Source organism: Empedobacter sp. GD03797, assembly GCF_029842105.1.
GTDB classification, from domain to species: domain Bacteria; phylum Bacteroidota; class Bacteroidia; order Flavobacteriales; family Weeksellaceae; genus Empedobacter; species Empedobacter falsenii_C.
Window position 1 is genome coordinate 1 of record NZ_JAOCFS010000027.1, and the last position, 46,423, is coordinate 46,423.

General features: G+C 31.2%; 41 protein-coding genes and 3 tRNA genes. 25 read left to right on the forward strand and 19 right to left on the reverse strand.

Going from position 1 to position 46,423, the window contains the following annotated elements; translation table 11 throughout:
* Window positions 1-103: 103 nt before the first annotated feature.
* Both N5D90_RS14010 and N5D90_RS14015 read right to left on the reverse strand, forming a co-directional pair.
* Window positions 104-1,321 carry a hypothetical protein gene (locus N5D90_RS14010; protein WP_280062914.1) on the reverse strand — a complete coding sequence of 406 codons (1,218 nt, stop codon included), beginning with the start codon at window positions 1,319-1,321 and terminating at the stop codon, window positions 104-106.
* A 1,456-nt stretch (window positions 1,322-2,777) separates the two neighbouring features.
* A complete protein-coding gene (locus N5D90_RS14015; protein ID WP_280062916.1) occupies window positions 2,778-4,241 on the reverse strand; it encodes a helix-turn-helix domain-containing protein in 1,464 nt (487 codons plus the stop codon).
* A 229-nt stretch (window positions 4,242-4,470) separates the two neighbouring features.
* Here N5D90_RS14015 and N5D90_RS14020 point away from each other — a divergent pair, with 229 nt between their 5' ends.
* Complete coding sequence (locus N5D90_RS14020) at window positions 4,471-6,783, forward strand: outer membrane beta-barrel family protein (protein WP_280062917.1); 2,313 nt, start codon at window positions 4,471-4,473, stop codon at window positions 6,781-6,783.
* Window positions 6,784-6,844: 61 nt separating this feature from the next.
* On the forward strand, window positions 6,845-7,516 hold the full coding sequence (gene mtgA, locus N5D90_RS14025; protein WP_115001288.1) for a monofunctional biosynthetic peptidoglycan transglycosylase: 672 nt from the start codon (window positions 6,845-6,847) through the stop codon (window positions 7,514-7,516).
* Window positions 7,517-7,559: 43 nt separating this feature from the next.
* Here mtgA and N5D90_RS14030 read toward each other — a convergent pair whose 3' ends face one another.
* Window positions 7,560-8,042: a GNAT family N-acetyltransferase gene (locus N5D90_RS14030; RefSeq protein WP_115001287.1), complete on the reverse strand. Its 483-nt coding sequence runs from the start codon at window positions 8,040-8,042 to the stop codon at window positions 7,560-7,562.
* Window positions 8,043-8,075: 33 nt separating this feature from the next.
* On the reverse strand, window positions 8,076-8,831 hold the full coding sequence (locus N5D90_RS14035) for a glycerophosphodiester phosphodiesterase family protein (protein WP_280036535.1): 756 nt from the start codon (window positions 8,829-8,831) through the stop codon (window positions 8,076-8,078).
* A gap of 169 nt (window positions 8,832-9,000) precedes the next feature.
* On the opposite strand from N5D90_RS14035, the gene guaA reads away from it, so the two are divergent.
* From guaA to N5D90_RS14080, 9 genes are all read left to right on the forward strand, one after another.
* Complete coding sequence (gene guaA, locus N5D90_RS14040; RefSeq protein WP_180906189.1) at window positions 9,001-10,533, forward strand: glutamine-hydrolyzing GMP synthase; 1,533 nt, start codon at window positions 9,001-9,003, stop codon at window positions 10,531-10,533.
* 73 nt (window positions 10,534-10,606) lie between these two features.
* A complete protein-coding gene (gene xpt, locus N5D90_RS14045; protein WP_038334617.1) occupies window positions 10,607-11,176 on the forward strand; it encodes a xanthine phosphoribosyltransferase in 570 nt (189 codons plus the stop codon).
* A 74-nt stretch (window positions 11,177-11,250) separates the two neighbouring features.
* Entirely contained in the window at window positions 11,251-12,423 is a 1,173-nt protein-coding gene (locus tag N5D90_RS14050; protein WP_280062918.1) for a hypothetical protein, read from the forward strand.
* 145 nt (window positions 12,424-12,568) lie between these two features.
* Window positions 12,569-12,639: transfer RNA gene (locus N5D90_RS14055), tRNA-Gln, on the forward strand.
* Between the two features lie 92 nt (window positions 12,640-12,731).
* Window positions 12,732-12,802, forward strand: a tRNA-Gln gene (locus N5D90_RS14060).
* 40 nt (window positions 12,803-12,842) lie between these two features.
* A tRNA-Gln gene (locus N5D90_RS14065) sits at window positions 12,843-12,913 on the forward strand.
* Between the two features lie 81 nt (window positions 12,914-12,994).
* Window positions 12,995-13,537, forward strand: a complete 543-nt coding sequence (locus N5D90_RS14070; protein WP_280062920.1) for an RNA polymerase sigma factor — start codon at window positions 12,995-12,997, stop codon at window positions 13,535-13,537.
* A gap of 44 nt (window positions 13,538-13,581) precedes the next feature.
* Entirely contained in the window at window positions 13,582-14,139 is a 558-nt protein-coding gene (locus tag N5D90_RS14075; RefSeq protein ID WP_280062921.1) for a C40 family peptidase, read from the forward strand.
* 8 nt (window positions 14,140-14,147) lie between these two features.
* Entirely contained in the window at window positions 14,148-15,974 is a 1,827-nt protein-coding gene (locus tag N5D90_RS14080; protein ID WP_280062923.1) for a hypothetical protein, read from the forward strand.
* Between the two features lie 54 nt (window positions 15,975-16,028).
* On the opposite strand, the gene N5D90_RS14085 is transcribed toward N5D90_RS14080, so the two are convergent.
* Both N5D90_RS14085 and rbfA read right to left on the reverse strand, forming a co-directional pair.
* Window positions 16,029-17,213, reverse strand: coding sequence for an FtsX-like permease family protein (locus N5D90_RS14085; protein WP_125349036.1), 1,185 nt, complete (start codon window positions 17,211-17,213; stop codon window positions 16,029-16,031).
* Window positions 17,213-17,572, reverse strand: coding sequence for a 30S ribosome-binding factor RbfA (gene rbfA, locus N5D90_RS14090; RefSeq protein WP_038334637.1), 360 nt, complete (start codon window positions 17,570-17,572; stop codon window positions 17,213-17,215). Before rbfA ends, N5D90_RS14085 begins: the two co-directional genes overlap by 1 nt.
* 94 nt (window positions 17,573-17,666) lie before the next feature.
* Here rbfA and N5D90_RS14095 point away from each other — a divergent pair, with 94 nt between their 5' ends.
* Entirely contained in the window at window positions 17,667-18,065 is a 399-nt protein-coding gene (locus N5D90_RS14095; RefSeq protein ID WP_019975256.1) for a group III truncated hemoglobin, read from the forward strand.
* Window positions 18,066-18,122: 57 nt separating this feature from the next.
* Here the strand turns inward: N5D90_RS14095 and N5D90_RS14100 are convergent, their stop codons facing one another.
* The 5 genes from N5D90_RS14100 to N5D90_RS14120 all read right to left on the reverse strand — a co-directional run bounded on the left by N5D90_RS14100 (window position 18,123) and on the right by N5D90_RS14120 (window position 24,098).
* Window positions 18,123-19,496, reverse strand: a complete 1,374-nt coding sequence (locus N5D90_RS14100) for an NAD-dependent succinate-semialdehyde dehydrogenase (RefSeq protein ID WP_280062925.1) — start codon at window positions 19,494-19,496, stop codon at window positions 18,123-18,125.
* Between the two features lie 123 nt (window positions 19,497-19,619).
* Window positions 19,620-20,117 carry a hypothetical protein gene (locus tag N5D90_RS14105; protein WP_280062927.1) on the reverse strand — a complete coding sequence of 166 codons (498 nt, stop codon included), beginning with the start codon at window positions 20,115-20,117 and terminating at the stop codon, window positions 19,620-19,622.
* A gap of 32 nt (window positions 20,118-20,149) precedes the next feature.
* Window positions 20,150-21,709: a replicative DNA helicase gene (dnaB, locus tag N5D90_RS14110; RefSeq protein WP_115001280.1), complete on the reverse strand. Its 1,560-nt coding sequence runs from the start codon at window positions 21,707-21,709 to the stop codon at window positions 20,150-20,152.
* Window positions 21,710-21,808: 99 nt separating this feature from the next.
* The gene (locus N5D90_RS14115) at window positions 21,809-22,762 is read right to left on the reverse strand and encodes an acetyl-CoA carboxylase carboxyltransferase subunit alpha (protein WP_038334644.1); all 954 of its coding nucleotides are present in this window, start codon (window positions 22,760-22,762) and stop codon (window positions 21,809-21,811) included.
* Between the two features lie 157 nt (window positions 22,763-22,919).
* On the reverse strand, window positions 22,920-24,098 hold the full coding sequence (locus N5D90_RS14120) for a thiolase family protein (protein WP_280062929.1): 1,179 nt from the start codon (window positions 24,096-24,098) through the stop codon (window positions 22,920-22,922).
* A gap of 192 nt (window positions 24,099-24,290) precedes the next feature.
* On the opposite strand from N5D90_RS14120, the gene N5D90_RS14125 reads away from it, so the two are divergent.
* From N5D90_RS14125 to N5D90_RS14135, 3 genes are all read left to right on the forward strand, one after another.
* The gene (locus N5D90_RS14125; RefSeq protein WP_280062931.1) at window positions 24,291-25,595 is read left to right on the forward strand and encodes a M28 family metallopeptidase; all 1,305 of its coding nucleotides are present in this window, start codon (window positions 24,291-24,293) and stop codon (window positions 25,593-25,595) included.
* Window positions 25,596-26,059: 464 nt separating this feature from the next.
* Window positions 26,060-26,632 carry a hypothetical protein gene (locus N5D90_RS14130; RefSeq protein WP_280062933.1) on the forward strand — a complete coding sequence of 191 codons (573 nt, stop codon included), beginning with the start codon at window positions 26,060-26,062 and terminating at the stop codon, window positions 26,630-26,632.
* Between the two features lie 117 nt (window positions 26,633-26,749).
* Window positions 26,750-27,196, forward strand: coding sequence for a hypothetical protein (locus N5D90_RS14135; RefSeq protein ID WP_038334650.1), 447 nt, complete (start codon window positions 26,750-26,752; stop codon window positions 27,194-27,196).
* A 61-nt stretch (window positions 27,197-27,257) separates the two neighbouring features.
* On the opposite strand, the gene N5D90_RS14140 is transcribed toward N5D90_RS14135, so the two are convergent.
* On the reverse strand, window positions 27,258-28,211 hold the full coding sequence (locus N5D90_RS14140; RefSeq protein WP_280048979.1) for an isopenicillin N synthase family oxygenase: 954 nt from the start codon (window positions 28,209-28,211) through the stop codon (window positions 27,258-27,260).
* Between the two features lie 290 nt (window positions 28,212-28,501).
* On the opposite strand from N5D90_RS14140, the gene N5D90_RS14145 reads away from it, so the two are divergent.
* Window positions 28,502-28,933, forward strand: coding sequence for a hypothetical protein (locus N5D90_RS14145; RefSeq protein ID WP_038334655.1), 432 nt, complete (start codon window positions 28,502-28,504; stop codon window positions 28,931-28,933).
* Between the two features lie 76 nt (window positions 28,934-29,009).
* Window positions 29,010-29,912: an oxygen-dependent coproporphyrinogen oxidase gene (hemF, locus tag N5D90_RS14150; protein WP_280062934.1), complete on the forward strand. Its 903-nt coding sequence runs from the start codon at window positions 29,010-29,012 to the stop codon at window positions 29,910-29,912.
* A 43-nt stretch (window positions 29,913-29,955) separates the two neighbouring features.
* Here the strand turns inward: hemF and N5D90_RS14155 are convergent, their stop codons facing one another.
* On the reverse strand, window positions 29,956-31,401 hold the full coding sequence (locus tag N5D90_RS14155) for an RtcB family protein (protein ID WP_280062936.1): 1,446 nt from the start codon (window positions 31,399-31,401) through the stop codon (window positions 29,956-29,958).
* Window positions 31,402-31,418: 17 nt separating this feature from the next.
* Complete coding sequence (locus N5D90_RS14160; protein ID WP_180906204.1) at window positions 31,419-32,510, reverse strand: slipin family protein; 1,092 nt, start codon at window positions 32,508-32,510, stop codon at window positions 31,419-31,421.
* Window positions 32,511-33,310: 800 nt separating this feature from the next.
* Between N5D90_RS14160 and N5D90_RS14165 the strand changes: the two genes are divergently transcribed.
* Complete coding sequence (locus N5D90_RS14165; protein WP_180906205.1) at window positions 33,311-34,330, forward strand: YafY family protein; 1,020 nt, start codon at window positions 33,311-33,313, stop codon at window positions 34,328-34,330.
* 40 nt (window positions 34,331-34,370) lie between these two features.
* A complete protein-coding gene (locus N5D90_RS14170) occupies window positions 34,371-35,120 on the forward strand; it encodes a polysaccharide deacetylase family protein (RefSeq protein WP_180906206.1) in 750 nt (249 codons plus the stop codon).
* A 64-nt stretch (window positions 35,121-35,184) separates the two neighbouring features.
* On the opposite strand, the gene N5D90_RS14175 is transcribed toward N5D90_RS14170, so the two are convergent.
* From N5D90_RS14175 to N5D90_RS14185, 3 genes are all read right to left on the reverse strand, one after another.
* A complete protein-coding gene (locus tag N5D90_RS14175; RefSeq protein WP_180906207.1) occupies window positions 35,185-35,526 on the reverse strand; it encodes a phage holin family protein in 342 nt (113 codons plus the stop codon).
* 133 nt (window positions 35,527-35,659) lie between these two features.
* Entirely contained in the window at window positions 35,660-37,195 is a 1,536-nt protein-coding gene (locus N5D90_RS14180; protein WP_135836741.1) for a glycine--tRNA ligase, read from the reverse strand.
* A gap of 138 nt (window positions 37,196-37,333) precedes the next feature.
* Complete coding sequence (locus N5D90_RS14185; protein ID WP_280045982.1) at window positions 37,334-38,089, reverse strand: GH25 family lysozyme; 756 nt, start codon at window positions 38,087-38,089, stop codon at window positions 37,334-37,336.
* Between the two features lie 54 nt (window positions 38,090-38,143).
* Between N5D90_RS14185 and N5D90_RS14190 the strand changes: the two genes are divergently transcribed.
* From N5D90_RS14190 to N5D90_RS14215, 6 genes are all read left to right on the forward strand, one after another.
* Complete coding sequence (locus N5D90_RS14190; RefSeq protein WP_280045980.1) at window positions 38,144-38,662, forward strand: hypothetical protein; 519 nt, start codon at window positions 38,144-38,146, stop codon at window positions 38,660-38,662.
* Between the two features lie 98 nt (window positions 38,663-38,760).
* Window positions 38,761-39,207: an HYC_CC_PP family protein gene (locus tag N5D90_RS14195; protein WP_280062938.1), complete on the forward strand. Its 447-nt coding sequence runs from the start codon at window positions 38,761-38,763 to the stop codon at window positions 39,205-39,207.
* A gap of 126 nt (window positions 39,208-39,333) precedes the next feature.
* A complete protein-coding gene (locus tag N5D90_RS14200) occupies window positions 39,334-41,583 on the forward strand; it encodes a TonB-dependent receptor domain-containing protein (RefSeq protein WP_280062939.1) in 2,250 nt (749 codons plus the stop codon).
* A 21-nt stretch (window positions 41,584-41,604) separates the two neighbouring features.
* The gene (locus N5D90_RS14205; RefSeq protein WP_280062940.1) at window positions 41,605-41,970 is read left to right on the forward strand and encodes a heavy-metal-associated domain-containing protein; all 366 of its coding nucleotides are present in this window, start codon (window positions 41,605-41,607) and stop codon (window positions 41,968-41,970) included.
* A 124-nt stretch (window positions 41,971-42,094) separates the two neighbouring features.
* On the forward strand, window positions 42,095-42,664 hold the full coding sequence (locus N5D90_RS14210) for a tRNA methyl transferase PRC-barrel domain-containing protein (protein ID WP_280062941.1): 570 nt from the start codon (window positions 42,095-42,097) through the stop codon (window positions 42,662-42,664).
* Window positions 42,665-42,675: 11 nt separating this feature from the next.
* Window positions 42,676-44,460 carry an endonuclease gene (locus N5D90_RS14215; protein WP_280062942.1) on the forward strand — a complete coding sequence of 595 codons (1,785 nt, stop codon included), beginning with the start codon at window positions 42,676-42,678 and terminating at the stop codon, window positions 44,458-44,460.
* Window positions 44,461-44,531: 71 nt separating this feature from the next.
* Here the strand turns inward: N5D90_RS14215 and dnaJ are convergent, their stop codons facing one another.
* Complete coding sequence (gene dnaJ / locus N5D90_RS14220; protein WP_280062944.1) at window positions 44,532-45,656, reverse strand: molecular chaperone DnaJ; 1,125 nt, start codon at window positions 45,654-45,656, stop codon at window positions 44,532-44,534.
* Window positions 45,657-45,670: 14 nt separating this feature from the next.
* Entirely contained in the window at window positions 45,671-46,228 is a 558-nt protein-coding gene (locus N5D90_RS14225) for a nucleotide exchange factor GrpE (RefSeq protein WP_038335626.1), read from the reverse strand.
* Window positions 46,229-46,423: the final 195 nt, after the last annotated feature.

Below are 46,423 nucleotides of genomic sequence, written 5' to 3' on the forward strand. Positions count from 1 at the left end.
AATAAGAAAAAAATAATAAAACTTACTTTTTTCATCTTTCAATTTGAGTTTAAAAAAGGGAAAGATCGTATTGGTCTTCCCCTAAGATTAAATACCTATTGTTTTACAGATTTGATTGATTAACAACCATCATATTACCTGCTCCCATTTGTAAACCTGTATGGGAGTGACCTAAACCTGTTTGTGTTATTATAGCTGTATTAGCAGTACCTATTTGTACGTCACTAGCTGTGTTCAAAACACCAATTTGAGTTTGAATTAATGTATTATCATCACCAATTTGTAATCCTTCAGCATTATTTAATGCTCCTAATTGTAATTGTAAAGATGAATTATTTGTACCTAACTGCATTGAACTCGCTGAATTAAGAATCCCAAATTGTAATTGAGTTGCGTCATTAAAAGCTCCAACCTGCACAACCTCTGCCTCATTCCAGCTTCCCCATTGAATTTGATTTGTAGAATTCATAAGCCCCCATTGATCATTTGTTGCCCTATTATTGGCTCCAATTTGTAATTGAGTAGAACTATTTGCCCATCCTTCTTGGTTGTTTTCAGCGTAATTATCATCACCTAATTGAGTTTGACTAGAGCTGTTAAAGAAACCTTCTTGATTACTTATTGCAACATTATTATTTCCTAATTGAGTTTGACTAGAGCTATTGAAATATCCATCTTGATTATTCAAGGCCATGTTCATATTTCCTGTTTGAGATTGAGAAGAAGAGTTAAAACCTCCATTCTGAATATCAAAACCTATATTTCCATTCCCTACTTGCAATTGAGATGAATTATTAAAATCTCCAGTTTGTAAATTAATAGCAAAATTATTATTACCAAGTTGAGTTTGACTAGAAACATTGGCATTTCCATATTGAAATGAACCTGCTGCATTTCCATTGCCTATTTGTAATTGAGAAGAAGAGTTAAAAGCTCCAACTTGCATTACATAGGCTTGATTTAAATTTCCTAACTGTATTTGTGTTGATTGATTAAATAATCCTAACTGATCAACATCTCCAAGATTACCAATTCCAAGTTGAAAAGTAGAACTAGAATTTGCTAAACCAACTTGATCTACGTATGAATAATTAAATGCTCCAATACTAGTAGTATTATTCGTATTCAACATACCATATTGATCTACATCAGCATTATTCATAAAACCTACTTGTAAAATTTCATTACTGTTTGCTATACCTACTTGGTCTACAAGAGCATTATTAACAGTTCCTAATTGGACAGTAACATCTTGATTAAACTGTCCGAATGCAACTGACGTAGCGAAAGCTGCAAAAAAAGATAAAGTAATTTTTTTCATAACTGTAATTTTATGTTTATTGATGGATTAAAATTAATAAATTATAAAGATTTAAAAATCACTACATTAGCTAAATTAATATATCACTGTATTCAGTTACATATTTTTAGGTTATCTACACAGAAGATAGTGTTTCAGATGTGTTGTTATTTTATAATACATTTTTCACAAACAGTTTAACAATAAAATAATCAACCCAATAATGGAGTATTATCTATTAATGTTTTTTTTTTATTCCTTTAAAATAACTAAAATCAATCCATCTGATAAGCTTGTGATCAAAATTGTTGGTATAAACTTTTTTTGCATAAATTACATCTTACAATATATGATAAAATCAACCTTTACTATTGAAAGTCAAACTAAAACATGTTCATTTGCTTCACTAAACTAATCAAATATGGTAGAACTAAGAATGGTGAACAACGCTATAAATGTAAGTTTTGTAATCAAACCATTGTAACAATTTATATATACAAATTCTATCTTTCAACAATAAATTGTAATATTATTCAATTAACCAAAGAAGGATTGGGAATAAGAAGTATAACTCACTATTTACAAATCTCAACTACTACTTTACTCAAACGAATTTTACAAATTGTTTCAAAAATAACTCCACCCAAACTTACAGAAGAAGACAAAGAATTTCAAGTCGATGAGCTCAGAACCTTTCACAAAAAAAGATTAAAACCTCTTTGGATTACTTGGATTAGCTATACCTTTTAATTAGAAACGCGACAAATTCATTCCTTTCATGTCGGTCATCGAACGATCTAACTATTTAAAAAACTACTTACATCAATTTTTAAGAATAATACAACGAAAATTTACACTGACAAACTGAATATCTATATATTGATTGTTCCTTCACAGAACTTAATTCAGCTATGTTTCGTTCAACGAATCATATCGAACGAAATCACTTAAGTTTACGCACTCACCTTAGACGTTTAAATTGAAAACCAATTTTTTATGACAAAAATACAGCAGTTTTATCAACTATTTTAACCATCTATTTTTGGAGTTAAGATTTTAACAAGATCAATTTATAATTATAAAGCGTAGCCATTAGAAGTCAAAAAGTGTCATTTTTTAAATTTTAGTTTAAAAAAGTGTAAATTATTTTAAAAATCTAAAAATTTATAGTTTATCCAAAAAAGTCAAAAAAGAGATCAAGTGTTCGACATTCCCTTTCAGCCGCAAAGACAAATGGTGCCTTTGGAAGACAAAGAGTACCATTTATTATTTATTCTTAAATCATATCATTTTCTTCATTATGTTTTTATAGAATTATTTTTTGAAAATCTGAAAATCAAAGTTTATTTAAAAACGTCAAAAATAAGATCAAAGGTTCGACTGAAGTACCTGTCAGCCCGCTGAAAGAGATTCTATTAATTAGAATCTCTTTTTTTGTGTATAGTTTTGAGTAATGTTCTTACTTACTTCATGTTTATTATAAAAACTTGATATAATTTGAAGGGCGAAAACCTGTATGTTCTAAAAATGCATCCGAAAAAGTCTTTCTCGAATTGAAACCTGTTTCTTCTGCCAACGCATCAATTGTGTATTTTTTGAGATTTGGTTCATCTGCAAATCGTTTCAAAAGATGATTAATTCTCAATTCGTTGATATATTGATTAAAATTTTTAGATCTCGAACGATTAATATAATTTGACACAATTGTACGATTAGCATTTAATTCTAGAACCAAGTCATTCAACGAAAATTTTGGATTTAGAAACAACTTCTGTTCTTCAAATAATTGCAAACTTTGTTCGAAATCTTCATCAATTTCAACCTCAAATTTTGTTTTTTCTACTTGATTTTCTTCCTTGATATTTGCTTCAAGTATCGTTATTTCATCAAGACATTTTTGTAAATAATTCTTCTTTTTTTGATGTTTTTGATTCATTTTATAAAAAACAATTCCACTAAAAATTAGAATTGTAACCAAACCAAAAAAAGAAGTTCTTTTAAAGTTTTGATTCTTTTCTTTCAGTAAATTTCGTTCTGTTTTCAGGAATGTATTTTCGTATTTCTCAAGATTTGGTTTCAAAATAGTATGATCAGCCACATAAAATAAACTATCAAAAGACAATAAATTGTTTACAGATAATAACTTATCTCGATTATTTCCATACTTCTCATTATATTCAACCACTCGTTCATAGGAAAGTCGCAGTTCTTCATCTAGAATTTTATATTGTTTTGAGAATTCTACAACATTTTCAAAATATTGGATTGCTTCTTTATTTCGCTTTTGTTGATATAAAATTTCACCTAAAAATTGCTCCGAAATCACATACCATTTGATATCATTTTGCTTCCAGAAAGCTTGTTGTGCTTTTTTCAATGTATTAAATGCTGAATTATAATCTTTTTTGTAAAAATCAATAATTCCTTTATTCTTCAAAGCATATTGATAATTTGCTGTATCAACAGTTTCAGACAACTCAATTTTATTGTAATAGTCGCTTTTGTTCAGATGATTTGTTTTGCTATATAAATAAGACAATTTCCCAAGAATTGAGAGATAAATGCTGAACGATTTTGGTTGCTCTTTATGCTTTTCAAAATAAGGCAAAGAAGTTTCGTACAACGTTATAGATTCGTTGGTTTCATGCAAGCTTTCTTTTGTTTTCGCAATTCCGACGAGCGAAGAATAAAATGTAAAATCATCTTTTATTTCGGTTGATAATTGTTTAGAAATAGTAAAATTTTTCAAAGCATTATTGTAATTACGCTGCTCCAAAAAATAATTTCCTTTTTCGATATAAGCTTCACTCAACACAACTTTATCATTCAATCGATAAGCTGTTGAAATCGTAGAATCAATAATTCGAAGATTTTCTTCAACCAAATCATTATTTTTTTGACGTAAAAATTCAGCTTTATCATTTTGTGTTTTTCCAAACATATTTATTGAACTGAATATGAATAGAATAACTGTGATAAATTTAAGAAACCTATTTTCTGAAATTATAAAACGTAACATATTGTATTTCTTTAATTTGAATAACATTGTAAACAATTATCATTTGACACCAAGTTGATAAAAAACATTTAAAAATATAAATTAAAATTGTTCAAACAAAAATTTTACTTCCTCTAAATGTAAGTAAAACAATAATCAACACAATTATATTATGAAATTTTTACAATTAATTCTCATTTTGATTAGTTCTTTTGCTTTTGCACAAGAAAAATATTCGATTACAGGAAATATTTCATCAGAAAATAAATCAAAAACAATTCACGCAAAAGTTATTTTATACGATGAATTTCAAAATGTTATTCAAACAATTGAAACTAAAAATTCAAATTTTAACTTTGAAAATTTAGAACCAAAAACTTATTCAATTTCAGTTATTTATGACAATAAAATTCAAGATGAAGAACCTTTTTATTTGAACGAAAATAAAACATTTTACTTAAATATTGATGAAACTGTACAAATTAATGAAGTTGTAATCAATGGAAAAAAGGAAACTTTCAAAATAGAAAATGGCAATTATACTATTGATGTCGCTAATTCAAATTTTAATAAACTTGCTACAACCAAAGAATTATTTTCAAAATTACCAAGCGTCATGTTGGGCGCAGATCAAGAAACATTGACAATTATTGGAAAAGGAAATCCTTTGTTGTATTTGGACGATCAACAAGTTGATTTTTCTACCATTTCAAGTTTAGCAATTGAGGATATAAAATCGATTGAAATCATCAAAAATCCATCTGCAAAATATGAAGCAAATGGAAGATCTGTCGTAAAAATTAACCTTAAAAAAAGTAAAAAAGAAGGTTTAAAATTCTCTTTACAGGAAACATTATCGTTCAAAAGAAAGTTCAATAATTATTTCAATTCGACTTTTCAAATTCGTAAAAACAAAAGCGAATTTAAACTGAACGCATCTTATAATCAACTAAATCCGTGGGAAGGAAATGGATTCGATTATCGCGTAAAAGACAAAAATATTCAGTCCAATTATTTCATAAAATCGCAGACTAAACGTCCACATTTTATTGTAAACACAAGCTTTTTTCAGGAATTAAATGAAACTGGAGATTATCTTTCATTCGCGATTAATTCGAATTTCAGAAAAGATAAAGGTTTGATTGATACCAAAACAGAATATTCAGAAAATAGTGAAAATCAATCTATTTTAACCTTAAATGATAATGAAAATCATCGAAATTTTGTGAATACTTTGGTGAATTATAATAAAAATATTCAATCAATTGACGCAAGTATTTTAGCAGGTTTGCAATACACGATTTATAACACAGGAACGATATATGATTTTTACAATAAGATAAATGAAAATGATATCGAATACAATCAATCGCGCTATCAAAAATATCGTCTTAAGGTTTTTGCTGGAAAATTTGATGTTGAGAAAAAGTTTGAATCTGATCAAAAGATTGAATTTGGAGGACGTTTTACGCATGCAAAATCAGAAACAACTAATCAAACGTTTTTTCCTCAAAAACCATCAGAAAAATTTCTTTACAACTTCAAAGAACTGAATCTTGCAGCCTATTTGCAATACACAAAAAACTATGAAAAATGGAATTATAAAGTTGGATTAAGAACAGAAACGACCAATTCTAACGGTTTTGATGAAATAAAACAACTTTCGGATATTGATAAAAAATACATCGATTGGTTTCCGAATGCAGAAATTAATTACACTTTTGAGAATAAAGATGCGTTGACAATTTATTACAAACGTACGATTGATAGACCGAATTACAGCACCCTTTCTTCAGGGAATTTATACGGAAGTCCTTATATTGAATACAGCGGGAATTTTAATATTTTACCTACTTACACCGACACATTTTCTGCGAATTATTCATTAAAAAAATGGAACATGAATATGACGTATTATCAAAGTAAAAATCCGATGAATTATACGTTAATTTATGATGATGAACGAAATATTTCAACATTTACAACGGTTAATTTCGAAAAAGAAGAGAATTTTTCTGTTGGCTTGGATGTTCCGTTCGAATATAAATTTTGGTCAACACAAATTAGTTTAGCTATGATTTATAGTAAAATAATTGATAAAAAAGCTGTTCTTAAAAAATCCGTTCCATATATCTATTTATACTCTAATCATAATTTCAAATTGGGAAAAGATTTCAATTTCATGGTTGATGGATATTGGCTAAGCAAACGAACAGAAGGAATTTATGATCGAAATTCTCAAGTTATCGTTAACCTTGGATTGACCAAATCATACAAAAACCTTGATTTTTCTATTCGTTTCAATGATTTATTCAAACAAATGAAATTTAGCGAAACATTGAATTATGATAAAATAAGTTCTAAAAACCTATTTTTAGTCGATTATCAAGAACTATCTGTTGGTGTTAAATATAATTTTGGCCGATTAAATAAAACCATCTCGAAAGAGAATAAAGTAAATGAAGAGGAAGGGAGAATTAGGTAATACTTTTATTTCCAAAATTCAATAAATCGTATAACTTTGCTTTCAAATTTAAAGAAATAAAATGTTTAAATTTATTCGTAAGGTTATACTTTATCTTTTTGTAGCTCATCTTGTATACATTGTTGTGTTAAAGTGGATTAATCCGCCGTTCACGATTACGCAAGTTCAGCAAGGTTTTGAACAAGGAAAATTTAAGCGCGATTATATTTCCTATGACGAAATGGGACGAAATATAAAATTGGCTGTAATTGGTTCTGAAGATCAAAAATTTCCTGTGCACAATGGATTTGATATGGATGGAATACAGGAAGCGATTGAAAAGAATAAAGAAGGTAAAAAACTTCGTGGAGGTTCTACGATTTCTCAACAAGTCGCGAAAAATGTGTTTTTGTGGCAAGGTCGTTCTTGGTTGAGAAAAGGATTGGAAGTTTATTTTACGTTTATGATCGAAAAAATTTGGGGCAAACAACGTATTTTAGAAATGTATTTGAATACTTCTGAAATGGGAATTGGTGTTTTTGGTGTTGAAGCAGCTTCTGAATATTATTTTAATAAGCCTGCTAAAGATTTAACTAAAAATGAAGCGGCTCGAATTGCAGCAGCTTTGCCTTTGCCACGAAAATATAATGTGAATCCGCCTTCGTCTTTTATCAGTAGACGCGCCAATCATATTGAGCGACAAATGCGAAATATACAAGGAAGCACTGATTTGGAAAAGGTTTTAGGAGAATAAAATAGAAAAGAGAAGTTAATAAGCTTCTCTTTTTTTATTTTTATTACTCTCTCCAATTAATTTTAACCGCAGAAATTTTATCCAATTCCAAACGGATTTCAGGAAGTAATTTGAAATCATTTTTTATGTAAAAAGCCAGAGGAGAACGATAAGGCTCTCCATTCGCTTTTGTATCTTTTTCGTGGTCGATTACCCAACCATTTAGTTCTGTCGAAAATGTTTTTAATCGATTAAGAATTTTACGTCCCAAACCAATTTGATGCAATTCGCTATCCACAATTATTGCAAACCATTTTTCATAATCTCTTTCGAAAATCACCGCCCAAGCTTGCATTTGATTGTTTTCATCTACAGCAAAAAAATGTTTAGCTTCAATCAAACTATTCAAATAATTTTCGGTATCTTGTAAACTTTCAAAAGCTAGATTAATAGGATATTCATTGTTCCAAATTTTAAAAATATAGTCTTTATGAATTTGGTTTAATGTTGTAAATGAATAGATTTCGAATGAGTTAAGTTGAGGCATAAAATGATTTCTTATTCCGCTAAATATACTAATTTATTTAGTCAAAATTTCTTTTAAAATCAAAGGTTTATCAGTTGTAATATAATCAGCTTTCATATCAATCATTTCTTGCATCACTTTTGGGTCGTTAACTGTCCAAACATTAACCAATAAGCCCAAATCTTTCGCTTCTTTCACCCAAGTAGGATTTTTCTGAAAAACGCTATAATGATAATCAATTCCATTCCAATTTCTTGCTTTTACTTCTTGAGGAGACAAATCTCCAGCTAAATAAGAAACGTGAAATTTAGGAGCTAATTTCTTGAATTCATCACAAATATTTTGACTAAATGAAATGATTTCAACTTGTTTTTCTACTTTATGTTTTTTGATGATTTCAATCGCTTTTTTTACCGCACGATCTTCATTTTCTTTTGATGAGTGAGGTTTTAATTCGAAAATTAATTTAACTTTCTTATTCTTTTTTCCTTGTTCAAAATATTCTTCTAAAGTTGGCATATTTTCGTTGTTAGCCAATTTCAAGGTTTTCAAAATCGAAGAATTAGTCATTTCTATTGCATGACCTTGAAAATTATCATCATGATTTACCATCAAAACATCATCAGCGCTGATTAAAACATCAAATTCAGAACCATAAGCACCAATTTCTTGTGCAGATTTTAAAGATTTGATCGAATTTTTTGCATTATTCTCGGTGTCCCAATAACCGCGATGAGCAATAATTTTTTGAGCATTTGCCATATTCGTAAGCATAAAAGTTGTTAAGGCAGTAAATATAAATTTTTTCATGATGAATTGTTTTTTCGAAGTAAAATTATTTTGTTTAAAGGATTTTGACGTTACCTAAAGATTAAGAAGTTGAATTTATAAAAGAATCTGTCGAAAAGCAGTAAATTTTGACTGGAATAAAATTGCGATTGCGCCGAATTTCACTTAATTTTGCACAAAGACAAACACAATGACGCAAGGAATTATTATTTTAGATTTTGGCTCGCAATACAATCAATTAATCGCGCGCCGAATTCGAGAATTTGGAGTTTACACAGAAATTATTCCCTACAACACTTCGATCGAAGAAATCAAAAAACACAATCCAAAAGGAATTATTTTATCAGGAGGACCTTCTTCAGTTTTTGGAGATGAAGCCGCTTTGGTAGATAAAGAATTATTCGAAATGGGCGTTCCTGTTTTAGGAATTTGCTACGGAATGCAATTGATTTCGCACTTATTAGGCGGAGAAGTTAAGAAAGGTGAAAAAGGTGAATATGGAAAATCTGAATTAACAGTTTTAGCTCAAAACAGTTTATTTGCAGGTGTTCCAGAACAATCTACAGTTTGGATGAGCCATTTCGACGAAGTAATGACAGCGCCAACTGGATTTACAATTTCAGGAAAATCAAACATAGATATTGCGGCAATCGCAAATGAAGATAAAAAGATTTTTGCAGTACAATTTCACCCAGAAGTAACGCATTCAGAATATGGTTCAACAATGTTAGAAAACTTTGTTTTCAATATTTGTCAGGCTGAAAAGAATTGGGTTTTAAAAGATTTTATCGAAACAGAAATTGCTCGTATAAAAGAAGTAGTTGGTGATAAAAAAGTAATTTTAGGACTTTCTGGAGGTGTTGATTCTTCTGTTGCTGCGGTTTTGATTCATCGTGCAATTGGCGATCAATTAACATGTATTTTTGTTGATACTGGTTTATTGAGAAAAGATGAAGGAAAAAAAGTAATGGAAAATTACGGAAAACACTTCAACATGAACATTAAAATGGTAGATGCTTCAGAACGTTTCTTAACAAACTTGAAAGGTATTGACGAACCAGAAGCAAAACGTAAATCAATTGGTAAAGATTTCGTGGCTGTTTTTGATGAAGAATCAAATAAATTTGAAGATGCAGCATTCTTAGCACAAGGAACTATTTATCCTGATGTAATCGAATCGCAATCGGTAAAAGGACCTTCTGCAACAATCAAATCTCACCACAATGTTGGTGGATTACCAGAAGATATGAAACTTCAATTATTAGAACCATTACGAGAATTATTCAAAGATGAAGTACGTAAAGTTGGAGTAGAATTAGGAATTCCTCGTGAATTAGTTTACCGTCATCCATTTCCAGGACCAGGTTTAGGAATTCGTGTTTTAGGTGAAGTTGACGAAGAAAAAGTACGTATTTTACAAGAAGCCGATCAAATTTTTATCGACGAGCTTTATGCACATAATTTATACGACGAAGTTTCTCAAGCTTTCGTGGTGTTATTACCTGTAAAATCTGTTGGTGTAATGGGAGACGAGCGTACTTACGAATATACGGCTGTTGTTCGTTCAGCAAATACGATCGATTTTATGACAGCAACTTGGTCTAAATTACCTTACGAATTCTTAGAATTAGTTTCGAACAGAATTATCAATGAGGTAAAAGGAATTAACCGTGTAGCCTACGATATCAGCTCAAAACCACCAGCAACTATCGAGTGGGAATAAGCTAAAAAATATATCAAAGCCAGCCAATGTGCTGGCTTTTTTTCTATGTAAACTTTAAAAAACTAAATATTAAATGGAACTTTTAAAAGAAAGAATTCTGAAGGATGGAAAAAGTTTCGATGGTGGAATTCTAAAAGTTGATAGTTTTATCAACCACCAAATGGATCCTGTTCTGATGAAAGCAATAGCGTCGGAATTTGTCCAGCGATTTTCGGATTTAAACATTAATAAAATTATTACAATCGAAGCGAGCGGCATTGCACCAGCTATTATGGTTGGATTAGAATTGAATTTGCCTGTTGTTTTTGTAAAAAAAGCTAAGCCTAAAACAATGGCAGATTTTTATGCGTCGCAAGTGTATTCATTTACGAAAGACCGAACGTACGATGTTTGCGTAAGTAGTCAATTTCTGAATGAAAATGACAATGTTATTTTTATTGATGATTTTTTAGCGAATGGAAATGCAGCGTTGGGTGTTGAAGATTTGATTAAACAATCTGGCGCAAACCTTTTGGGAATGGGTTTTATAATTGAGAAATCATTTCAAGAAGGTCGTGATCGTTTACTGAATGAAAACATCAGAGTTGAATCTTTAGTAAGATTAAAATCTTTAGGAGACAACTCAATTATTTTTGAAGAATAAAAAATATCAACCAAAAGCCAATTTATATTGGCTTTCTTTTTACTTTTAAAATACAAAAAACTTACCTTGATAATATGAAAATAAAATTACTTGCTTTAACGCTCTCTTTACTATTCCTTACAAATTGTAATTCGTACAAATCTGCGAATTCTGCATTGGTTTCTGGTAATTTTCAGCAAGCTTTTGAGCAATCTACGCAAGCTTATTTCAAAAATCCATCAGAGAAAAATGGAATCAAATATGTTCCATTAATTTTTGAAGCGTATAACAAAGGACAGCAAGAAGATGAAAATAGATTAAAACAAATCGAAACGTTGACTAATCCTTCTAAATATCAAGAAGCGTATCAAATTATTAATCGTTTGCAAGAAAGACAAAAAACGATAGCAGGAATTGATGGAAGATCGATTAGTGGAAAAACGTATAATTTCAAAACCAAAGATTATTCAGCAGCTTATAAAACGATTCAAGAAAAATATGCGCAATTTTTGTACGATGAAGGAAAATCTTTTTTAAATCAAGGAGGAAAATTGAATGCGCAAACTGCCTATCAAAAGTTTCAAGTTTTAGAAAGTGTTTATTCTAATTATAAAGATACTCGTAGTTTGATGAATACCGCTCGTACAAACGGAATGTATAAAGTTTTGGTACAATTGGTGAACAACACAGAAGTTGTTATTCCTAAACTACTAGAGAAAGATTTGTTAGATTTTAACTCATATGGATTGGATTCTAATTGGACTGAATTTTACACTGGAAAACTAAATAGCTCGTATGATTATGTGATTCAATTAAGTTTTGAGACGATAAATGTTTCGCCTGAAAGAGAAAAAATTGAGGTACATAATTTTGAGAAAAAAATTGTGGATGGTAAAGAAGAATTGGTGCAAAATGGAGTAGTGGTAAAGGATAAAGACGGAAAACCAGTGATGGTAGATCGTTATATTACGGTAAAAAGTAGATTCGAAGAAGTACAACGCATCAAAGAAGCTGCAATTACAGCGAGATATTATTTGATCGATAATCAAAAAGAGCAAGCCATCGATTCTAAAAATTTAGTTAGTCAATATATTTTTAGAGACTCTTACGGAACTTACAAAGGAGATCGACGTTCTTTGGATCGAGATTATATAAATATGATTGGTCGAAGACCAGCTCCATTTCCATCAAATGAGCAAATGATTTTTGATTGTGGACAAGATTTGAAACGCAAATTCAAGAACGAAATCATCCGTATGAAGCTTTGATAAAAAAAATGTAAAAAATTTAATCATTTTTTAAAATTCATTTTCAATAGCTTATCATATAAAACGTCTGTTTTAGCTAAAAACTTGTAAAATTAGTTTTGGTGAATTAAAAAACCTTTCTATATTTGCACAGCAATTAAGACATAGACCCATGGTGTAACGGTAGCACATCGGTTTTTGGTGCCGCTAGTTGGGGTTCGAATCCCTGTGGGTCTACAAAAGTCTTATGCCTCGATAAGCAATTGTTGAGGCATTTTTATCTAACTTAGTTAAGAAGAAAGTTGCAAAAATTGAAATAAAATTTAGTCAGACCCATGGTGTAACGGTAGCACATCGGTTTTTGGTGCCGCTAGTTGGGGTTCGAATCCCTGTGGGTCTACAATTTTTTCTTTTCAATTTTTAACATAATAATCATGGACAGACCCATGGTGTAACGGTAGCACATCGGTTTTTGGTGCCGCTAGTTGGGGTTCGAATCCCTGTGGGTCTACAGATTTTAAGCTTCAATAATTTTATTGAAGCTTTTTTTATACTATAAATTTTGTTATATTTATCATAATTGAGTTAGTAAATGACATTAGAGAACATAATTTTAGAAGCTAAAAAAGGAAAACGAAATGCTCAGAACGCAGTGATAGAGGTTTTGTGGAACAAAGTTTATCATTATGTATTTTCTAAGATTAGAAACGAAGAAGAAGCGGAAGATGTCGCTATAGAAACGTTTACAAAGGTTTTTACAAAATTGAAATTATATAACGAAGATTTTGATTTTACGACTTGGGTAATTTCTATCGCACATAATACGATGATTGATCATATCAGAAAATCTCCAAAACTGAATATTTCTCTTGATGATGAAACAAAATTTTTAGAAATTTTAGAAGATCATCCATCGCCAGAAGAACATTTGATTTTAAAACAAGATAATGACACGCTGATAAAAGCTATTGCAAAATTGAGAGAACCTTATCAAAAAATTATCGAATTGCGTTATATCGAAGATAAAACATACAAAGAGATTGCTGATGAACTCAATTTGACCTTGCCAAATGTTAAAGTTCGACTTTTAAGAGCCAAACAATTGTTAACAGAGGTGATGCAAGATAATATTTAGTAAATTTATTCGTTGAAAATTTGTTGAAGAAAACCGAACCGAAAATGAAGAAGCAAATATACCTTACAACAATTCTTATCGCAAGTTTATTCTTGACGTCTTGTGGAAGCAGCAAAGTAACTTCGTATAAAAAAACTGGTTCTAAAAAAGTGTACACTTCTTCCAAAAAAACAGAATCTACAGAGGTTTTTCGTTCTAAAAATGCTGATGATAGTGCGCCTCGTGATGTAAATAGAATTCTAAAAACGGCAAAATCTTACTTAGGAACACCTTATAAATATGGTGGAATTACGAAAACAGGCTTCGATTGTTCGGGATTGGTATATATAAGTTTTAAAGAAATGAATTTAGAATTACCTCGTCGTTCGAGCGATCAGGCAGAATATGGAAAAGAAATTACGATTGAAAATGTAAAGATTGGAGATTTGATATTTTTTAATACTTCGGGGAATTCAATTTCTCATGTAGGTATTGTAGAAAGTATTAATCATGATGGTTCAATCAGTTTTGTGCATTCATCTACTTCAAAAGGTGTTATCATTTCTTCCCTTGACGAAAATTATTGGAAAACTAGATTTGTAAAAGCGGTTAGACTTTTATAACTTGACGTGTGCTTAAAAAAAGAACTATATTATTAACTTTTCTAGGATTACTATTTTTTAGTTTATCCATAGTTGTTAATGCTCAAGAAGATAGTGTAAAAATTGATACTGTTAGAATTGAGAATAAAAATCATTCTAAGTTTAGAAAATTTTATCAAAAATTATTATTTAAGAAAAAACCAACGAGTTTTCCTATTCAGCCCAATAATGATGTGGATGATGGAAAATATCAAGGTAAAATCATTCGAAATATTTACTACAAAACACAAGATCCGTTTGGATATTCTTTGCAGGATACGACAAAAAAACCGACAAGATGGATTGAAAGAGCTGGAAATACATTGCATGGAAAATCCAAAAAATTTGTGTTGCGCCAAAATATGTTGTTAAAGCCTGGAGATAGATATGATTCTGTTAAGGCAGCGGAATCCGAGCGTTTGATTCGTACCAATCGTTCTATTCGTCGAGTAGAGATTAAGGAAGAAGCTGTGGGAAATGATTCGGTTGATTTGTATGTCAATTCAATTGATTCGTGGAGTATGTTTATCACAGGTTCGGTTTCGAGCTCGAAAGCTGGGATTCGCATTCGTGAGCGAAATTTTTTAGGTTTGGGACATGTGTTTGATAATCGTTATCGTCACAATTACAAAACAGGAAATTCGTTGTATCAATTCAATTATACGGTTCCAAATATTGCTCAAACTCGAATTATTGGGAATGTACGTTATTTCAAAAATGAAGACAATCATTATACAAAATCAATCAGTTTTGTACGACCTTTTTATTCGCCATTAGCGCATTATGCGGGTGGAGTTTCGGTTGGACAAGTGTATTTTAAAGATTCATTAGACTTCGAAAAACCTATTTTGGTTGATAATCATTTCAAATATAATTACCAAGATTATTGGTTGGCAAGAGCGTTTAGAATTGATGATGGTCATTCAGAAAATATTACCAATTTTATTGTCTCAGGGAGATTTTATGATCGATCTTATACCGAAACACCAACTCCAGAAAACGATCCTGTGAACTTTTTTTCTGACCAAACGAATTATTTAGTAGGGATAGGAATTTCTTCGAAACGATATATCAAAACAAAATATATTTTCAATTATGATATTGAAGAAGATATTGCGATAGGAAAATCATTGGGAATTATAGGAGGTATTCAAAATATTCGTCAAACTGATCGTTATTATCTCGGTGGAAAAGCATCTACTGGAGGTTTTCTGAATACTGGTTTTTGGGGATTTGGAGTTGAATTTGGAGGATTTTTTAATAAAGGAAAATTTGAACAAAAAACGCTGTCTGTAGAATTACAATATATGGCAAAATTGATAAGTTGGGGAAAATGGAAGTTTAGAAATTTCATGAAAACTAATTATCTTTTGGGACATGATCGTTTAGATTCTCCTGCGGATCAACTTTCGCTTCATGAACATGATTATTTGGGAATGGAAGGTTTCAAATCGGATAGAGGGTTAACAGGTCAACAGAAATTAATGTTCGAGTATCAATTGCAATCTTATACGCCTTACGAGTTTTTAGGATTTCGTATTTCGCCATTTTTCAATGCGATGGTTGCGGCAATTGGAGATAACAAAAAATTTATACTGAATAATAATCCAATTTATTCGCGTTTTAGTTTGGGTGTGATGTTGACAAATGATTATTTTGTGTTTAATAATATCAGGTTTTCATTGTCGTACTATCCTTCAATTCCTGGACAAGGCGATAATCTAATCAAGACAAATTTGATCGATAATAGAGATTACCAAATGATGGATTTCGACTTCTCAAAACCAAATTATATTCGTTGGAATAGGTGGGATTAAGATATAAAAAAAGCTTGAAGATTTCTTCAAGCTTTTTTTATGTCTTAATATTTTTTATTTCACTTGTCTGGAAACAATCCACGAAACCAAGCTTCCCAAACCTAAAACAGTTACAATAACTGCAACAAAGTTTTCGACAGAAAAGATAAATGGAAACGGAACAGTTGGCGAAGCCATAACCAAACCAAAATCTATTTGTAATAATCCAATAACAGAGGCGATTAATAAACCTGTTGTCATCGCAATAAAGGTGATAATAAAACCAGTTTGGAAGAAAATATTACGAATGTTTTTTCGTGATAATCCAAAACTATACATCGTCTGAATTTCTTTCTTTTTATCCAAAATCAAGATAATAATTGTTCCTGCCAAATTGAAACATGCAATGATAATGACTAACGTGAAAATCAAATAACTGATTAAATTTTCCATATTCATTACTTTCAAGAAAGCTGAATCTAAATCTTGTCTAGTTTCGATTTTATAATGAGAACCTAATGCTTTTTGAAGTTGAATTTTCACTTCGTTAAACGATTTTTTTCCAGTTGTTTTTACCTCAATTGAATAACATTGATTTTCATTTAACAACAATAATTCTTGCGCCAAACCTAAAGTCGTAAAGACGTGTTTGTCGTATTGTTCGTTCAAAATAAACACGCCAACGCTGTACGCATCTTTGCGTGTAAAAGCATCACTTTCTTGTTTTATTAAACCTGTTCCAGCTTTTGGCATCATCAAATCTGCTGGCGTTATCGGATCGATATAAAGTTGCAAACGCTCTGCAATTCCATTCGAAACAATAAAATTATCATCGCGATTAAAATCTAAATATTGTCCACCATAAATCACCGTATCTAAACGCGTAACTTTGGTAAAATTTTCGTCAACACCTTTCAAATAGGCAATATCTTGCTTTCCTTTGTAATCGATGTAGACTTTTTCTTCGATGATTTTAGAAAAAGCTTTGACATCTTTTTGTTGCTTCAATTGATCCACAACAAATGTTAAACTATCTAATACTTTTCCTTTCGAAGGAGAAATTTTAATTTCAGGATTTACATTGCTATAATACTTTAAATTCATTTTTTCTAATCCCGAAAAAACGGATAAAATAATGAACAAAGCCGCTGTAGCAACCAAAATAGCACCAACAGCAATCGATGTAATAATGTTTACAGCGTTTGTATTCGTTTTCGAAAAAATGTAGCGTTTCGCAATGTAAAGTGAAATGTTTCTCATTATAAGATTGGATTATTTCCTTCTCCTCTTAGCGCTTTGTCGATTTTATCCATTTCGTCTAACGAATTATCTAAAATGAAAATTAATTCTGGCGTAATACGCATTTGTTTAGAAGCACTTTTTGATAAAATTCCTCTAAATAATGGTGTATTAACTCTAATTTCTTTGAATATTTCGTCTTTTTGAGTACTTGGAAAAATACTTACATAGATTTTAGAAACGCTCAAATCTGGTGTTACTTTTACTTCTGTAACACTAATCAAATTTCCAGGAAATTCCTTTACAGCCCATTTTCTAAAAGCTTCTGCTAATTCTTCTTGAAATAATTTACTTACTTTTTGTTGTCTATTGCTATCCAATTCTATTCATTTTTATGAGACTGTAAAATTACTGCATTTTTTCGTGATTAAAAACATTGATGAATTGAATTAAGTTCTTTGTAAATTTGTTTTAATGAAAAAAGATATTGAAACTTCAGAAGATGTTGCTTTATTGGTGAATACGTTTTACGATAAAGTGCAAAAAGATGATGTCATTGGTTACTTTTTTTCGGAAGTTGCAAAGGTAAATTGGGACGAACATTTGCCACATATGATTCAGTTTTGGGAAACTGTTTTGTTAGGAAAAGCAACTTTTGAAGGCTGGCCAATGCGAACACATTTGGTTTTGAGTCAAAAAGAGAAATTAAAACCACACCATTTCGAGCGTTGGATTGAATTGTGGTACGGAATAATTGACGAAAAATTTGAAGGAGAAATAGCAAATGAAGCAAAAAATCGAGCAAAAATTATGCGTGATTTAATTCTTTTCAAAATTGACCAAATGGAACAAAAACAAGGATTTATTCAATAAAAAAATGCAACTTCATAAAAGTTGCATTTTTTGTATTATTAAGATATGATTGAAAAATTATTTCGCAATCATGATTAATTTTTTATTGATAAACTCCATAATTCCAGCTTTAGAAAGTTCGCGTCCGTAACCCGAATGTTTCACACCACCGAAAGGTAAATCTGGGCTTGATGAAACTTGTTTGTTTACGTAAACCATTCCCGAATCTATTCTGCGAGCGATTTTCTCCGCATTCGGAACATCTTCTGTATAAATAGAAGCACCTAATCCGTAAGGCGTGTCATTCGCAATTTTGATTGCTTCTTCTACATCTTTTACCTTCCAAATACAAACTACAGGTCCAAAAACTTCTTCGTCATAAGCCTTCATTCCAGGTTTTAAATCTGTCAAAATCGTTGGTTGCAAAAAGAAACCATCACGATTAATACGTTTTCCTCCTGAAACAATTGTTGCTCCTTTATCTGCTGAATCATTAATTTGCTCAACTAATTTTTCTAATGCACTTTCCGAACTTACAGGTCCCATATTGGTATCTGCTTGTGTAGGATCACCAACTTTCATTCCGTTTACATAGTCCGTAATTTTTTTCAAATATTCGTCGTAAATACCATCTTGTACAATAATACGTTTCGAAGAAGTACAGGCTTGTCCAGCATTACGTAAACGACCATTAATTGTTCCGTTCATTACTTTTTCGATATCCGCATCATTCAAAACAATCATTGGATCAGAACCACCAAGTTCTAAAACAGAAGGTTTTACATTTTTACCAGCGATACTTGCAACCACTGCACCAGCAGCTTCGGAACCAGTTAAAGAAACACCAACAATTTTTGGGTTATTGATAATTGCATCTGTGTCTTTTCCTGACATCAACAAGTTTTTGTACAAACCTTTTGGAGCGCCAGCAGCTGTAAACATTTCTTCGAAAGCGATTCCACATTGCGGAATATTAGAAGCCGTTTTCAAAACAACTGTGTTACCAGCCATAATGTGAGGACCAGCAAAACGCGCAATTTGAGAAAAAGGGAAATTCCAAGGCATAACACCTAACAAGACACCAATTGGTTCTGAAACCACATAAGCATCACCTTTTTCTGTTTGTAAAGGAACATTTGCTAAGAATTCTTCTGCATTATCAGCGTAATATTCGATGATATTTGCACTATAATCAATCTCGATTTCACTTTCATACAATGGTTTTCCCATTTCTGTTGTAATCAAAGCAGCTAATCGAGTTTTTTGCTTGCGCATTTCGTTTGCGACACGTTTCATTACAGCTTTTCTTTCTTCGAAAGATTCGAATCGCCATGTTTGATATAATTCGTTTGCGTCGTCTATATATTGATTGATTTCTTCGCTTGTGTAGGCTTGAAATTCTTTTTCGATTTTACCTGTAGCAGGATTTAATGTTCTGATTGAACTTGCCATTTCACTCTTTATTTAATGTATACAAAGTTGTAGCAATTCTCGTTCCTAACAAAACTTTTAGGATAAATAAAACTGATAGTTTGTTGAATTAAACTAAATGTAGTTGATTGTTTAGTTTTTATATTAATTTGAGATTGTATCTAATTTGAAAGATTTTAGAAGTCGATTATAATTTATGACATTTTTTGAATTGATATCATAAACTTCAATTACAAAAGTACTATCTTTTTGAACTCCAAATGTTTTTCCTGAATGTCCAGGAAAACGTTCACTTATTTTAGAGTTAACTAAATTGTGAAAATAATTTACTATTTCAGTTTTTTGAAAATCGTTTAACTTAAAAGTTTTATAGATATGTGGTTCTTGAAATTTAGAAGTTCCGTAATTTTCAGAAATATTATTACAATTAACTTTTGTTTTGATATAATTTGCATAAAACTCATTGTCATCTTTAGCAAAAATCTCAAATTTTTCTTTGTGACCTCCCCATTCACCACATTCATCAAAAATTGAATAAATAGTAATTTTATTGTTAGTATCAAAAAAGTCGCTATTTTTTGGTTTTTCACATGAAATAAAAAACAAAAGCGAAGTTGCAATTAATAATAAAAAACTTTTCATAGCTTTTCATTTTAAATATACAAATACAAATTTTAAAACGGCAAATTATCGTCGTCGTTGTTCATCGAACTTGTGAATTCTCCACCGAAATCTCCAAAAGCATCAGAGGGATCAATAGCAGATAAATTCATGGCACTTCCCATTTCTTGAGAACCATCATTCATCGAACTTTGAATTTCGAAATCTCCACCAAATGAAGTTTCTAAATCGGTAAATTTAGCTTGTTCATTAATGAATCGTAAACGTACATTTTCTAACGCACCATTACGGTGTTTAGCAATGATAAACTCGGCTTGTCCAGCACAAGGTTCACTTTCATCATCCCAATATTCTAATTTATAATATTCAGGACGATAAATAAAAGAAACGATATCGGCATCTTGCTCAATTGCTCCAGATTCACGTAAATCCGAAAGTAAAGGACGTTTACTTCCTCCGCGAGTTTCTACCGAACGAGATAACTGCGAAAGTGCAATTACAGGAATACTTAACTCTTTTGCAATTGCTTTTAAGGAACGCGAAATCATCGAAATCTCTTGCTCACGGTTTCCATTTGCTTTACCACCAGCAGTCATCAACTGCAAATAGTCAATCAAAATCATTTTTACACCATGTTGAGAAACTAAACGACGTGCTTTTGCTCTTAAATCGAAAATCGAAAGGGCAGGCGTATCGTCAATGTAAAGCGGCGCATTTTCAAGACCTTTTACTTTTGTGTATAATTGTTTCCATTCGTGATCGGCTAATTTTGCTTTACGCAATTTTTCACCCGAAATTCCAGTTTCACCCGAAATCATACGCGTAATCAACTGAACAGAAGACATTTCTAATGAAAAAACAGCAACCGGAATATTTTTGTCAACCGTCATATTTTTCGCCATCGAAAGGATAAAAGCAGTTTTACCCATACCAGGACGAGCGGCTAAAATAATCAAATCCGATTCTTGCCAACCCGAAGTAATTTTGTCAATTTCTGTAAATCCAGAAGATAAACCAGACATTCCTTCTTTTGTAGATTGGGCTTTAATTTTATCAATAGCTTCTGTTACCAAATCTCTTGCTTCCGAATAACTACGTTTGATTCCACCTTCTGTAATTTCGAATAATTTCGATTCAGAATAATCCAATAAATCAAATACATCGGCAGTATCATCGTATGATTTTTCAATGACTTGATTCGAAATTTCAATTAAACGACGAAGAATATATTTTTCTTGAATAACACGAGCATAATATTCCACGTGCGCAGAAGAAGAAACTTTTTGCGTTAATTGAATCAAATAATAATCACCTCCAACACGATCTAATTTGCCCTCACTTTTCAACTCATTCGAAACCGTTAATAAATCAATTGGTTCTGAATCGTTAAATAATTTTTGAATGACAGCATAAATCGCCTGATGCTCTGGACGATAAAAAACTTGCGGCGTAAGAATGTCAATGACTTCGTCCAACCCTTTTTTATCAATCATCATCGCGCCAAGTACAGCTTGCTCTAAATCAACAGCTTGTGGAGGAAGTTTACCTTTCTCTAAACCAATGACATTGTGCTTGTTAGCTGGTATTTCGGGATTATAATTTGCTTGTTCCATAAGAGTTCCAAAATTAAATAAAAAAACGAGATATAACTAATTTTATATCTCGTTTTAAAATCGTATATTCTACAATAAGTATTATTGTAAAATAATATTTTATCCTGAAAATTCTCCGAATTTGATGTAACGTTCTTGACGTTGTTGTTGTAATTCTTTTGGAGAAAGTTTTTTCAATTCGTTGTAAGTGTCTAAAACTTTATTTTTCAAGTTTGTGTATGCAACTTCTGGTTTGTAGTGTGCTCCACCAAGCGGTTCTTGAATGATATCTTCAATTAATCCTAATTCTAACATATCAGGACCAGTTAATTTCATTTGCGAAGCAGCTTGCTCTTTGTAATCCCAACTTCTCCATAAAATTGTAGAACAGTTTTCTGGTGAAATTACAGAATACCAAGTGTTTTCTAACATGAAAACTTTGTTTCCAACTCCAATTCCTAATGCTCCACCTGAAGCTCCTTCACCAATTACAATTGTAATGATAGGAACTGTAAGTTTCAACATTTCGTAGATGTTTTTAGCGATAGCTTCACCTTGACCTCTTTCTTCAGCTTCTAAACCAGGATATGCACCAGGAGTGTCGACTAAAGTCAAGACAGGAATATTAAACTTTTCTGCTAACTTCATCAATCGTAAAGCTTTGCGGTAACCATCTGGATTAGACATCCCGAAACGACGATATTGTCTTTCTTTGGTATTTTTCCCTTTTTGTTGACCAATAATCATAAAAGTTTGACCATTGATTTTTCCCATACCACCAACCATTGCTTTGTCGTCAGCAAAAGTTCTATCTCCGTGAATCTCGATAAACGTGTTATCTGTTATCGCGTAAGCGTAGTCTAAAGTATAAGGGCGAGAAGGGTGACGAGACAATTGTACACGTTGCCATGGCGTTAAATTACCATAGATTTCCTTCTTTTTATTTTCAATTGCAATTTCAATTTCAACGCAAGCCTGTTTGATGTTAACACCGCTTCCTTCGCCGACGATTTGACAGCTTTGTAACTGTTCTTCTAAATCTTTGATAGGTTGTTCAAATTCTAAATATTCCATACAAAAGTGTTTGTTCAATCCAACAAATATAGAAAAGGTTTTTAAGCCAATTATAATAAATGTCGAATGTTTTTCAGATTTTTTACAAGTATTTTAATTTCAAAAGATAAAAAAGCGTCTACAGATTAGACGCTTTCATCGTGTATTTGATCTAAAATTAAATTTTTTCGATAATCATTGCAGATGCTCCACCGCCACCATTACAGATAGCTGCACCTCCAATTTTTCCTCCGTTTTGCTCTAAAACATTTAATAATGTAACCAAAATTCGTGATCCAGAATTTCCAAGTGGATGACCGATAGAAACCGCTCCTCCATTTACATTAACTTTAGAAGCATCAAGATTTAATAATTTAGTATTTGCAATTCCAACAACTGAAAACGCTTCGTTAAATTCCCAGAAATCAACATCAGCAGCAGTCATATTTGCTTTTTTTAATAATTTTTCAACCGCTTTAGCTGGCGCTGTTGTAAATTTTGAAGGTTCTTGAGAAGCATCAGCATAAGCAATAACTTTTGCAAGAGGTTTTAATCCTAATTCGTTTGCTTTGTCCAAAGACATTAATACCAAAGCAGAAGCTCCATCATTGATTGTAGAAGCATTTGCAGCAGTTACAGTTCCGTCTTTAGAGAAAACAGCGCGTAAACCTGGAACTTTATCAAAGTTTACATTTTTATATTCTTCGTCTTCTTTGAAAATAACTGGTTCCCCTTTGCGTTGAGTAATTTCTACAGGAACAACTTCGTTGTCAAATTTTCCAGCAGCCCAAGCAGCAGCCGATTTTTTGTAAGAATTAATTGCAAATTCATCTTGCTCTTCACGAGAAATATTGAACTCAGTTGCACAAGTATCTCCAAAAAGTCCCATCATTTCTTTGCTGTAGTAATCTTGTAAACCATCGTTCACAATTCCATCTAACAAAACAGTATTTCCGTATTTATTTCCAGTTCTTGCATTTGGCGAATAAAAAGGAACCATCGACATGTTTTCCATTCCTCCAGCAATTACAACATCTGCATCACCCAAACGAATCGCTTGTGTAGCAAACATTACAGCTTTCATACCAGAAGCACAAACTTTGTTTACCGTTGTTGCAGGAATCGTATTTGGTAAACCTGCTTTTATCATTGCTTGCTTAGCAGGCGCTTGTCCTTCACCAGCTTGCAATACATTTCCCATATATACTTCATCAACCAAAGATCCATCTAAGTTGATTTTATCTAAAGCTCCTTTAATAGCTGTTGCGCCTAAATCTGTAGCTGGAACGTTAGATAAACTTCCCAAAAAAGATCCCATTGCTGTACGAACAGCTGAAACGATTACGACTTCTTTCATTTAATTGTGATTTGTTGTTTTTATTATGATAACTTAATAATGCAAGATATAAAATTTATAGTAGTATTAATTTGATTTACTTTTTAAAGATTTTTTAAATTTGTTATTGACTTAATACAGATAATTGATTTTTTTTGTTAAAATGATAATTATCTTAGAATAGAATATTTTTTGAAGGATAAAATGATTAAAATGCTGAAGATAAAAATGATATTATTTGGTTTGATTTCGTGTTTTGCAATTGCAATTGGAAATGCGCAAACCTTTGATCAAAAATATTTTAAAACAATTTTAGATTCGCTCACGTCAAATTCGTTTGCTGGTAGAGGTTATTTAGAAAATGGAATGACAAATGCTGGAATTTATTTACAAAATGAATTTCAAAAAAATGGATTGAAATCTTTTTCTAATCACTATAATCAAACGTTTACTTTTCCAATTAATATTATCAAAGATGCAAAACTGAAAATTAATGGAAAAGAATTGAAATATGGAATTGATTTTATTGTAAAACCAAGTTCTAAATCAATTTCAAAAACCAATTTACCTTTTTACTTTTTTGACACAAAAGCATATGTGGAATCTTTTCAATCGAAAGATAAAACGAGAAATTTTATTGTGAAAGATGATGAATCGCAAAAAGGAAAACATATTATTTTGCCGCCTTTAGTGACTTCTATAGATTCTATTCAGAAATATTACAAACAATGGGCGAATATTTATGAGAAAGATGAGAATCAAAATCGGGCGATTTTTAGATTTACTTCAGATAAATTAACGTCGAGTCTAAGTCAGCGACAATCTTCGATTTCAGAATTTATTATTTCAGATAAATTTTATTCTAAAAATTTAAAAATAAACGATTATTCTATTGATTCAGAATTGAATAATTCATTTAAGGCAAATAATATAATTGGTTACATTGACGGAAAAAATAATGATAGCGTTGTTGTGATTTCTGCACATTACGATCATTTAGGTAAAGTTGGACAAACTATTTTTCCTGGAGCGAGTGATAATGCGAGCGGAACAGCGATGATGATGACGCTGATGAAGTATTATTCGAAACATCAACCTAATTACAGAACGGTTTTTATGGCTTTTGCTGGTGAAGAAGCGGGAATTTTAGGTGCAGATTATTATGTCAATCATCCTCTTTTTCCATTAAATCAAATCAAATTTCTTGTAAATCTAGATATTATGGGAGCAGGCGATCAAGGAATTCAAGTTGTGAATGGTAAAGTTTTTAAAAATCAATTTGAAAAATTAGTTGAATTAAATCAAACAAATAATTATCTAAAAGAAGTTAAAACTCGAGGAGAATCGTGTAATTCCGATCATTGTCCGTTTTATTTGAAAGGTGTTCCATCGTTTTTTATTTATACATTAGGAGGAAAAGGTTTTTATCATGACCCCAATGATACAGCTGAAAGTTTGGATTTGAGTTACACTGAAAAAGTATATAATTTGTTGAAAGATTTTATAAATAAGCTATAAAAAAAATAATCCGTTCAAAGTGAACGGATTACTAACCAACCTAAACTACTATAAAAAACTCTAAAAAGTAAAAAGAGTGCGAGTAATTCCAAACTTCATAAATCAATTTCGTTATACTCGTTGTTACTCTTTGTCTTACTATCTATGAATAAATTATTTGACACTGCAAATGTCTAACTTTTATGTCTTATTTGGAGAAATTGTAAAAGATTTTATTTATAATAGGTATAGAAAACATTTATAACAAGCGTTTGTTGTCGGATATTAATCTTTATATTAACTCATTAAAAATAAACAATAATAGTTAATATGTAATTACGTGAAAACGTACTTTAACACCTTTTTAACTATTTATTTACGAAAAGATGATGAAATCATAAGATTTGAAATCTTTTCAACTAAATTTGATTTTGAATCGTAAAGACTTCATAAATTTAAACAAATTTTAAACCAAAAACGCCAAAATGAGACTTTTTTTATTGGTTTTTTCCTTACATATTGTGTTATTTGTTGATGCGCAAAATGTTAACCCAAATCAAATTCGAACTAAAATATACGATACTATTTTACAAGATATCCAAAAACAAAGTTTAGAATTTCCGAACAAAAAAATTGTGGTAGATCCTACAATTAATAAGTTTGAAGATTATAAAATGGACGAATTTGGACTGAAATTAGATTCGGCGAAATATGTACAAGACACTTCAATTTGTTCTAAGTTAACAACCTATAGATGTGTTTCGAAATTTGAGATTGATAATTATTCGATTACCAATGTTTACAAAGATGAAGCAGATGCGCTATATCCTGACTTTTATGGAATTTATGCACCAATTGATTCGTGGTACAATTTGATTTATTATGCGGCTGTTAATCACTTCGAAAAAGATAGAAAATTTCAATTTAACGTCTTAATTCCAGTTCGAAATGTGCAAATGAAAAATAAAACGATGAAGGAAAAAATGTTCTTTTATGACATTTTATTTGATGAGCAATTTAAGATTCTAAAATTTGAAAAATTATTCTTAAAACATTAAAATTCAATCAGAAAAATTGTAAATTAGCAAGACTCAAATTTTTAATTGATGTTAAACGTTAGCGCTTATATAGACGAGCTTTTGCAATTATCAAAAGGTAATTTACGAATTTGCCGTATGAATTGGTGGCTTTTAAAGTATGAAGATGAATTTGAGAAAGCGATAGAAGAGACGTCTTGTAAAAAGTGGCAGAGATGGTTTTATAATGGCGAACACCCGTATCCGTGTGTTTGTCCAAAGCGCGAAAAATTATGTGTTTTTATTGACTTATATCGTGAATTGGATCGTTTGACACAAGTGCAACGTTTGGAGAATTTTTTTCAAGAATATTTTCAAAAATTTGAGTTGATTAAAGATTCAAAAGAATCTTTGAAAAATTGGATGAATGATATTCGTCCAACGATTTCTTCCATTTATCTATTATTGGATAAGAATGATAATCTAAAGATTAGATTTTATAATTCGGATCCAGTTTTGGAAGTGGATATCAATAAAAACGATTATAAATACACCTTGTTGTGTTTGGATATTTTTAACTACAACATGTACGTAAGAGGCATGTAAACGAAAAGAGAGTTGACGAAATCAACTCTCTTTTTTTATGAAATAATAGATTAAATATGGCTTATTTAATTAAACCAATTTCTCTTAAACGCTGAGTCAAGAAATCTCCAGCTGTAATATCTTCAAATTGTTTTGGATTTTCTTCTGTTACACAATCTTCTAAAACAGATAAATCCATTTCAGAAATTGGATGCATAAAGAATGGAATAGAAAAACGAGATGTTCCCCATAATTCTTTCTCTGGATTAACCACTTGGTGAATTGTTGATTTTAATCTGTTGTTTGTGTGACGAGATAACATGTCACCAACATTAATCACCAATTCGTCGTCAGCAGCAATTGCATCAACCCAAGTTCCATCATGACGTTGCACTTGTAATCCACGACCTTGCGCTCCCATTAACAATGTAATCAAGTTAATATCTCCGTGAGCACCTGCACGAACTGCATCTTTAGGTTCTTCCGTGATAGGAGGATAGTGAATTGCTCTCAAAATAGAGTTTCCGTTTTTCACTTTATCATCAAAGTAAAACTCGTCTAAACCTAAGAATAAAGCCAAAGCACGTAAAACGTAAACTCCAGTTTTTTCTAATTGTTTGTATGTTTCTTCACCATAAGTGTTAAAACCTGGAACTTCGTTTACATCAACATTTTCTGGATAGTTGTATTTCGCTTTATCTTCTTCAGATAAATACTGTCCAAAATGCCAAAATTCTTTCAAGTCACCAACAGTTCTACCTTTAGCATGTTCGTTTCCGAAAGCTGTATAACCGCGTTGACCACCAATTCCTTCTACTACATAACTTTGTTTTGTTTCTGTAGGTAAAGCGTAGAATTCGCGAACGCTTTTATATAAATTTTCAACTAATTCGTCAGATAAAAAATGTCCTTTCAAAGCAACGAATCCGATTTCTTCGTATGCTTGACCAATTTCGTTGACAAATTTTTGTTTTCTTGCAGGATCATCAGATAAAAAGTCTGCTAAATTAACCGATGGAATTCCGTTTTGTGACATTTATATTTTGTTTTATAAAATTTCTTCTGCAAAGGTATAGAAAGATTTCTTTTGTGAATAATATTGTTAATAACTTTTTTGGATTGCTATTGGTTTGATTTAAAATTAAATCGTTTAAATGATTTTAATTGGCTAAAATATTTATTTTTAATGATATTAAGTTTATTTTGAAGGTTCTATTGATTTTGATAAATATAAGCATTTACTATTTAAAATTGTATTTTAATATATATTACTTATAATTCTGATAATGGATATGGGTTTTGTTATATTACAAAAAATTAAAATGAATGAAATTACTATTTACTTTTTTATTATTTAGTTCAATTGTCTTTGCTCAAGAAAAAGGGAAGGCTAGGATGATGATTTATCCTGGTTGTGAAAAATTTGAAAAGAAAGGTGTAAAGAAGTTAGCAGACTGTTTTAGTAAGGATTTTAATAAACAGCTATTGCTTGAAGTTGAACAGGTGTTAAAAAATAATGGTTTGACAATTAATGAAATAAATGTAAATGCAAAAGTTAAATTTCAGATAAATAAAGAAGGTGAGTTTCAAGATTTAGAAGTAATTGGAAATGATTCAGAGAAATTACTTATTGAAGAGGCTTTTGTGAATTATGTTGTAAAATTGAAAAAAGACAACAAAAAAATAATTCCTGCTGTTACTGAAAAAGGAGAAGCTGCAAGATTAATTTTTGATATACCATTTAAAATTATAAATTAAGGTTTGAAGTTTTATTAATCTTAAGGCTAATTTTACCACAAGGAGATTTCATTCTATATTTGCAAAAATATTTATGATGAAAGATCAATTTTTTCAATATATACAAGACTTACAAAATAAAATTATTGCCAAACTTGAAGAAGTTGATGGTAAAGCAAAATTTTTACGAGATAATTGGGAACGCGAAGAAGGAGGCGGAGGTCTTTCTTGTGTTTTAACTGACGGAGCTGTTTTTGAGAAAGCTGGTGTTAATATTTCGAAAGTTTATGGTGAATTACCTGAGACAATGCAAAAAGCGTTAAATGTTTCATCGGGTAAATTTTTTGCTTGTGGATTGAGTTTGGTTATTCATCCAACAAGTCCACATATTCCGACGACTCATGCGAATTGGAGATATTTCGAAATGTATGATAAAGATGGAAATATCGTTGATCAATGGTTTGGAGGTGGACAAGATTTGACACCATATTATTTGGATGAAGAAGATGTGATGCATTGGCATATGATCTGTAAAAAAAGTTGTGACGCGCATGATGCGGCTTTTTACCCGAAGTATAAAGAAGAATGTGATAAATATTTTTGGAATACTCATCGTGGAGAAGCTCGTGGAATAGGAGGTTTGTTCTTTGATTATTTGAAACCAACTCCAGAAAAAACAGTTGAACAATGGTATGATTTTGTAACAGAAGTAGGAAATTCATTTTTAGAAGCCTACATTCCGATTGTTGAAAAACACAAAAATGATGAATTTTCTGCTGAACAAAAGGAATGGCAAGAAATTAGAAGAGGTCGTTATGTGGAATTTAATTTAATTCATGATAGAGGAACTTTGTTTGGTTTGAAAACCAATGGACGAATAGAATCTATTTTGATGAGTTTGCCGAAACATGTGCAATGGCACTACAATCATCAGCCAGAAGAAGGTTCGGAAGAATATAAATTAGTCGATGTTTTGAAACATCCAAAAGATTGGATTTAATCTATAATATATAAAATGCCTGAACAATTGTTCAGGCATTTTTTTAATCTTCTCTCGATCCGTCATCGGCCATTCTGACCATTTTAGGCGTAAAAGTAGCCACAACATCTACTAAATCTTGTTGCGCAGCCATTACTTCGTGAATATCTTTATATGCCATTGGCGCTTCATCCTTTCCACCACCAATTAATGTAATTCCAAAATCATTCAAATAATCGTTTATCTTATTTTGAGATAATGATTTAATCGCTTGTGTTCGGCTCATTTGTCGACCAGCTCCATGCGAAGCAGAATGAATCGAATTTTCTTCACCTTTTCCTCGAACCAAAAATCCTGGCGCAGTCATAGAACCTGGAATAATTCCCATTATATCTTTAGAAGCTGGCGTTGCACCTTTTCGATGAACAATGACTTCTTCGCCATTGTAAATTTCTTTCCAAGCAAAATTATGATGATTTTCTACTTTCGCTAAAACTTCAGCACCAATTGATTTTGCAATTTTTTGATGAATAATTTCGTGACAAGCTGAAGCATATTCACCCGCCAAATTCATCGCAATCCAATATTCTTGACCTTCGGCTGAATCTAAATCTAAATAAGCCAAATTCTGTGCTTTGTACGGAAGTTTACAAATTTCTTTTGCAATTTTTGTATAATGTCCAGCGATTGTAGCGCCAAAACCTCTCGATCCAGAGTGCGTTAGCAAAGCCAAATATGAACCTTTTTTGATGTTCAGTTTTTCATCATCTTCCTTGAAATCAATCAAACCAAATTCTACAAAATGATTTCCTCCACCAGAAGAACCCAATTGCGACCACGCTTTATCTTTTAAATTTTGAATAAATGAATTCGTCTCGAATTTTGCATCATCTAAAATCTGATGTTCAGCTTTGTATTGACCATGAAAACCATGTCCTGCACCAAATTTTGTATTTTTGATCAAAGTTTCTTTTAATGAATCGTGATGTTCAAAATAATGAGAAGCAGGTAAATCATAAATCGATAAAGCCATTCTACATCCAATATCAACGCCGACACCATAAGGAATAATCGCATTTTTGGTTGCTAAAACTCCGCCAATTGGTAATCCATAACCTTGATGCGCATCAGGCATAATTGCGCCAGCAACGGTAACAGGAAGTTTCATGGCGACTTTCATTTGTTCTAAAGCGCCGTCCTCAATTTTTTCCGCACCATAAATTTTGAAATCGGTTGGATTTTCATTCAATTCAATCAAGTTTTCATCTTGATTTGGTAAATGAATTCCATCGATAAAGCCTTTTGCAAGCGTTTTGAAAATTTTATCTTCTAAAAAATCTTGTGGCGAAGAAAAAACTTGCGCATATTTATCAAGCATTTCGGCTTTTGTGTAACCATTTCTTTTTTTGTTGATTTTTAAGGCAATTCCTAAAATTTCGTTTTCAGGATAACCCAAGGCAATCAAATCGTTTCCATTGATCGGTTTATTTTGTTGTTCAGTTGTTTTCATATAATTTAGTTAGAATATTATTTCGTAAACATTGTTTTTAGTTCATTTAACACATTCGATCCGCCAGAAATTGAGATTTCTCCCACTTTATCAGCAATTTTTTCGATGTATTCCATTTCTTTCAATTTCCATAACGTTTCGTTTTCTTCCATCAATTTCGCAGTGTTCAACAAGCTTCTTGTCGAAGCAGTTTCCTCACGACGCGTAATCGAATTGGCTTGAGCCGTTTTTTCGGCAATCAAAACGCGGTTCATAATTTCTCTTATTTCTCCTGGAAGAATAATGTCTTTCATACCTGCGTCAATCAATTTTAGACCAATTTCTTGGAATTGAGCTTGATATTTTTGAATGATATAATTCGTTACCGAATTTTTATCCGACATCAAATCATCAAAATTCATGTTTCCAATAAATTCTCTCAAACCTAATTGAATCGCTTGATAAATCATTTTTTCGAAATCTTTGTTCGATTGATAAGCGTTTAACAAATCAGTAATTTGATAATTTACCATAAAATTGATTCGCAATTGCGCTTTATCTTTTGTCAAAATTTCTTGTCCCGAAATTTCAATTGTTTGCGGACGCATATCAAAAGAAACCATCGAAATTTTTGTTTCGTTGTTGTAAAATTGGTATTCACCAGCTTTTAAAACCGAATCAAATTCATTGTCTTTGAATAAAATTCCTTCGAAATATGGCGCAACAGAAATGATACGAATAGCTCCAGCTTTTCTCAAAATATCAATTTCTCTTTTTGTTAAATTTTTAATTTCTTCAGTAGAATTCAACTCAAATTTTACAGCTTTTAATTGAGTTGAATTTTTCCAAATCATCACGTTTTTATTGTAAAATGAATTATAGATTTGATTGTTTTTACATATAATTAACACTTCATTGTGTAATACTTCGATAAAATCTACCATCGATTTCAAAGTTTCATTTTCTAAAAACATTGTGTGGTATTTTTCATCAATTATTTCGTTGATGTTTAATTTTTCGATGTTTTTATTGAATAAAATCCAATAGTTTCCTTTTGTGTAAACTTTTTCGATTTCGTTGTTTTTGATATAGATTCCAATTTCTTGGTTGTTAATTGCTAATTTTTTCATTTTATTATTTTTTTATAGGTTTTTACTATTTTATATTTCTCCTTTGTCGAAGAATCTTTTTCTTAAAATTTTAATTAAAAAAGCTAAATCATTTTCCTTTTTCAAAACGGAATTTGAAGTTTGAGCAGCTTATTTTGATTTCTTGTTTTAATCATTTCTTTCAAATCATTTTGACTTGATATTTTAGTTTAAACTTTAAATCAATCATCAACTAAAGTTTCAAATTCAGGTTTTAAACAAGTTTTTGATCTTATTTCCAATTCATTTCTATGAAATAAACTCTCTATTCGAAAAGAAAACTTTTTAGCTTTTTTGTTTCCAATGGTACCCTTTCGGGCGATAAAAACAGATTAAAAGTCTGATTTTAATGATTACTCTACCAACTGAGTTATTTCAGTTTCCTGAAAGTAGGAATCGAACCTACGACCCATCATTAATGATTGCTATACCGCTCAGCTATTTCAACCTCAGTTGAAAATGGGATTCGAACCCATGTGCATCATTGGGATTTTAATTATTCAGAATAGAAGTGATGAAACATTTTCTACTACAATGCTATACTGAAACATTTGTCAAGGAACAATTAAAATCGTTTGGTTGTTAAACCTTTGACAAAGTTGGAGTAGAAGTGTGCGAATGAATTGCGCAATAAAATATTTTTTCAAAATAATTTATAAACTATTATGAATAGAGGGTTTTGTATTGAAAATATTTTGAATAAAAGTTGAAATAAAAATTTCTACGCAAATAGATTGCGTACTTTGATTTGAAATTTGTAGTATTGAACAAAGAAATCAACCATGGCAACCAATAAAATTGCATTAATACGTTATCAAACGATCGATAAATGTCTTCAAAATCATTTTAGAAAATGGACATTAGAAGATTTGATAGAAAAAGTTTCGGAAGCATTGTATGAATATGAAGGAATAACTTCTGGTGTTTCGAAACGTACAATTCAGGGCGATATACAAGTGATGCGCAGTGATAAATTGGGTTATAATGCGCCAATTGTTGTTCGAGAAAAAAAGTTTTATGAATACGAAGATCGTGATTATTCGATTCATAATTCGCCTGTTTCGTCTGCTGATTTAGACAAAATGAAAGAAGTGATTTCGGTGATGAAACAATTGAATGGTTTTAATTATTTTGATGATATGAACGAGATTATTACGCGTCTCGAAAATAATTTATCCAAACAAACTCATCAACAACCAAATTATATTCAGTTTGAGGAAAATCCTTTATTAAAAGGTTTGGAGCATTTGAATCGGTTGTATCAAGCAATTGTGAAGAAGCAACCTTTGTTGATTTCGTATCAATCATTCAAGGCAAAAAATCAAGAGCCAAAACAACAAGTTTATTATCCGTATTTGTTGAAAGAATATCGTAATCGTTGGTTTTTATTGGCAAAATCGAGAAAAGATAAAAATTTGTATACGTTGGCTTTGGACAGAATAGTTGAATTTTATGAGTTGGCAAATGAACCTTTTGTGGATGAGCAAGAGATTAATTTTGATACGTATTACAACAATGCGATTGGTGTAACGAAAAGTGTGAAAGAAAGAGAGCAACGTGTTGTTTTTCGTGTGAATAAAAAATTGGCGCCTTATGTGGTGACAAAACCAATTCATGCGACGCAAAAAGTATTGGAAGTGACGGATGAAGGAACTTTATTTTCGATAGAAGTTGTACATAATTTTGAGTTGGAACGAGAGCTTTTAGGATTTGGAGAAGAAATAGAAGTTCTTGCGCCGAGATTAGTGAAAAAAAGAATTAAAACACGATTAGAAAAAGCATTAGAAAAATATAAAAAATAGAATTTCTTTCATACATTTAATTCATTAAAAACTACCTTAAATGATATGGAATAAAAAATTGATGACACTTTTGAGTGTTTTTTTATTAAGCTTTTCTACAAGTTTGTTTGCGCAGAAAACGAGTAATTCTGTGAAGAAATACATCTATTTAACTTTTGATGATGGACCTTTGAATGGAAGTGAAAATATTGATGAGGTTTTCAAAAATGAGAAGTTAAAAGTGACTGTTTTTCTTGTAGGAGAACATGTGGAGAAAAATAAAACAATGACGGATTATTTTAAATATTACGAAGATAACCCGTATATCGAAGAATGTAATCACAGTTGGACACATGCGAATGATCAGTACAAAAAGTTTTATAGTAACGAGCAAACGTCGGTTGCGGATATTTTGAAAAATCAATCGACCTTAAAATTACAAGATAAAATTGTTCGTTTACCCGGAAGAAACATGTGGAGATTGGATGGGAAATCGAAGAATGATGGAGCTTCAGGAGTGCAAACGGCTGATGGTTTAGCAAAGTTGGGTTATAAGGTTATTGGCTGGGATTTGGAATGGGCTCATCATGCAAAAGATGGAACGCCGGTGCAATCTGTTCAAGCGATTTATAAACAAATTGTTAATCAATTAGAATCGAATAAAACCTTTACAAAGAATAATATAGTTGTGTTGATTCATGATGAAATGTTTCAGAATAAATGGGAAGAGTCCGAATTGAAACAATTGGTTGATCTTCTTAGAAAACATTATAATTATATTTTTGAGCAAATAAAATTTTATCCTCAATAAACCTTTATAAAATACAAAAGCTGTCCAAATTGGACAGCTTTTTATATGTAATAATTTGTGTAAATTAGTCTCCCATCATTCCTCCAACTAAAGAATTGACAACCGCTAAAACAATACCAAATAATAATGCGTACCAGAATCCGTCAACATGGAAACTATCTCCCATAATTGCGCTTGCTAATAAGATAATAATTGCTGTAATCACAAAAGAAAATAATCCTAATGTTAAGATTGTTACAGGTAAACTAATAAAGTTTAAAACTGGTTTTACAATAGCGTTTAAAAGTCCAATAACAATTGCAACGATAATTGCAGAACCATACCCTTTTACAGATACTCCAGGTAAAATGTTAGCAAGTCCGAAAACAACTAATGCTGATACCAGAAGATTAATAATAAAGCCCATAATTTGTATTTTTTAGATTAATATTTCCAATTAAAATCAAAAGCTTTGCCAAATTGTTAAAAATTTTAATAAAAATAAAAAAAGCTCAGAAATTTCTGAGCTTTGATCTTATTGTATTGAGAAAATATTCTTTTTATAATTGTTCAAAAAGATATTTCATGTTCACTTCTTTGTCGATAATTTGAGCTAACTCATCAATATTAACACGTTTTTGTTCCATTGTATCACGGTAACGTAAAGTAACAGAATTGTCGTTTAACGAATCATGGTCAACAGTGATACAGAAAGGAGTTCCAATCGCATCCATACGACGATAGCGTTTCCCGATTGTATCTTTTTCTTCGTACATTACGTTGTAATCTAAACGTAATTTTTTCAAAATTTCTTTCGCTAATTCAGGTAAACCATCTTTTTTAACTAATGGTAAAACAGCCGCTTTAATTGGCGCTAATGCAGCTGGTAAAGACAATACTACACGTTCTGATCCATCTTCTAAAACTTCTTCTTTCAATGAATTTGAGAAAACTGCTAAGAACATACGATCCAAACCTACAGAAGTTTCTACCACGTAAGGTGTGTACGATTCGTTTGTTTCGTTATCGAAATATTGAATTTTTTTACCTGAATGTTGTTCGTGAGCTTTCAAATCGAAATCTGTACGAGAGTGAATTCCTTCTAATTCTTTGAATCCGAATGGGAATTTAAACTCAATATCAGCAGCAGCATTTGCATAGTGCGCTAACTTTTCGTGGTCGTGGAAACGGTAATTATCATTTCCTAAACCTAATGTTTGGTGCCAACGTAAACGTGTTTCTTTCCATTTTTCGTACCAATCTAACTCAGTTCCTGGTTTTACGAAAAATTGCATTTCCATTTGTTCAAACTCACGTTGACGGAAAATAAATTGACGTGCAACAATCTCATTACGGAAAGCTTTACCAATCTGAGCAATTCCGAAAGGTAATTTCATACGTCCAGATTTTTGTACGTTCAAGTAATTTAAGAAAATACCTTGAGCCGTTTCTGGGCGCAAATATAAATCCATTGCCTGATCAGCTGTTGCACCTAATTTTGTTCCGAACATCAAGTTGAATTGACGAACTTCTGTCCAGTTTTTAGAACCAGTTACAGGATCAGCAATTTCTAATTCTTCAATCAAAGCTTTTACATCATCTAAATCTTCGTTTTCCAAAGATTTTCCCATGCGCGCTAAAATTGTATTGATTTGATTTTGATATTCTACAACACGAGGATTTGTCGCAACAAATTGATCTTTATCAAAAGCATCACCGAAACGTTTTGCAGCTTTTGCAACTTCTTTCTCGATTTTACCTTCAATTTTTGCACAATGATCTTCAATTAAAACATCGGCACGGTAACGTTTTTTAGAATCTTTGTTATCAATCAAAGGATCATTAAACGCGTCAACGTGGCCCGAAGCTTTCCAAGTAGTAGGGTGCATAAAAATAGCAGAATCAATGCCGACAATATTTTCGTGCATTTGTACCATTGCTTTCCACCAATATTGTTTGATGTTATTTTTTAGCTCAGCTCCGTTTTGACCATAATCGTAAACGGCTGATAATCCATCATAAATCTCACTCGACTGAAAAATGAAACCATATTCTTTCGCATGAGAAACTACTTTCTTGAAAATATCTTCTGACATAATTAATTGTGTGTTCTTATTTAAAGTGCAATTTTAGTGATTTTTGATGACTATTGAGGTATATTTTGATAAAATCATAAAGCTTTAATCACTTAATAAAAAAATAAATCGATATTGTTAGGCTAATAAGAAAAATAATTATTTAACTAATTTATTAAAATCTTCTTGGTTTCCATTGAAAACATTCAAATCAACATAAGTATTTATCCCTTTTATGTGCGCTCTATTCGCAAATTGCCAAAAATCCCAATGTCTATTATCCTTAATAGTTGGTTTTTTATATATATCCCTAAACCATATCATATTTTCCTCAAATTGACCTATCAAATAATCATTATAAAATTCTTCAGTCACATAAAGAATAGGTTTTTTGTTGTAATGTGAATGAATAATATTTTCAAAAATCTTGATTTCAGAAATCAATTCATTTTTAGATATTACAAGTTTACAATTTCCACCATATTCCAAATCAATTACAGGTGGCAAATTATTTTGTTCAATAGGAACTGTTTCTATAAAATTATTAGCCTGCTCTTCACCTGTTTTGCAAAAAGTGAAAAAATGATATGCGCCAACAAAAAAACGATTTTTTTTAGCATTTTTCCAATTATAATCGAAACGTTTATCTTTAAAATCTCTTCCTTCTGTAGCTTTTATATATACAAAATGAATTTTAGTTTTGTCTATTTTTTCCCATTCAATTAAATTTTGATGATTAGAAACATCAATTCCTTGTATAGGGTATTTTTTAGATGATGGATAGTTAAATCTCAAAACTCCTGTATAAAATAAAATACCAATTAATAAGATTAATGAAAATGGTAAAAGTTTGATATATTTTTTTCTACTTAAATGCATGTCATTATAATAAAATATTTTATCTAAATTAATCATTTATATTTCAATCAAAAAAACATACTTTTAAATCATTAAAAAAATGATAACCTTATGAAAAAGTTTATTCTTCCTGTTCTATTATTAAGTTTTGTTACAAGTTGTAATTCTAATAATTCATCTAGTTCATCAACGGAAAATAAAGTTGAAAGTGAAGTGAAAGATTCGGTTAATGAATCAGATGTTAATTATAGTGTTGCGCTTGATTTTATGAATAATTATGTTGATTATATTATGGATACAATTGGTAAAATAAATCAAGATGAGTATATCAAGCAAAATGAATTGTTGACGCAAAGTTTTAAAGATCGATACAAATTTGTGCAAGATTCTGCTTTTAAAGTTGAGCCAGAAGTTGGTCTAGGATTTGATCCGATTGTCGATGGACAAGATTTTCCTGATAAAGGATTTAAAATAAAATCGATTGATAAAGCAACAGGTTTAGTGACTTTGCAAGGAATAGATTGGCAAGATTTTGAAGTCGTTTTGAAAGTTGTTAACGAAAACGATAAATCGTTGGTAAATGGTTCTGGAATTATTAATATTCCGATGAACAAGCAACCGAAAAGATGATTTAGTAAAACTGAAAATTCTATAATAAACTTGGAAAAAGATATAAATTTCAGTTTATTTTGATTTGAATTTTTTGTTTATTTTTGTCCAACATGAAAATGCAACAGTACATAAAGTATGTTTTGTCGGTGGTTTTGATTTTTTCAAATCTTAGCTACGCATTTTCTATGCACTTTTGTCAAGGAGTGATGGAGCAAGTGAAGTTGAATCATTTGGATAATAATTCGCGCGAAATGGAAATTTCTACTTCGTGTTGTCCTTCAAAAACAGAAAAAAAGCATTGCGAATTACCAGAAAACAATAACTCTAAAAAAGACGATTGTTGCAAGGATATTTCGTATTCGGATAAGTTTGTAGAAAAGCAAACTGTCAAAATACAGAAACTTGTTCCGATTAGTTTTATAGCTTCTGAAATTCTTCAAATTAGAATTCCTATTCAAGATGAAGAGGTGAGCAATCAATCAAATTTCCTTGGTTTTTATGTTGCGTCAAATGCACCGCCAAATTATATACTCAATTCTCAATTAACATTTTACGAAGGATAATATCCGTTGTTTTTGATTAAATCAATCAGAAAACAATACGCTATTATCTGAATATTAAAGTATTTGATGAAAATCTAATCAACAAGTACAAAATAATAAATAGGCATTGAGCCTTAAATCGTAAAAATGAAAAAAATATTCACTTCAGTATTTATACTAAGTGCTGCGTTATCTTACGCGCAATCTACATTAAAGGGAAAAATTACAGATCAAAATCAACAACCAATCGTTGGAGCAGAAGTGTTTTGGCGATCGTCAGATATTTCTGTTATCACAGATGAAAAGGGAAATTTTGAGATCGAAAATTATCAACCAACCTCAATTTTAGGTGTTTTTTATGACAATGAAACGACAACTTTTAAGGAATTAAAAGACGAATTTCAGAATATCACGATCAATGTAAAAGATCATTTTGGTGATACTTCGTTGAATGAAGTTGTGGTTCGTGATACAAGTAGTTCGCTTAAAAAATCGAAGTTTGCAACCAATATGACGACAATGACAGGAAAGGAATTGTTGAAAGCGGCATGTTGTAATTTAGCTGAATCTTTTGAAACAAATCCTTCTATTGATGTCAATTTTTCGGATGCTGTAACGGGAAATAAGCAAATTAAAATGTTAGGTTTAACTTCTCCTTATATTTTGATTGCAGAAGAAAATATACCAAATGTTCGTGGAGCTTCGCAAGCTTTTGGGCTTAGTTTTACGCCAGGAACTTGGGTAGAAAGTATTCAGGTGACGAAAGGTGCAGGAACAGTGATTAATGGTTATGAAAGTATTTCTGGGCAGATTAATACAGAATTAATTAAACCTTCAAATGATATTCCGTTGTTTGTGAATCTTTATGGTTCGACAGATTCGCGCTTCGAAGGAAATGTGCATTTGAACAAAAAATTGAATGATAAATGGAGTACTTCTTTGTTTATGCATGGAAATGCACGCGTTGCAAAAAATGATATGAACGATGATGGATTTTTGGATAATCCGCTTGGACATCAAATTAATGTGATGAATCGTTGGCAATATCAAAACTTAGAAAAAGGTTGGGTTGGATTTTTATCTGCACGATATTTGAATGATACAAAACAAGCAGGACAAGTTGATTTTGATAAAGATCGCGACAAATTAACAACAAATTATTGGGGATCAGAAATCAATACAAATCGTGTGGATGTTTCGTCAAAAATTGGGTATGTTTTTCCAGAAATGCCTTATCAAAGTATGGGATTGCAAACGGCGTTTAGTTATCATAAACAAGATTCTTACTTCGGATTGAATCAATATGATATTGAGCAACAAAGTTTTTATTCCAACTATATTTTCAGTTCGATTATTAGCAATACAAAAAATAAATTTTCTACAGGAGCGAGTTTTACGTACGATAAATTCAAGGAATTTGTAGCGCTTCCGACTGATGTAAATTATGATCGAATTGATAATTCTGCAGGAGCATTTTTCGAATATACATTTGATAATATGAAGAATTTCAATATGATTGCTGGGCTTCGTGGAGATTATAATAATCGAATGGGATTTTTCTTAACACCTCGTTTGCATACGCGTTATACACCTGTAAAAGGAACAACAATAAAAGCGTCGGTTGGTCGTGGAAAACGAATCAATAATATATTTGCAGAAAATCAGAATTTATTTGCATCTTCAAGACAATTTAATATTTTGGGCGATAGAAATGGAAAAATATATGGTCTAGATCCAGAAATTGCATGGAATTATGGATTTAGTGTGACGCAAGAGTTTAAATTATTTGGAAAAAATGCAGATGTAACAGCAGATTTTTATCGAACAGATTTTCAAAATCAAATTGTAACTGATATCGATTATTCGGCTCGTCAAGTAAGATTTTATAATTTAGAAGGAGATTCGTATGCAAATTCGTTCCAATTTGATTTTAATTATAATCCATTTACGCATTTCAAAATTAGAGCATCGTACAAATATTATGATATAGCAACTGATTATGAAGACGGAAAATTAGAGCGTCCATTACAAGCGAAACATCGTTTCTTTACCAATCTTGAATATGAAACACATGAAAAGAATGGTAAGAATTGGCGTTTTGATGCGACATACAATTGGATTGGAAAACAGCGTTTGCCAAATACATCAGATAATTTACCAGAAAATCAATTGAATGATTATTCGAATCCATTTGGAACAATTAATTTCCAGATTACACGTGTTTTCTCAAAACGTTTTGAAGTATATGTTGGAGGAGAAAATGTAACGAATTATCAACAACATCGCGTAATTTTAGGAGCAGATAATCCTTTTGGTTCAAATTTCGATAGCTCGATAGTTTATGCGCCAATTTTTGGACAAATGTATTATGCTGGATTAAGATTTAGTTTAAAATAAAATCATAAAAATAATAAAACAATGAAAAAATTATTAGCCTTTGCTTTGGTTGCGACTTTAGGAATTAGCGCACAAGCACAAAATAAAAATGCAAAACACGATTTACACGTCAAAGGAAATTGTGGGCAATGTAAAGATCGAATAGAGAAAGCGGCTTATGGTGTAAAAGGCGTAAAATCTGCTGAATGGGATAGTAATACGCAAAATTTACATATCATATTGAATGAGAAAAAGAGTAAAGTTGATGATGTAGAAAACGCTGTAGTAGCGGTTGGACACGATACTGATAATAAACGTGCAGAAGAAAAAGTGTACGGAAATTTACCTTCTTGTTGTTCGTATGATCGTGAAGGTTCAGTTGGTGAAGCTAACACACATAGTCACTAAAATAAAATTATTAAACAAAAAAGGGATTTCTAATTGAAATCCCTTTTTTGTTTATAAGATGTTAATATTTTAAAAATAAAAATTCAATTTTTAACTTTTAGTTAACATTAACATTCTATCTTTGTTGTCTTTCCTTTTTTGGAAAGGAGCAAATAAATTAATTGAAGTGAAAATAGGTCAAATTGTAGAGATTCCAAAAAATTCTTCTATTTATAATAAAGAAAAACCATCTTTTCGATCAAAAGAAGAAGAACTTTCATGGAAGGTAAGCCAAAGAAATTATTCTTTGTTTGATGGTTTTATTGTAGGAGAACATACTGGAATAGAAAAATTTGAAATAGGACAACGAAAAGGTTTAAATGTTAGCGGAAAAGAATTTCCGGTTTATGTGATTGGAATTGATGAACGCGAAAACAGAATTTTTGTAGGACAAGGAAAAAATCATCCAGGTCTTTTTATGGACGTACTCTATTTTGAAGAACAAAATTTAAGTTGGTTAGAAAAACCATTTTTAATAGATGATATAGAAGTGAATGTTACGTCTATACATTTGAAAGAAGAAATAAATGCGAGGTTTTATCAATTTGGAAAAATCTATTTTTTGGAGTTTGAAAAACAAATTCCTTTGATAATGAAAAATTACACATTAAGGCTTTCTTATGAAAACAAGGAAGTTATACTATTAAATAAATAATTGTTATAAAAATGAAATTGAAATTTACTTTTTTATCATTTGCTTTAGCATTATTCGCACAAGCTCAAAAAGCACCTGCGTATTACTCGAGCATTAATTTTAGTAAAACGAAGAATGAGTTGAAAAATGATTTTGCTAAATTAATTACTGACACTCACAAGCAAAATGTTTCTTATTCAGAAGGTTTGAAAAATCTATTTCAAACTAGTGATGCCGATCCTCAAAATCCATCTAATTTATTGTTGATTTATGGATCTCAAAGTTCAGGTACGCATCAAAGAAGTCGTGCTTTTTCAGGATCTTGGAATAGAGAGCATGTTTATGCAAAATCTAAAGGAACGCCAAATTTAGGAACTTCTGGACCTGGATCAGACGGACATCATTTACGTCCTGCTGATGTCACATTGAATAGTACTCGTGGAAGTTTGCTTTTTGATGATGGAGTAGGAGCAATGGCAATGAAAACGAGCCGTGGTGGTTGGTATCCAGGTGATGAATGGAAAGGAGATGTTGCGAGAATTTTAATGTATATGTATGTACGTTATGACAAACGAACTTTACCTCTTAACATTACCTTTGGACCAAGTACGTATTCGTCAGATTTCCCTGATATTCTTTTGAAATGGAATGTAGAAGATCCTGTTTCACAATTTGAAATTCAAAGAAATAACGTTGTAGCGAATGTTCAAGGAAATAGAAATCCATTTATCGATAATCCATATTTAGCAACTGTTATTTGGGGAGGTCCTAAAGCGCAAAATAATTGGCCAGAATCTTTTGGTGAAGGAGGAGGTTCTGAAGAAGATACTGAAAAACCTACTGCGCCAACAAATTTAGCTTCAACAACGATTACGTCATCAAGTGTGTCGTTAACTTGGACAGCTTCTACAGATAATGTAGGTGTTAATAGATATGATATTTATGTAGATAACACTTATAATACGACTGTTTATAGTAATAACGGAACAGTTTCTGGATTAAATCCTTCGACAACTTATTCTTTTTATGTTGTTGCAAAAGATGCGGCTGGAAATAAATCGGATAATAGTACTGCAATTCAAGTAACAACAAAAGAATCTAATACAGGAGGAGGTTCAGGAGAAGGAACAAGCTGTGGAACAGAGGATTTTGAAAATATTCCATCTACAGGAAGTACGCCTCCAGCATCATCTTATACAGATAGAACTTGGTCGAATAGAGGAATTGTGTGGACTGCAACAAATGCAAGAACAGACAAGCAAATTTATATCGATGGAGATAGTAATAAAGCAATTTGTATTAGAAAAGGAAATTTAAAATCATCTACAATTTCTGGAGGAATAGGTTCTTTATCAGTAAAAACATATCTTCCTTTTGCAGATTCTGATGGATTTTATACATTAAAAATTAATGGAGAAGTAAAAGGACAAATACCTTATTCTAAAACAGCTAAAACAACAAAAATTGATAATATTAATGTTGAAGGAGATGTTGTAATTGAGTTGATTGATGAAACTTCAAATAACCGTGTTTCTTTTGATAATTTATCATGGACTTGTTACGAAAAATTAGCAACAGATGAGGTTAAAAAGCAAAATAATAAATTAGTTATTTATCCTAATCCAGTTAAAAATCATGAGTTTGTTGTCAATGGAATTGAAAATAAAGAAACAATTCAAATTTTTACTATCAATGGACAATTGGTTCAAACGATTCAAAATGTAACAAATAATTCTAAAGTTAGATTAAATAAATTACCTAAAGGAGTTTATATCGTTAAAACGAAAAATCAATCTAATAAAATTATTGTTGATTAATAAGTATCTTAATGATAAATAAAAAAATCCATCTCATTTGAGATGGATTTTTTTTGATATATATTTTTCAATTACTGAAACATATCTTTCACACGTTCAAAGAATGATTTTTCATTTTTAGAAGGTTCTGGTGAGAAATGATCATCGTCTCTCATTTTTTCAAAATACGCTTCTTGGTCTTTTGATAAATGAGTTGGTGTCCAAATGTTAACATGAACAAATAAATCACCTTTTCCGTAACCATTCAAATCTGGTAAACCTTGACCTTTTAAACGTAATACTTTTCCTGATTGAGTTCCTTTGTCAACTTTAATTTTTACTTTTCCATTAACAGTCGGAATTTCTTTTGAAGCACCTAAAACAGCATCTGGAATAGAAACATACAAATCAAAATGTAAGTTGTTTCCATCACGTTTCAATGTTTCGTGTTCTTCTTCTTCAATCAAAACAAGTAAGTCACCAGGAATACCATCAAAAGGCGCATCATTACCTTTTCCACGAACTTGCAATTGAATTCCTTCTCTTGCTCCAGCTGGAATTTTAAGGTCGATTGTTTCCTCAACTTTGATTAATCCTTGATTATTTGCTCCCGAAGGAATTTTATCTGCAACTTTTCCTACTCCTTGACAAGTTCCACAAGTTGTAGCAGTTTGCATTTGCCCTAAAAATGTATTGGTAACACGAACTTGTTGTCCAGAACCTCCACAAGATGGACATGTTTTAGATGTAACGCCATCTGCTTGTTTGAAACGTTTAACTTTTACTTTCTTTTCGCAACCGTTCACCATTTCTTCTAAGTTCAATTTTACGCGAATACGCAAATCAGAACCTTTCATTCGACGTGGACCACGAGATTGACCTCCAAATCCGCCACCGAATCCTCCGCCTCCAAAGATATCGCCGAAATGAGAGAAAATATCCTCCATATTCATTCCGCCGCCACCGCCGAATCCTCCGCCAGCAGCTCCGCCCATTCCTGCATGTCCGAATTGGTCGTAACGTGCACGTTTGTTGTCGTCGCTTAAAACTTCGTAAGCTTCTGCAGCTTCTTTAAATTTATCTTCTGCCTCTTTGTCACCAGGATTTTTGTCAGGGTGATACTTGATGGCAAGTTTACGATAAGCTTTCTTGATATGCTCTGATGTTGCAGATTTTTCGACCTGCAATATTTCGTAATAATCTCTTTTTGATGACATTTTCTTAATCTAAATTATAATCCAACAACAACTTTCGCGTAGCGAACCACTACATCATTTAATAAATATCCCGTTTCTACAACGTCTACAATTTTACCTTTCAAATCCTCTGTTGGAGCAGGAATTTGAGTAATTGCTTCGTGTAAATCTGTGTTGAAATCGTCTCCAGGTTTTACTTCCATTTCTTTCAAACCTTTTGCACGTAAAGTTTCTACTAATTTATTATTGATCAATTCAACTCCTTGAAGTAAGTTGTCGTCTCCAGATTTTTCAATTTGATTGATTGCGCGTCCAAAATCATCTAAAACAGGCAATAATGAAGTGATTACTTCTTTATTTGCTGTCTTGAAAATATCCATGCGTTCGCGAGAAGTACGTTTTTTGAAGTTGTCAAACTCAGCAAATAAACGTAAATATTGGTCTTTTTCTTTTGCTAATTGTTCCTTAACAATTTCTAATTCTGACTTTCCAGCAGTTTCTTCTTGCGGTTGTTCTACAGTGTTATCACTTTCTTGAACGTTTTCTTGAAGATTCTCGTTCTCTAATTCTTCGTGTATATTTTGGTCAGACATATTCTTATTAGTTTTTTTGTTTCTGATTGAATCAAATAGTTTGCCAATGCCCATTATGTGTCGTTTTGTCAGATTTTAAATAAAAAAGAAGCACTTCTGTCGCGAGAAGTGCTTCGGTAAATGTATAAAGTTTTTTTGATTTTAGTTTTGAAAGATAACATTAATAGTTTAACAACTATCTTTTTTATGTTTCTA

Coding starts and splice junctions, on each gene's coding strand:
- N5D90_RS14200 (WP_280062939.1), top strand. CDS start 39,334: ATGAAAAAAATATTCACTTCAGTATTTATACTAAGTGCTGCGTTATCT.
- N5D90_RS14175 (WP_180906207.1), bottom strand. CDS start 35,526: ATGGGCTTTATTATTAATCTTCTGGTATCAGCATTAGTTGTTTTCGGA.
- N5D90_RS14140 (WP_280048979.1), bottom strand. CDS start 28,211: ATGTCACAAAACGGAATTCCATCGGTTAATTTAGCAGACTTTTTATCT.
- N5D90_RS14145 (WP_038334655.1), top strand. CDS start 28,502: ATGAAATTACTATTTACTTTTTTATTATTTAGTTCAATTGTCTTTGCT.
- mtgA (WP_115001288.1), top strand. CDS start 6,845: ATGTTTAAATTTATTCGTAAGGTTATACTTTATCTTTTTGTAGCTCAT.
- N5D90_RS14120 (WP_280062929.1), bottom strand. CDS start 24,098: ATGAAAGAAGTCGTAATCGTTTCAGCTGTTCGTACAGCAATGGGATCT.
- N5D90_RS14190 (WP_280045980.1), top strand. CDS start 38,144: ATGAAAAAGTTTATTCTTCCTGTTCTATTATTAAGTTTTGTTACAAGT.
- N5D90_RS14085 (WP_125349036.1), bottom strand. CDS start 17,213: ATGAGAAACATTTCACTTTACATTGCGAAACGCTACATTTTTTCGAAA.
- N5D90_RS14195 (WP_280062938.1), top strand. CDS start 38,761: ATGCAACAGTACATAAAGTATGTTTTGTCGGTGGTTTTGATTTTTTCA.
- N5D90_RS14180 (WP_135836741.1), bottom strand. CDS start 37,195: ATGTCAGAAGATATTTTCAAGAAAGTAGTTTCTCATGCGAAAGAATAT.
- N5D90_RS14100 (WP_280062925.1), bottom strand. CDS start 19,496: ATGGCAAGTTCAATCAGAACATTAAATCCTGCTACAGGTAAAATCGAA.
- N5D90_RS14160 (WP_180906204.1), bottom strand. CDS start 32,510: ATGAAAAAATTAGCAATTAACAACCAAGAAATTGGAATCTATATCAAA.
- N5D90_RS14165 (WP_180906205.1), top strand. CDS start 33,311: ATGGCAACCAATAAAATTGCATTAATACGTTATCAAACGATCGATAAA.
- N5D90_RS14155 (WP_280062936.1), bottom strand. CDS start 31,401: ATGAAAACAACTGAACAACAAAATAAACCGATCAATGGAAACGATTTG.
- dnaJ (WP_280062944.1), bottom strand. CDS start 45,656: ATGTCATCAAAAAGAGATTATTACGAAATATTGCAGGTCGAAAAATCT.
- N5D90_RS14075 (WP_280062921.1), top strand. CDS start 13,582: ATGAAGAAGCAAATATACCTTACAACAATTCTTATCGCAAGTTTATTC.
- N5D90_RS14115 (WP_038334644.1), bottom strand. CDS start 22,762: ATGGAATATTTAGAATTTGAACAACCTATCAAAGATTTAGAAGAACAG.
- xpt (WP_038334617.1), top strand. CDS start 10,607: ATGGAACTTTTAAAAGAAAGAATTCTGAAGGATGGAAAAAGTTTCGAT.
- N5D90_RS14125 (WP_280062931.1), top strand. CDS start 24,291: ATGCTGAAGATAAAAATGATATTATTTGGTTTGATTTCGTGTTTTGCA.
- N5D90_RS14015 (WP_280062916.1), bottom strand. CDS start 4,241: ATGTTTGGAAAAACACAAAATGATAAAGCTGAATTTTTACGTCAAAAA.
- N5D90_RS14010 (WP_280062914.1), bottom strand. CDS start 1,321: ATGAAAAAAATTACTTTATCTTTTTTTGCAGCTTTCGCTACGTCAGTT.
- N5D90_RS14095 (WP_019975256.1), top strand. CDS start 17,667: ATGAAAAAAGATATTGAAACTTCAGAAGATGTTGCTTTATTGGTGAAT.
- N5D90_RS14225 (WP_038335626.1), bottom strand. CDS start 46,228: ATGTCTGACCAAAATATACACGAAGAATTAGAGAACGAGAATCTTCAA.
- N5D90_RS14020 (WP_280062917.1), top strand. CDS start 4,471: ATGAAATTTTTACAATTAATTCTCATTTTGATTAGTTCTTTTGCTTTT.
- N5D90_RS14185 (WP_280045982.1), bottom strand. CDS start 38,089: ATGATTAATTTAGATAAAATATTTTATTATAATGACATGCATTTAAGT.
- N5D90_RS14170 (WP_180906206.1), top strand. CDS start 34,371: ATGATATGGAATAAAAAATTGATGACACTTTTGAGTGTTTTTTTATTA.
- hemF (WP_280062934.1), top strand. CDS start 29,010: ATGAAAGATCAATTTTTTCAATATATACAAGACTTACAAAATAAAATT.
- N5D90_RS14050 (WP_280062918.1), top strand. CDS start 11,251: ATGAAAATAAAATTACTTGCTTTAACGCTCTCTTTACTATTCCTTACA.
- N5D90_RS14105 (WP_280062927.1), bottom strand. CDS start 20,117: ATGAAAAGTTTTTTATTATTAATTGCAACTTCGCTTTTGTTTTTTATT.
- N5D90_RS14130 (WP_280062933.1), top strand. CDS start 26,060: ATGAGACTTTTTTTATTGGTTTTTTCCTTACATATTGTGTTATTTGTT.
- N5D90_RS14035 (WP_280036535.1), bottom strand. CDS start 8,831: ATGAAAAAATTTATATTTACTGCCTTAACAACTTTTATGCTTACGAAT.
- dnaB (WP_115001280.1), bottom strand. CDS start 21,709: ATGGAACAAGCAAATTATAATCCCGAAATACCAGCTAACAAGCACAAT.
- N5D90_RS14030 (WP_115001287.1), bottom strand. CDS start 8,042: ATGCCTCAACTTAACTCATTCGAAATCTATTCATTTACAACATTAAAC.
- N5D90_RS14215 (WP_280062942.1), top strand. CDS start 42,676: ATGAAATTGAAATTTACTTTTTTATCATTTGCTTTAGCATTATTCGCA.
- N5D90_RS14205 (WP_280062940.1), top strand. CDS start 41,605: ATGAAAAAATTATTAGCCTTTGCTTTGGTTGCGACTTTAGGAATTAGC.
- guaA (WP_180906189.1), top strand. CDS start 9,001: ATGACGCAAGGAATTATTATTTTAGATTTTGGCTCGCAATACAATCAA.
- N5D90_RS14135 (WP_038334650.1), top strand. CDS start 26,750: ATGAATTGGTGGCTTTTAAAGTATGAAGATGAATTTGAGAAAGCGATA.
- N5D90_RS14070 (WP_280062920.1), top strand. CDS start 12,995: ATGACATTAGAGAACATAATTTTAGAAGCTAAAAAAGGAAAACGAAAT.